Origin of the sequence: Roseburia sp. AF25-13LB (assembly GCF_003478915.1) — a bacterium.
GTDB lineage: Bacteria > Bacillota > Clostridia > Lachnospirales > Lachnospiraceae > Roseburia_C > Roseburia_C amylophila.
In genome coordinates this window covers 128,140-176,229 of the sequence record NZ_QUFO01000006.1, presented here as the reverse complement: position 1 = coordinate 176,229, position 48,090 = coordinate 128,140, and the positions used below count along the sequence as shown (strand labels likewise).

The following is a 48,090-nucleotide window of genomic DNA, read 5'->3' as shown; positions in this document are numbered from 1 at the left end:
GGGCTTGACCAAAGCAACTCGGAAACAATCTGTATGAAGTTTTGAAGGTATGTACCTTTAACGATGGCGTTACCTGATTTCAGGCGAACGTCATTCTTTAACTTAATAATCCTCGATAGCTCAGTTGGTAGAGCACGCGGCTGTTAACCGCGCTGTCGTAGGTTCGAGTCCTACTCGGGGAGCTAATTGCTCGATAGCAGATGTTGCTGTCGGGCTTTTTGTTTGAAATGAAATATTCTGAAAATGATATTATATATATTGCACAAATTTATAAAAAGATATTGGTAAAAAATATCAATTGACAACAAAACAGAAATCAAATATAATTTAATTAAATTAAGAGAGACTTTGGAAATGTCACTGGTAAAGCAGGCTAAACCAAAATCAGTAGTGTACTGATTTTGGTTTTTTTATTTTCATAGGAAATATCGTTATGAAAATTCTCTTATAGGGAGAAATTTATATGCTTAACTATCTCTCAGAGTTTATGTAGCTTGTAGAACAAGGAGGATAACATGCAATTATTTAAAAAACATATAGAAAATATGATAAAAGAAAAACAAAAAGGTATTGATATTTATATGGTGGAGAAAGACAAAATATATGCACCGGTCAGTGGAAAAATAATTCCGTTAGAAGAAGTTGAAGATGCGGTATTTTCCCAGAAAATTATGGGAGATGGAGTTGGTATTGAACCAGTAGAAGGTTATCTGTATGCACCAGTTGATGGAAAAATATCTGTGGTATTTCCTACCGGACATGTAATCGGAATAGAATCAGAAGATGGAGCTGGAATTATCATGCATGTGGGAATTGATACGGTAGAATTAAAAGGAAATGGATTTGAGGTATTTGTTGAGCAGGGCAGAAAGGTCAAAGCAGGAGAGCTGCTGATGAAATTTGATTTGTCACTGATTCGTGAGAAATATAAAGCAACGGTAATGGTTGTAGTGGAAAATTCAGATACTTTTACATGTCAGACTACAAAATCAGAAAATGTTAAGGCGGGAGAGGAGTTACTAAAACTGGAGAGGGTGTAAGGATATGTTAAAAATAGAACAACCTTTTAACAATAATGTTGTAATGGGATGGGATAGAAAACACGGTGAAGTTGTAATTGTTGGAAAAGGAATTGGATTCCATGCCAAAAAGGGAGATATCATAGACGAAAGTAAAATCCAGAAAATATTTGTTGCAAATGAAAATGAAAAACTGGTAGATTTGATCCGCCAGATTTCGCCAGAATATCTTGAACTGGTAGAAGATATATTTTATAAGGCGAGAACGGAATATAATTTTTCACCGGAAGAACAGAACACGCTGGCACTTATGGATCATATACAATTTGCGGTAAAAAGGCTTAAAGAAGGGATACAACTGGATAATCCATTTACGACAGAGGTAAGGCAGTTTTATCAGAATGAATGGAAATTAGGTCTGTATGCAAGGGAACGCATAAAGGAATTGTTCCATGTAGTAATTCCGGATGAAGAGGTTGGTTATATTGCCATGCATCTTATTGCATCAGAATTTCAACAGGATCGCCGCATGGTAAATAAGGTTTTTCAGGTAATTGATATAGCATTGGATTATATAAAAAAGGAATATTTAACAGACGTAGATGAAAATTCCTTATCTTATACAAGACTTGTTACACATGTGAAATATTTTGCACAACGTTATGTAGAAGATAAAGAAAGTACAAAAGAAGATGAATTAATGAAAAAGACAGTTCGTGAAGTATTTCACGAAGAAGTTGATTGTATTGAGAGACTATCGGATCTTCTTTATGATAAATTTGGAAGACATATTACCAATTCCGAAGGAAATTATCTGGTATTGCATTTAAGAAATTGCAAGGAATAGCGGAAAGGGTGGTCACTATTAAATTAGGCCAGACCTGAAAACGGGATAACATTTACTGTTTATAGGTAAAGGAATCCTGTTTGAGGGTCTGCTTTTTTTACGGAAAATCCGAAAGAGAATATCCTGTAGATTATGCAGGTAAGAAGAACTTTCATACCTGTATGACAAAATAAATGCATATTTATCCTGTAAGAAAGGAGGGATGTAACAGGATAAATGTAAAATTGAAGATAATGATGTAAAACAAAAAGGAGGAAATTATTATGGATTACAAGAAAGCAGCATTAGAAGTTCTGCAGAATGTAGGGGGAGAAGAAAATGTAATAAGCATCATGAGCTGTTTTACGCGTGTTCGTGTAGAAGTAAAGGATAAGGATAAAGTAAATGATGCACAGATTAAGAAAATTGAAGGCTGCCAGGGATTGAACTGGGCATCCAATACAATTCAGATTATCTTTGGTGGAAAATGTAATGATGTATATGATGAACTGGAAAAAATTGTACATATCAGTGATAGCGGAGAGGAAGAAGCGACAGCAGTCGTAAAAAAGAAGAAATCCGTAGGTGCAGTAATCATTGATTACATCGCAAACTCTATTCAGCCAATTGTACCTATTCTGATTGCATCCGGATTTATCCAGAGTTTACTGGCAATGTTAAATTATATTAACATAGATACAACTACTTATACCTATCAGGTATTATATGCCATTGGACAGGCAGGATATTATTTCCTTCCAATTTTCTTAGGATTTGCAGCAGCAAAAAAACTCTGCGTAAATCCGTATATTGGAGCATTGGTAGGAGCAGTTTTGGTTTATCCAACACTGATTGAGCTTGGAAGTGCAGGCGGAACAGCAAGTTTTATTGGAATTCCGGTGACACTGGTTTCTTATGCTTCTTCCATTACACCAATTCTTCTTTCTATGCCTGTTGTAATGCTGATTAACAAACTTGCAAAGAAGATAAGTCCAAAGGTATTGTCAAGCTTATTAATTCCGATTATTACTATGATAATTTCAATTCCAGTTATTCTGATAGTAACAGGACCGATTGCAACCTGGATTGGAAATGGACTTTGTGGTGGAATTTCATTTATCTTTACAAAGATGTCTGTTGTAGGTGGTATCATTATTGGAGCAATCGCACCATATCTTGTTATGACAGGTGTACATAACGGAATTGCACTTCCAATTACTTTAACAGAGCTTGCAAGTCAAGGATTTTCTTATTTCTTCCCGTTACTTGCATATGGAAATATCGCAATTGGTGGAGCAGCATTAGGAGTATGGTTTAAGACCAAAAACAGCAAGATGAAAACAACATCCATGTCTGCCTCTCTTATGGCAGTTGTAGGAATTACAGAGCCAGCATTGTTTGGTGTATTACTTCCAGCTAAGAAACCTTTAATTTCTCTTGGAATTATGGATGCAATCTGTTCTGCATTTTCACTGGCATTTGGTGTAAAATGTACAGCATTAAGTCTCTGTGGACTTGGCGGACTTCCTGCATTCTTTGGTGATACTTTTGTAATCTGGTGCATTCTTATGACAGTATCCTTTGTGGGAGCATTTTTGATTACAATATTTATGGGATTTAAGGATATTCCGGAAGAACAGGCAGTATAAGTTATAGGAAAGAAGGGAATAGAATGAACTGTAAATATCCAAAATTATTTGAACCTTTAAAAGTAAATAAGGTAGTACTGAAAAATCGTATTATATCAGCACCACTTGGAAGTAATACAGACAAATCTTTAAGTGGTATTGGAATGATTATCCGCGGAACCAGTGGTTCCGTAGATGATTCCAGAATGCGTCTGACGCCAGGACCGTATTGTTTTGCAGACCTTTTTAAAGCAGCAAAAGTCAGGGAAGAAGTATCGATCATCCGTCAAAGAGGCGCAAAAGCAGAATTTGAGTTATGTCATTGTGGACAGTTTGCAATGGTAGAAAAGGGTGATTATGCGATTGGACCAGTATCTTATACAAGAGAAGATGGAACTGAAGTACGGGCAATGGATGAGGCAATGATGGAGGATATTGCAGATAAATTTGCAAAATCAGCCTTAGATGCAAAGGAATATGGTTTTGACAGTGTACTTTTGCATTTTGGTCATGGCTGGCTTCCAGCAGAATTTTTATCGCCATATTTTAATAAAAGAACAGATGAATATGGTGGAAGCTTTGAAAATAGAATTAAGTTTCCTACCATGATTGTAGACAGGGTAAGAAAAGCAGTTGGTCCAGATTATATGCTGGATATGCGTATCAGTGGTGATGAACATATTGAAGGAGGAATGCAGGTAGAGGAAGTTGCAGCATTTATTAAGAGTATAGAAGATAAAATTGATATGGTACATATTTCCTGTGGTGTTGAAGTAAATAATAATACAAAGATTTACATGTCTTCTACCGCTTATGCGCCCCATATGATTAATGTTGATCTTGCACGAAAAGTAAAAGAGCAGGTAAAGATTCCAGTAGCAGTAGTTGGTGGTATTATGACACCGGAAGAAGCGGAGGACATTCTGGAAAAAGGATATGCGGATGCAATTGTTGTAGGAAGGCAATTGATTGCAGATCCATGGTGGGCGCAAAAAGCCTATGAAGGACGCAGTGAAGATATTGTTCCATGCATTCGTTGTATGAATTGCTATAATCCATATCAGTATCGTACAGAGGAAGAAAAACGCAGTCATGTAGGAATGAATTCCGTACCATGTTGTTCTGTTAATCCGCGCTATCTCCATGAAGACAGAGTACCAAATGTGCTTCCAAAGGCAGATAGAAAGAAAAAAGTAGTGGTTGTGGGAGGAGGTCCTGCAGGTATGAAAGCAGCAATCACAGCAGCAGAACGTGGTCATGACGTAAGTCTGTATGAAGGAGAAGCAGCTCTTGGAGGACAGTTAATTTGTGCAGATTATGACAGTACCAAGCAGGATTTAAAAAGACTAAAAGACTACCTAAGCAACAGACTTTATAAATCAGGAGTAAAAGTGTATTTAAATACCAGAATGGATCCACAGAAAATCCGTGAACTTAATGCAGACAGCATAATACTGGCATTAGGAGCATATCCTGTAACATTCCAGATATCCGGAATGGAAAAAAATCAGATTATGACAGCAATTGATGCTTATAAAAACTTAGAGAAGACAGGAGAAAATGTTGTTATTATCGGAGGTGGTTCGATAGGCTGTGAACTTGGTGTTGATCTGGCAAAAATGGGAAGGAAAGTAACAATTCTAGAATTAGGACCAGTCCTGAACCGGACATTGAATGACATCATGAAAGTAGCTTTGAAAACTGAGATGGATAAATGTAAAAATCTGACAGCAATAACTAAGACAAGTTGTAAAGAAATCCGTGAACATTCTGTAATCACGGAAATGGAAGATGGCAGTCAGAAAGAGATTTTAGCTGATACAGTTATATTTGCAGCAGGAATGCGCGCAAGACTGGATGAAGCAAATGAATATTTTGGAATTGTGCAGGATACCAATATAATAGGAGATGCAAATCGTGTAGGTACGGTATGGAGTGCATTAGAAGATGGATATTACATTTCTGCACATTTATAAATTTTAGAAAAATCCCTCATTTTTGAATAGCATGTAGAAAAAGGACACTCACAGGATTTAATTCTGCAAAGAGAGTCCTTTTTCATTTAAGTGGACGAAAGGATAAATCTATAACTGATTACAGAATAGATGACCTGGTGGTAACTTGAAGTTATACTTCGTTACGTTTTCCAACAAATATACTGATAACATAGAATAAAACAGCATAAACCAGGAAGCAGATGAAGCAGCGGATCATCATATCAGATGCCATACTGTCTGCTGCAGTCTGATACATGCAATTATCCAGCCAGTAATCAGCAAAATCAAAAGATTTTTTATGTGTCAGCGTATCTGCCAGTGAAATAATCATGGACAAAACCAGTGGACCGATGATACCAACTGCGATGGAACCGCCTGTTTTCTTAAATAGAACTGTAATCAGGAAGAAAAGGGAGGTATATGCAAAGTTACCAAGAAGCTGTAAAAGCAGGGTGATAACCAGATCTCCTGTGGTACCGGAAAGGCTTCCAACTTTCCAGAATGCAGTGCCGGCAAGGAATCCGGTAACCCAGCAGACAATGGTATAAACCGTTGTGGCAGCTAAGGATACCATGTATTTTACCGCATAAATGCGGGTGCGGCTGTAGCCTCTTGCAATGATATTTTTTAAAGTGCCATTGGTGTAGTCGCTGCATACAAAGAGGGAAAGAAATACAGCCAGTACAATCGTAAAGTTGCTGGAAGATACTGCACCAACCAGCATATATATGCCGGTATAAAGGAATCCATCGTCAGAAGCACTTACGGTTACGCCGCCAGCTTCCATATTTCCCTGTGATAAACTGTAAATCATATTTAATGTTACTGCGGTCAGAAGAATTAATCCGATTAACACACAGCCACAGATGTAAAAGCTCTTCTGACGGAATAATTTTCGAAATTCAAATCTAAATAATTGTTCCATATTAACCACCTATCCGTTTCATAAAGTATTGTTCAAGTCCTTCTGCATGCACCCAGAAACCGTTTACCGCAATGTCCTGTTGAACCAGACGTTTGTTTAATTCAGCGGCTTCCTCAAGATGTGAGGAGAGAATCACCTGATTGCCGGCAATGCGAATCTGTTCTGCCGGAATAGTTTCTGCAAAAATAGCGGCTGTTTTCTGCACATCATCTACTGTAAAAATCAGTTTGTGCTGGCAGCGTTCATTTAATTCTGCAGCAGTAACTTCTTCAATCAGCATACCGTCGTTGATAATTCCATATCTGGTAACGATTTTGGACAGCTCATCTAATAAGTGGCTGGAAATAAGAATCGTGATATTTTTCTCATGATTCAGCTTTAAAATCAAATCACGGACTTCCTTCATTCCGGCAGGGTCAAGACCGTTTACCGGCTCATCTAAGACTAAGAACTCCGGATTGCCGAGAAGTGCAATGGCAATACCAAGACGCTGGCGCATTCCAAGGGAAAATTTGCCGGCTTTTTTATTACCGGTATCAGCAAGCCCAACCAGAGAAAGGATTTCCTTAATCTCTGCATCGGTGCCACCGTAAATTAAGGAAAACTGCTTTAAGTTTTCATAGGCGGTACAGTTTTTATAAAGTCCAGGTGCTTCGATTAAAGAACCGATTTTGCGTCTGGCTTTATCGAAAGGCTCGCCGCCAAATAATTTGATTTCTCCTTTGGTAGGGAAAGCAGTACCTAAGACAAGGCGCATGAAAGTTGTTTTGCCGGCACCGTTTTTTCCAATGAATCCGTAAATATCACCTTTGTGAATGGTCATATTTACATTATTTACAGCCATCTTCTTACCGAATTGCCGGGAAAGATTCGTTGTTTGCAATATTGTTTCCATAAACATATCTCCTTCTTTATTTGTATTACTACAATAATACACTAAGACAGTAATGTCAAGAAGAAAATTTTAAAAGATGGACAGAAGGGGAAAAGAAGTGTACCCTTAAAGAGAATAATTTTGAGACAAAATTTTGAGCAAAATTACTCCAGCAAAATTATGACGAATAATTCGTAAAAAACGCTTTACATCACTACTACTCTATGGTATACTAAAACACGTTCTGACGGTCGTTGGAACGTATCTGGCTCCGTGGTCAAGCGGTTAAGACATCGCCCTTTCACGGCGGTAACACGGGTTCGATTCCCGTCGGAGTCATTACACGAACAGAATATGAGGCATAAAAAATGTGCCACTGCATATACTGGAAGTGTTACAACAGAATATGGCGACATAGCCAAGTGGTAAGGCACGGGTCTGCAACACCCTTATCACCAGTTCGAATCTGGTTGTCGCCTCTTTCAAGAGAATCTTTTATAGATTCTCTTTTTTTTACGCGAGTAGCGAGAAAAATCGCATGCTTGCATGCAGATTTGACGAGCACCGCGATAACTCGAGAAACTCGCAAAGCGTGTTTCTCGTAGTTGGCGAGCACCTTAAGAAACTTCAATACCATGCACCTGCAAAAATTCCTTCGCAATCTTCGAAAGGTGCCGGTCTTTGCTGATAATAAAAGCACTCATAATATAGAGGTTTTCATCGGAAATATATTTGATGCACATATCCTTAATTTCACGCATGTCCTCATTCGTCAGGGAGACTAAGGCTACACTTCCGAAAGATCGTGCCCACTCAATGGCAGTGGTTTTCGGAGAAGTAATCATGGAAACATTTGGCGAAAGAAGATAGTGTCCAAAAGAAGCATAAACAATATCCAGACAGTCAAAAGGAATTGCCAGCGGGTAGTTGGCAAGGTCTGGGACAGAAAGCTTTCCTTTGATTTTAGCCAGGGGATGGTCTTTTGGAAACAGCGCAACAATATCCTCTCTTTCATAGGGATAAAGTGTAAGCGCACCATGTCCGGGTGCGGCAGAGCGAATCAGCCCAATCTCCGTAATTCCATTTAAGACATTCGGAATAACAAATTCGCTTGGAATCTCATAAAAGTCATAATTTACTTTCGGATGCTTTGCGATAAAGGCATCAAAAAATTTGTGCAGAAAATAAGGAGAGTTACCGGCTGGAATTGAAATCTTCAACAGTTCAGAGAAGCCGGCTTTCTGGTTCAGCAATTCATTTCGTAAGCCCTCTTCCATCATGCAAATCTCTTTGGCACGTTTGTAAAAGATTCTTCCTGCATCCGTCAGCTCTAAGGAACGGTTTCCCCGGAGAAGAAGCTTCGCACCATAGGTTTTCTCAATATTTTTTAGCTGGTTACTCAAAGAAGGCTGTGCAATCAGAAGCTTATTGGCAGCTGCTACGATACTGCCGCAATCTACAATGGTTACAAAGTTACGGTAGGAGTCTAATGTCATAATAAAATACCTCTTTTGTTTTGTGGGAATCATTTGAAAATATAATTTATGTGGTTTGTGGAGGGGATTGTAAAAAATATAGGATTTCCAATATAGTTCCGGGTATGCAGGGAAGATTATTTTTGATATGAAATGCCGCAGTTCTAAAGCACATGTTTTTCTTTCTGTTATTAAAACAGTCTTTCCAATGTTTGACATGATAACTGCCCGGTTCGCCGAAGTACGGATGCATTTTAAGGGCTGTTAGGGGCACTTGAAATTTCGTCTGGCATCCGGCAACGCTGGCACAGGGAAGTGCCAGCGAGGCGCATATGAACATGGATGTGAATTTGCGCCGGTTGCCAGGCTTATTCAGTTATAGGTCGAAATTCTTAGTGCCCCTTGCAGACATTATTCAGCATCCGTACTCGGCGGACAGAGCAGTTATCCTCTCAAAGCAATGGAAAGACAGTTTATAATCAAGAAAAACATGTAACTAAGAACTGCAGACATTTCATATCAGATAAAATAATCTTCCTGCATAACCGGCTAATTATATTGAAGTAAATATTTTTACAATTCCCCTCTACACAATATAATAAAAATATTATAGAAACCAAGTAAAAATAGTATTTTTATTATAAAACAATTTCTATTATAATGCAAATGTATGTAAAGCAAAGGTGCAATACGGGGACGTGTTGTACCTTTCGTGTTTTTCATAGTTACAATACATCCGAAGGAGACAGAACATTTCCGGCGGATATATAATGATGGATAAGAGGATATAGATAAAATGGAACATTATGATTTAGAAGTATGTGAACTGAAACGAGAACTGCCTTTTGTGAAACTGCCAGATGGGACAGCGTATGCTAGCTTTGTGGTAATCAGTGATACAGAGCTGATTGAGAAAGCAGGAAAGGAGCTGGCGGCATTTGCCAATGGAGCGGAAATTATCCTGACCATTGAAGCAAAGGGAATTGCTCTGGCGTACGAGATTTCAAAGCAGCTTCATATGAAGGAATTTGTGGTAGTCCGGAAAAGCGTGAAGTCCTATGTGAAATCATTTATCCAGGATGCGGTGCATTCCATTACAACAGAGGGAAATCAGGACATTTTTCTGGATGAAACGGATGCAGAGAAGTTAAAGGGAAAGAAAGTTGCAATTGTGGATGATGTGATTTCAAAAGGAGAATCCCTGGCTGCGGCAGAGCGTCTGGTGCAGAAAGCCGGAGGAGAGGTTTGTAGCAGGCTTGCAATTCTTGCAGAGGGAAAAGCGGCAGAGCGGACAGATATCACATTTTTACAGAAACTACCATTGTTTCAGAAAGGAAAAGAATCCTATGAGCCTGTTGATTAAACATGCAGCAATTGCAGATGTGTTGGAAGATGAGATAAAAACCGGGGATATTTATATCAGAAATGGTCGTTTTGAGAAAATTGCAGAGCATATTGATGCCAGTGAAATAGAAGAAAAGGAGCATCTTACGGTAATCAATGGGGAAGGGCTTACTGCCCTGCCAGGATTAATTGATGCCCATACCCATGTGGAGCTTAGCATGTTAAGCAGTGCATCTTTTGCAGAGGCACTGATACAAAACGGAACCACAGCAGCAGTCTTAGACCCTCATGATGCAGTAAATGTCTTAGGACATAAAGGTGCAAAATATCTGATGGAAGAGATGAAGGAGACAGAGCTTACACCGGTCTGGATGGCATCTCCCTGTGTTCCGTCAGCACCGGGATATGAAGACTGTTATGGACAGGTGATGCTTTCCGATGTCAAAGTGATGGTGGAAGAATATGGCATGTATGGAATTGCAGAAGCCATGGATTATAACCGGGTCATTGCAAAGGAAGCTTCTTTAAAAGAAATCTTAGATTATGGCAAAGAAAAGAAATTAAAAATTGACGGGCATGCACCGGGTGTCATAGGAACGGATCTGGATACCTATATTGCAGCAGGCGTAAGCTCGGATCACGAGAGTGTAACGGTAGAGGAAATGTTAGAAAAATTCCATAAGGGAATGTATGTTATTCTTCGCCGTGGTTCGTTAAAAGAACCTGCAAGTGCAAAAGAATTCATAGATAAAGCCGGAGACAGCGATCACATTTTACTTTCTACTGATGGCTGTATTACAGCGAAAGATATGGCAGAGCATGGACATATGAACTATGCACTGGCGCAGATTGTGGAAGAAGGTGTGGAGCCGCTTCAGGCTATCAAGCTTGCAACGATTTATCCGGCAGCAGCCTATGGCTTAAAGGACAGAGGTGTCATTGCAGAAGGATATCGTGCAGACATGATACTTGTGAAGAATTTAACAGACTTTAAGGTGCAGGATGTTATTGTAAACGGAGAAATTGCAAAGGCTTCTTATCCGCGAATGGATTATCCGAAAGAAGTGATCCATTCCATAAAGCGGGATGATTTAAAAGAAGGAGAACTTACGATTCCATTGCCGGAAGGCTGCATAGATGGCGAAGTAAAAGTCAATATTGTAAAAATCGTGGACGGAACCTTAGAGACAATTCACGAAGAGAGAAAGCTTCCGGTAAAGAACGGTGCACTCATTTTAGAGGATGACTTAATGTATTGTGCAGTAGTAGACCGTTACCGGAAAGATGGTTCCATCGGAATCGGCATCATCAGCCAGGCAGGAGTACTGCAGGGAGCATTTGCCGGTTCGGTAGGACAGGATACCCAGAATCTGATTGCATTTGGAACTTCTCTTTCGGATATGACGCTGGCATTTAATCAGGTGATTGCAAAACAGGGTGGTCTTTCTTATGTAAGGGATGGAGAAGAGAAACAATTTGTGGGACTTCCGGTACTTGGCATATTAAGCCAGAAGCCAATGGAGGCATTTGTAGAGGAAACAGATAGACTTTTAGCTGATTTATGGAAACACGGCTGTATCCTTAAGAATCCAATCCTCACCATGAGTCTTCAGATTTCCCTTGCCGTCATTCCGGAGATGGCAATTACCAACCGGGGATTATTGGATATTATAAATAATCGATTTATTCCAGTCTGTGAACTGGTTTAGATAAAACAAAAGAAAGGACGTTTATTATGGAAAAGTTTTTCAAACTGAAAGAAAATGGTACCAGCGTAAAAATCGAGTTTATTGCAGGTATCACAACATTTGTTACCATGGCTTACATCATCATGGTAAATCCGGCAATGCTTGCCACACCTTTTGAAGGAACCGATATGTATGATAAGGTATTCAACGGCGTATTTTTTGCCACCTGTCTGTCTGCATTTTTAGGAACCTTCTTAATGGGAGTTCTTGCCAGATTGCCGTTTGCCCAGGCACCTGGTATGGGAATGAACGCATTTTTTACTTACACCGTAATGCTTGGCATGGGTTATTCCTATGAAGCATCACTGGCAATGGTATTCATTTCCGGTGCATTATTTATTCTGATTACTTTATGTTCCTTCCGGGAAAAAATTGTAATGGCAATTCCGAAAAATATAAAAGTTGCCATATCGGTAGGTATCGGATTGTTCCTTGCATTTATCGGCTTCCAGGATGCAGGTCTTATCGTAGGAAATGACAGCACCATGGTATCTTTGGTGGATTTTTCTACTTTTTCTGAAAATCCGGTGGCTTGCTGGGGTGCAATTTTAGCCTTCTTTGGAATCGTACTTACCACCGTTCTTTATAAGAAAAAAGTAACCGGTTCTATTTTAATCAGTATTTTTGTAGTAACTATTCTTGGAATTTTCACCGGAAATACTGTATTTGATGGCTTCCAGATTAACTTTGGTGCCCAGGTAAAAGATTTTGCAGATGTTTCCTTATTCGCATGTTTCCGCGGTTTCCGGGAATTATTTATGGGAAGCTCGGTAGGACAGGCAATTTTAACTTTGATCATGCTGATTATCACTTTCTCCATGGTTGACATGTTTGATACCATCGGAACCTTAATCGGAACTGCAAAATCAGCAAATATGTTAGATGAAGATGGAAATATTCCAAATGCAAAGAAGAGCCTTCTCTGTGATGCAATTGCAACGGTTGGCGGTTCTATATTTGGTACTTCCACCGTTACCACTTATGGTGAATGTATCTCCGGAATCAGCGTAGGAGGAAGAACCGGACTGACTTCTGTATTTACAGCAATCATGTTCTTAGCAGCAATCATCTTTGCTCCGTTTGTAAGCATCATCCCATCCTGTGCAACAGCACCGGCATTAATCTTCGTAGGTGGTCTTTTGTTAAGTGCTATCAAAGATATGGAATTTGATGATGTATCCGAAGCAATTCCGGCATATCTTGCATTAATCATGATGCCGCTTACCTACTCCATCGCAAACGGAATTGCCGTTGGATTGATTGCTTATACATTAATTAAAATCTTTACCGGAAAGTTCAAGGAGTTAAATATTATCACAGTAGTATTATCCGCACTCTTTGTTATCCGTTATCTGATGATTTCCTTATAATCTTTTGAAGAACTGCATAAGAAAAGCGCAGGGCAATGAATGCTCTGCGCTTAAATTTTTTCGCTATGTAATAATTCTACTGTGGCTGATTTGGATTCTGCTGTTCTGGCTGCTGATACTGCTGCTGACCATTGAACTGCTGTGGCTGACCGTTGAACTGCTGCTGTCCGTTGAACTGCTGTGACTGTCCGTTGAACTGCTGCTGTCCGTTGAACTGCTGCTGTCCATAATAAGCCTGCTGTGCCTGATTTACCTTTGGAGCTACAATGCCGTAAGCCCAGTTTGCAAGTCCGTTTAATCCAGGAACGTTTGCTTCGTTTCCTTTGGCTGTGTTTACAAGAGCCATGATACAGAAAATCAGAACTACAAGGCTTACAATACCATCGATGACAGAAATTGCTGTTCCCCATACAGAACCCATAAGAGGTATCTGGTATAAGAAATCGAAAATGTTTAAAATACCATTTACGATATCTGCAAAGATACATAAGAAAAATGCCTGAATTACCTGACGGGAAGCCCATTCATTTTTCTCCACGATGAGAACGAAACCAGTCAGTAATGCAAGAACAGTGCTGTATCCTAAGAATGCAAGGATAAATGCGGCTACTGCATAAAATGATAATCTGATTCCTAACTTACCTTTTTCCATTATATTTGTTCCTCCTAAAAATGGTTTAATATTTTATAACATTATAAGTATACTGTTCTTATGTAAAAAAAGCAAATAAATTTGCATGGAATTGTGTAAAAAGCAGGTAGAAATCTGTAAATTCTCTCTTGACGGATTTGTGCTGCTTTGGTAAACTATATGAGTGTGAATTGACACAATTAAATATGTGGCGTCTTAGCCAAGTGGTAAGGCACGGGTCTGCAACACCCTTATCGCCGGTTCAAATCCGGCAGACGCCTTTTTAAAGAGAACCGATGAGGTTCTCTTTTTTTAATAGTAGTTGCAATATGAAAGTATGCAGAAATGAAATTCCGGAAAAGCCTATTATAATAAAAGCTGCTAACACATATCCGGTTATTTTTGGTAACAATATGGGAATAGAAACTGGTAGTGCATTTATGCAAATACATAAAAAAGTAGCTGGAAGATATTTAAAAGTCAATATAACTGCATTTTTTACGGTATGTTTTAAAGTAGTTCTGTATTGATCCGGAAGAAAAAATGCATAAATAAGAAATCCCTGCAATAACAACAAAATAAGAAATTGTATACAGAGAGTGAGAGACCTGAAAAAGGTTTCTGGCATAAAAGGTAAAATGTATAAGTTAATCAGACAAAATATAAATAAAATCATTACAGGTAGCCAAAGAAGAATATTCTGCTTTAAATTTTTTCTCCAAAAGAAAAAATAAGTTCTTGCAATATAGGATTCTGTATTTTGTGAAAGTTTTAAATTTGTTTGATAAAGGGCGTAAAAGGATACCCCGATTGTAATGATAGGAAGGGATGTAATAATGAATAAAAAATTTAAAGCAATTAAACTGGTAAATTTGTTGATAAATCGAAAAAATTTACCATCAAGTGAAAAGAAGTTTTCCATAGTATAATATCCTTTCAAAATTAATTCTATATTGTGGAATCCCGGATAATAAGTTTTGTTTCATATTCCATATATGAATGAGGAGAGTTTGGGTATTGTATCCGCTCTAACATCTGGCGGGCTGCAGCAATACCAAGGTATTTTTTTGGAGTCTGTATTGTAGTGAGAGAAGGCGTAATCCTTTCAGAAGCAGGAATACCATCAAATCCTACTACACTTACATCTTTTGGAATCTGATAACCCAAAAATTGAAGAGCATATATTAATTGGATTGCTGTACGGTCATTCCCGCAAATAAATACATCCGGGACAGAAGCCATCTTTTGTAATTTTTTAACGACTATTTGAAAGTCCTGAAATTCATCAGAAGTTTCTGTTAATAAGCAATGTTTCCGGTCTAGTTCCAGGTGATTATCAGAAAGACATTCTTGTAATGCATCAAAACGTTCCTGAAAACCTCGTCCTACATTTGCGGAATAAATATCTCCAACAAAGGCAAAACGCTCGGCACCCTTGGAAATTAAATGATTTACAATCCGGTGAATATTTCTTTTGTTTTCCATAGTAACAATATCTATCATATCTAAAGCAGGATTATAATCCTTTGGTAAATCAACAGTAATAATTGGAAGATTATATTGTAACAATGCATTGCAGATAGCCCCATCACAAATTTCCACAAGAATAATACCTTTAATGGAAGGATCATTTAATGCAGTAGGAAAATCCATTTTTTTCAAATCACTTTCAGACATGATTCCAATTACAAGATGATAATGTGCATTAGATAAGATGGATTCAATACCTGTTAAAACCGCAGCCCAGAATTCAGAGTCTGGTGCATAGGTTTTGGTAAGAAACAGGATAGAACCATTATTCACATTAGATGGAGAAGTAACATCTCCCGATTCGGAAAAAAGTTCTTTGTTTATGTTATTGTAATTCAGTTCTCTGGCTTTATTTAAAACCAGCTGCTTTGTTTTCGAAGAAACTTCATTACTGTTTTTTAAAGCTTTAGCAACAGTATTTCTGGATAAGTTTAATTCTTCGGCTAATTGTTTAATCGTGCATTTCATACTACCACCTCCAGATTTATTGTAACACTTTATTAAGAATAAAGGAAGAAGAAAATGTGCAAAAAATGAAAATGCACGAAATGCACAAAATAGCAATGAAAAGATGTATAACATGTATAAAACAACTGTTTTTATTATGTAAAAAAGATAGAAAATGATAAAATAGAGAAAGGTCTGTTGAAAATAAATGGTGCATATGCTAAAATTTGAGCATAAAAAGAACGATAAAAAACATGCAAATAGTGCAAAGAGAGGTGCATATGAAAAAATTATTGTACAGACCAAAAGATGCATGGGTTGGAGACTTAATACCGTATTATGAAAATGGAACTTTTTATGGTTATTATCTGCATGATCCAAGAATCAGAGACAAGGAGTATGCAGAAGAAACTACCTGGCATCTTGTAACAACAAAAGACTTTGTAAATGTGGAATACAAAGGGGAAGCAATCAAGAGAGGAGGAGATGACAAGCCAAATAAGAATGCTTACACTGGTTCCGTAATAAAAGACAAAGAAAATCTTTATCATGCATTTTTTACTGCGTATAATGAAGATATAAAAATTAATGGAAAAAGTGTACAGTCTGTAATGCAGGCAGTAGGAACAGATTTAGAACATCTTAATACGGTAGAAGAATTTTTGTTTGTTTCTGATGGAAAGCAATATGAAGAATTTGACTGGCGGGATCCATTTGTATACTGGAACGAAGAAGATGAATGTTATGACATGCTTCTGGCTTCAAGAATTAAAGGAGGAGGTGAATTAAGGGGAGGCTGTATTGCATTGTGTAAGTCAAAGGATTTGAAACAATGGACCTATGAAAAACCGTTTTATGCCCCTGGCATGTATATCACCATGGAATGTCCTGAAATTTTCAAGATGGGAAATTACTGGTATCTGGTTTTCTCCACTTTTTCGGATCAATTTACTACACATTATAGAATTTCAAAAAGTCCAAACGGACCATGGGAAATTCCTGAAGATGATGTCTTTGACACCAGATCAGATTATGCAATCAAAACCGCATCAGATGGACAGCGAAGATTTGCATTTGGATGGATTGCAAGCAAATATGGAAATAAAGATTTTGGACCATGGGAATGGGGTGGAACAATGGTGTTCCATGAATTGATTCAGAATCCGGAAGATGGAACATTAAAAGTCCGGGTTATTCCAGGTGTGAAAGAGTTCTATGATGAAGTACAGGATTTGAAACCAGCAGCAGGCTATAATAGCCGGATAACAAAGACAGAAAAAGGAATTCATGTAATAAGTGATACCTTAGGCTCCGGTGTCTATGAAATTCCGGAAGATTGCTTTTCGATTGAAATGGATGTCTGTGTGAAGCGGGGACATGAATTCGGAATAGCGTTACATGTTGATTCTGAAATGGAAAAGGGTTATTTTTTAAGAATGAATCAACGGAAAAAGGAAGTAGCATGGGATATGTGGCCACGTTCAGAAAAGGGAATCTATCAGTGGCAGATAAAAGGTGATGTACCATACCAGATAGAAACATCCAGAAGGCTTCCGGATGCAGATGAATATCATTTACTGATAATAAGAGAAGATGATATCTGTATTGTGTATATTAATGATGAAATTGTATTATCTACCAGAATGTATGATCACAAAGGTGGCTATGCCGGTGTTTATGTGGTACAGGGAGAAGTGGAATTAAACAATTTTGTGATAAAAACAAGAAAAGAGAGGGATTAAAATGAAAAAGAGAATGATGAGTATTTTATTGTTAGCAACAATGGTAACAGGGTTGATTGCAGGCTGTGGTTCTACAAAAAAAGAAGCAAAAAATGATGATGATGTGGTAACTGTTACGTGGATGACATCAAGACCTGTGGATGGTGAAATAGATCAGGTAATGCATGAAATTGCAGATCAGTACAGTAAAGAAAAAGGCGGAAAGTGGAAAATTGAATTTGAAACAACAGCGGACAGACCTTCCTATTTACAGAAATTAAAGACATTAATTGCCGGAGGCAATATGCCGGATATAATTGATATTGATGCCGATCCATATTGTCAGGAGCTGGTAGATGCAGGAATGTTAGTAGATGTAAAACAATTTTTAAAAGATAATGACAGATATGATGATTTCTATCCGATTGCATTAAAATATCAGGAATTTACAGATGGTTCCATGTATACTTTACCATTAGAATATCATGTGGAAATGACATGGTATAACAAAGAAATTTTTGAACAGTATAATCTGACACCACCAACTACCATGGATGAGTGGCTGAATGTATGTAAAACCTTAAAAGATAATGGAATTACACCGATTTCGGTAGATGGTGTTGACAGATGGCCGGTACAGAGATACTTAGCAATGCTTCCATTTAGAGAAACCGGAAATGATTTTATCATTAATTTAAGAGATGGAAAAGAGAAAATGGACAGTGAAACCGGAAGAGAAGCAGCAGAATTTATGAAAGAAATGGGTCAGTATTTTAATGATGGATTTGCTGCAACAGACTATGCAACAGCACAATCAATGTTTTTAGATGGAAAATCTGCAATGTATTATATTGGTGACTGGGAAATCGGCGCTATGCAGGATGCATATAAGCAGGGTAAAATTGATTATTTTTATCTTCCTACTATTGAAGGTGCAAAAACACAGCCAAATGAATTTTGTATAAATTCTGGAATTGGTATGGCATTTAATGCAGAAACATTTGATGAAAAAACAAAAGATTTTATCTTATATGTAATTGATAATTATGGTAAATTATATGCTGGAAAACAGCAGATGTCTCCAATTAAAACCGATTTACCGGATGATGTTGAATACTCAGATCTTTATCTGAAAATTCAGGAAGATATGCAGTCTACAGGTGAAAACTTCCTGAAGCCTTGGGATACATACCTTGATTCCAATACCAATACCGTTATGCAGGATAATTTATTATTGCTGGCATCCGGTGATTTATCAGTAGACGATTTTTGTAAACTGGTAGATGATTCTATTGCAGAATATACAAAATAAGTAAATGACATATCGAGATATGTATTATCATGATTGGTAATACATATCTCGTAACAGATTTATATAAATGAAAAGGAAGGAGTTATAATGGGCGTTATAAGAAACAAAAAGGCCTTTCTGGCATTTTTACTTCCAGGATTATTGTTCTATATTTTGGCAGTATTTTATCCAATAGAAGAGTCTATTCGATTAAGTTTTATGAAATGGGGAGGAATAGGAAAAAAGCAGTTTGTCGGATTGCAAAATTATGTGACTATGTTTCACGACGAAGTTTTTTATAAGGCATTTTTTAACAATCTGATTTACCTTGTTATTGTAGTTTCCATGCAATTATTAATTGGACTGTTTTTTGCAATATTGCTGACATATATGACAAAGCATGTGACACTGGTTAAAACGTTGTATTATGTACCATGTATTATTACAACAGTTGCTATCACACAGCTTTTTAGAAGTATGTACTCAACAGAGCCTATGGGATTATTGAATCAGATATTACAAAAAGTAGGTTTAGGTGGAATGGTAACGTCCTGGCTTGCGAAAGTAAGTACTGTATTACCAGCTGTATCCATACCGGAAGGATGGAGATTTACTGGAATGTATATGGTTATATTTTATGCTGCACTGGTTTCATTAGATCCTTCTGTATATGAAGCTGCCAAAATAGATGGCGCTTCTGAAATGCAGATATTATTTAAAATTAAAATGCCATTGATAAAAGATATTATACTTCTGACTTTGACGATGTGTTTGACAGGAGCATTAAGAGGATTTGATATTCCATTTTTATTGACAAGTGGTGGACCGGGAAATGCCAGCGAATTAATGTCTACATATATGTATAAAAAGGCGTTTTCAAGTAACCAGTATGGTTATGGCAGTACTTTAGCGGTGTTTATTATTATTGAAAGTATTTTAGTTGTTTATATTTTAAGAAAAATTTTTACTTCAAAGGAACAAAAAGAAGAAAAAAGAATTGAAAAAGAACGCATCAGAAGGAATAGGAGGGGAAATCATTGAAGAAAAAAATAATAAAAATAATATTTGCAGTATTGATTATTCTCTTCTTAATCATTCAGATATATCCGGTCATATGGTTGTTTGTTGCAAGTGTGAAACCAACCGTAGAGTTGTCAGCAGCTCCATTTGCATTTCCAAAGAGTATTACGCTGGAAAATTTTTCTAAGGTTTTATCAGATGGTAAAATCGGTATGTATATGTGGAATAGTTTAAAGGTGACCGTTATTTCGCTGATTCTGATTGTAGTATTAAGTTCTACTGCAGGATATGCATTGTCAAAATTTAAAGTAAGAGGAACAAAAACAATTTATTCTTTCTTTACATTTGGAATTATGGTTCCAGTACAGATTACATTAATACCATTATTTATTTTTTATAGTAAACTAGGTATTTTAAATACAAGTTTTTCTTTAATATTACCACAGGTAGGATTTGCATTACCTTTATCAGTTATGATGTTTGTAAGTTTTTACGAATTTGTTCCGAATGAATTGATAGAGGCAGCGGTTGTTGATGGGTGTTCACCGCTTCGGACTTTTATTCAGATTGTGTTCCCATTAGCAAGAAATACCGTTATTACAATTGCTTCCATGTATAGTATTCTGATTTGGAATGACTTTATTTTTGCAAATACATTTATTAGTGATACTTCAGCCAAGACAGTGGCAATGGGATTAAAAGATTATGTCGGAGCATTTGGAAATGTGGACTGGGGTTCAACATTTGCTGCAATAGCAATTTCAATTCTTCCTCCACTGGTAATCTATTTTGCGTTAAATAAATGGGTAACAGCTGGAATGACTATGGGTGCAACGAAAGGATAAGGTATAAAATGGATAAAAATATGATTATGCTGCCAGGAACAGCAGCAATGCTTCCCTATCTGACACATGGAAAAAGCAGGGCGATTAATGCTGAAAACAGGACGGGAGAAAAGGGAAAAGGTGGTATGGCAGCCAGCGGTCTCGGAAAATCAAGAAAAGGCAGTCCTTGCTTGAATGATATCCAGCCGGGAGAGACGGTCGTTTTAGGAGAAATAGATGGTCCGGGAATTATTCATCATATATGGATAACAACGGATAATAAAACGTCAGAAGGAGATTGCTTTGTTCTTAGGGACCTGGTTCTCAGAATGTATTGGGATGGCGAGGAAAATCCATCCGTAGAAGCACCGTTAGGGGATTTTTTCTGTTGTGGATTTGGAAAAGAGTGTTATATTAATTCCATTCTTATAACAGTTGTTCCATCCAGAGGGTTAAATTCTTATATTCAGATGCCATTTAAAAAGAGAGCAGTTATTACATTAGAAAATCAGCATGCAAATGCAATTCCGGCTTTTTTTTATCAGATTGATTATAATTTATACAATTATCTGCCAGAAGAAACGGAATATTTTCACGCAAGCTGGAGGAGAGAAGCTCTTACCGAGCTGGGAAAAGATTATGTTATTGCAGATGGAATAAAAGGTAGTGGTCATTATATCGGTACATATATAGCATTGTCTACACTTCAAAGATATTGGTGGGGTGAAGGAGAAGTAAAGTTTTATATTGATGGAGATGAACAATATCCAACAATCTGTGGAACCGGAATGGAAGATTATTTTGGAGGTTCCTGGAGTTTTGCCAGACATGAAAACGGAAAAACGATAGAACAGACATATACAACTCCTTTTCTTGGATATCCATATTATTCAAGGCATGATGATCTGGTAAATAATTTATATCATAATGATGATTGTCCACCAATGCGCGGTTTTTATCGCTGGCATGTCATGGATCCAGTATTTTTTGATGAGGAGCTTAAGGTTACTGTGCAACAGATTGGTGTTGGACATAAAGGTTTATTTGAACGTCAGGATGATTTGTCAAGTGTTGCATACTGGTATCAGAAGGAACCACATAATGTTTTTTCAAAGCTTCCTGAGAAAGAAAAAAGATGGCCAAGATAGAAAAGGGAGCAGAAAGGTCAATTGATGTCAAAGGAAAAAATGCTTCAGGAAATTGAACGGGCACAAATAGTAATTAATCAGAATAAAGAAAAAGTTTCACAGGGAAAAATGAGGCAGAAATACCACTTTATGGCAGAAACGGGATGGATTAATGATCCAAATGGATTGATATATTTCAAAGGAAAGTATCATTTTTTCTATCAGTATAATCCATATCAGAGTTTTTGGGAAAATATGCACTGGGGACATGCTGTCAGTGATGATTTGATTCATTGGGAGTATCTTCCGGTTGCATTAGCACCAAGTGAACCTTATGAAGATCATTTGAAGGGTGGATGTTTTTCCGGAAGTGCAATTGAATTTGACGGAAAGCTATATTTAATATACACAGCAGCAACGAATCATGGAAATGGATTTGTCCAGACACAGTGTGTTGCTTATAGTGAAGATGGTATTCATTTTGAAAAATATGAAAAAAATCCAGTTTTAACAGCACCGGAAGGGATTTCGCCAGATTCCTTCCGGGATCCCAAGGTATGGAAACACGAAGACAGCTATTATATGGTATGCGGAGCTTCAAAAAATCAAAAAGGACAGGCGTTATTGTATCGCTCGGAAGATTTGATACATTGGACATTTATAAATGTATTAGCAGAAAGCAGGGGAGAATGGGGAACCATGTGGGAATGTCCTGATTTCTTTCATATAGGAAACCGGTATGTTTTAACTTTTTCACCTATTGATGCAGGAGAGAGGACTTGTGTGTATTTAACCGGTTCGTTTGATTATGATACCGGAAAGTTTGATTATGATGTTTCAGGAGAAATTGATTGGGGTTTTGATTATTATGCACCACAATCATTTCAGGCACCTGATGGAAGAAGAATTATGGTTGCATGGGCAAATGAATGGGAATGGATGCCGTTTTTTAAAGACTGGGGACCGACTTACAGGGAAGACTGGTGCGGATTCTTTAATTTTCCGCGCGAAGTTAATATGACCAAAAGTGGAAGATTGAGTTTTGTTCCGATACGGGAGTTAAAAAAATATAGAAAAAAAACTGGTAAATATGTTCAGGACAAGTTGGTGATTTGTGATTCGCAACAAGAGTTAAAATCAGATGATGGAATAGCATTTGAGCTGAAATTTAATATAAATTTACGAGCGAGCAATGCACAGCAATTACTTGTAAAATTAAGATGCGATGAAATAAATCAAACAGTTTGTATATTTGATTTGAAGAATGGAGAATTAAAAGTAAATCGTAATAAGGCAGATGGATGGAGTAAAGGGATATCACACAGTATACTCTTTTTAAAAGAAAAAGATGTATTAGATGTTCATATTTTATCTGATCAAAGTTCCTTAGAATTATTTACTGATAATTATCAAAATAATCATTCTATGAATGTATTTGCGGGAAATGAACAAAATAAAATATATTTTCAGGCAGTAGAAGGAAGTGTTGTGCTGGAAAATGTAGAAGTGTATGGAATTGAGCCGTGAAAAAATGAATTTCATTTCATGGTATGATGATATAGAAGAAAAGGAAATGATAAACCAGTTCGGAAAAGAACTGGTTTCATTTCTATAAAAACAAAAGGAAGAAATATAGGAGGAATCGTAATATGAAAAAGAGCTTTGATGTTATTGCATTGGGAGAATTATTAATTGATTTTACGATGAATGGACAGAGTGAACAGGGGAATGATTTGTTTGAAGCATGCCCTGGTGGAGCGCCATGTAATGTTCTGGCAATGTTAAATGAAATGGGAAAGAAAACAGCATTTATTGGAAAAGTTGGAAAAGACCAGTTTGGAAAATTGCTTCGAAATACGTTAAATGATATTGGAATTGATACCTCCAATCTTTTTACAGACAGTACTGTAAATACAACACTTGCATTTGTACATACATTTCCGGATGGTGACCGTGAGTTCTCTTTTTATCGTAATCCGGGTGCTGATATGATGCTGACAGAAGATGAAATTAATACAACATTTATTTCCCAGGCAAAAATTTTCCATTTTGGAACGTTATCTATGACACAGGATAGTGTAAGAGCTGCAACAAAGAAAGCGGTTAAAGCGGCAAAGGAGAGTGGAGTACTCATTTCATTTGATCCAAATTTAAGGGAACCTTTGTGGAGTTCATTAGAATTAGCCAAAGAACAGATGAATTATGGATTTAGTCAATGTGATATATTGAAAATCTCTGATAATGAGATTCAGTTTGTTACTGGAAAAGAAGATTATGATGAGGGAATCAGATGCCTTCAGGAAAAATATCAGATACCACTCATTCTCTTAACAATGGGAAAAGAAGGAAGCCGCGCTTATTATAAGGGAATGCGTGTGGAATGTAGTGGATTTTCTGTAAAGACAATCGAGACAACAGGTGCAGGAGATACGTTTATGGGAAGTGTGCTGAATTATCTTCTGGAACATGATTTTAATAATTTGACAGAAAAGCAGTTGGAGGAACTTTTAAAGCTGGCAAATGCAGCGGCAGCTATAGTGACAACCAGAAAAGGTGTTATCCGTGCAATACCAAAAAAGAGTGAAATAGAAGAACTTCTTCAAAGGAATATGTTATAATTTATAAAAAGATTTGGACAATAAAAAGAGCTGTGGCACAGTCAGAGGTTGGGTCGGTCAGCTCTTTTTTTTGTAACCTTTTCCCATCCTCACTTGTATATATAGTGAAAGGCCTTTTAAACAGAAAAGAAATATGAGGGATCACTCATGAGAATAGCAACGGAGGTATTAGCGGAAAAGTATAAAGACCATTTATTTGCAGCGGCATTCAATGTCTGTAAAAATGCAGCAGATGCCGATGATGTGGTGCAGGATACTTTTCTTCAATATCATACAACCAACAGACAATTTGAAAATGAGCAGCATATCAGAGCATGGCTCATTCGGGTGGCAATCAATAAAGCAAAGAATATCAATCTTTCTTTCTGGCGGCAGAAGGGTGTGCCGTTAGAAGAATATATGGAGACACTGACATTTGAGACACCAGAAGCCCAGACACTGTTTACAGAAGTCATGAAGCTTCCAGAGAAGTATCGAATCGTCATACATTTATTTTATTATGAGGATTACACCATCCGGGAAATCGCGAAGATTATGAATGTGACAGAAAGCAACGTGAAGGTCAGGTTGACGCGTGGTCGCAGACTGCTCAGAAATGTATTAAAGGAGGAATGGGAAAATGACAGATAAAGAAAGATATAAACAGGCTTTTTCTTCTTTGCATGCCTCCGGACATATTTCTTTGGAGGTCAATATGAATCATAATAGAAAATTTCATCCAACACGTAAATTAATCGCAGCAAGTGCCTGCGCCATATTGTTGTTAGGTGGCAGCAGTGCCTATGCAGCGTATCATTTCTTAAGTCCGTCACAGATTGCGGATGAAGTAGCGGAAAATGGAGCATTGAGCCGGGCATTTGCCGGAGAGGATGCGGTAAGCGTCAATGAGACGCAGCAGAGCAATGGCTATGATATTACCTTATTAGGACTGGTGTCCGGAGAAAAATTAGAGCTTTGTGTACCACAGGAAACTCGGGAAAATGTCAGCAAATCACATACTTATGCAGCTGTTGCAATTGCAAAAAGTGATGGAACCGATATGGAATACCGTAATTTTTTTGTGGCACCGTTAATCAATGGCGTGTCTGTTTTGGATGCCAATGCAGCAACCATGGATGAGACACTTACCTGGTTCTGTAAAGATGGAGTTCTTTATGAGCTGATAGAATGTGATGATTTGGAAATTTTTGCAGACCGCGGCGTACAGTTAGGAATCTTGGACAGCTTCGGGAGCGAAGCGGCTGCATTTCGAATGGACAATGAAAGTGGCACTTACCGTAAAGTGGAAGACTATGCTGGCACAATTGCACTTTTCACCCTGCCATTAGATACCACAAAGGCAGATCCGGCGGCAGCGGAGGCGTACCTTAAGAAGCTTGAAGAAGCTGCGGGAGAAGATGAGGCAGCAGATGAAGCAGTAGATGCGAAAGGAACTGCCGGCAGAGCAGAAGCCAGCGTAATCACCGGAGCAGAAAGCGAAGCTGCAGCAGGCTATATGAACCAGAAAGTCAGAGATTTCGTGGATGGCATTACAGCGGATAATTTATCGGATTATTTTGAAATCGTAAAGGATTATCCGGTATTTACTGCTACACCGGACGAAAATGGCTGGGTAGATTTCGGAACACAGTATATTGAAAAAGAGGATTATGTTGCAAATGGCGGAAGCGGCGAAGTTTCCAACTGGATTGCAGAGGATGAAGATTTCAGCGTCAGTGCAATTACCATGTCAGGAACTGATGGAAAAGAAGGTGCTTCCACGCTTCGGATTTCCGTTGTTTTCCGCAATGAAGACGGCAGTCTTACGGAAGCATTGTATCAGATAAAACCGGACTGCATCGATTTGATAAAGTAGGGAAAAGATTAAAGCACTGGATATCGGTTTCTTTAAACCAGATATCTACAGAACCTGCCACCAGCAGCTGCTTACAGATGACTGGAGACAAAGAAACGCCAGAACCTGTATTTACAGGAACTGGCATTTCTTTGTCGATGGGACTTTACTTTATAGCCCCTTTTTAAGGAAGGATGTATGCAAACTAATTTAAGTTGTTGTCGGAATAGTAGAACAAATGAAAGAGAGATTTCCCTTTAATAAAACATTTCCATAATGATAGGAAAGAATAAAATGCATTCCCTTGTGTATTGGAATATCATTTAATGAACCAGAACCATTGATTACGCTACACAAGAGAAAAGGAAAATCCTGATGAAATAAAAATTGTGAGGCAACATTCAGTAAAAATACTTTATAATATTTACAGCAAATCAGTTCATTTAGTGTATTGGCAGGAAGCCCATCGGTATGCATAATACTATGTTCTATGGATTTGGCCGGTACAGTAATAACATCAATACTTTGCTGGATATGTAATTGACGTGGTTTCCCATTCCAAAGACGATCATAATCATATACACGATAGGTAATATCACTGTTCTGCTGTGTTTCAAGAAGTTCGATACCGCCTTTTATGGCATGGACTGTCCCTGGGTCAATTTGTATAAAATCTCCTTTTTTTACCGGAATTTCCCGGATAAATTCATTCCATTTACCATGCAGGATCATATCAGACAATTCTTCTTTTGTTCTGGCATTGTGTCCAATGATAAGAGAGGAATCTTTTTTACAATCCAGGATATACCAGCATTCTGTTTTTCCAAGAGAGCCATGCTCATTTTTACAGGCATAAGTATCGTCAGGATGAACCTGTATGCTAAGGTCGTTTTTTGCATCAATAATTTTTACCAAAAGCGGAAATTTAGAAAGGTTTGAATACCCAAATAATTCAGGATGCTCGTTCCATAATTGCGAGAGGGTTTCTCCTTCATAAAACCCATCAGCAATGGTACAATCTCCATTGGGATGTGCAGAAATACCCCAGCATTCACCAATATCATTTCCAGGTATGTCATATCCAAAGTCAGTTTTTAATCTGGTACCACCCCAGATATTATGTGTAAAAACAGGGTTTAGTATAATCATGTTTTTCCCCCTATAAATTTAATTGATATCCGCAACAATCAAGAATTAATTCACAAAAAACAGAATTTGCCCAGGAAAACCAGGGTCTTGTATATTGGGACGGATCATCGACAAGAAATGATTCATGCATAAAGCCTGTACCGGCATCTGTTTGTGACAGTATTTTCAAAATCTGTTCTTTTTCTTCTGAAGATGAGGAAGTTAATGCCTGCATGGCCAGTCCGATATGCCAGATATAACGCGTAGGAGTGTGAGGACTGCCAATTCCCCGGGCATACTTTCCTTCATAATAGTAAGGATTTCTGTCACTGAGAACAATTTCTCTGGTGTTCAGATAACGTTTGTCTTGTTTGTCACAATATCCAATATAGGGAAGTGAAAGGAGACTTGGGAGATTTGCATCATCCATAATATTATATTCTCCAAAACCATCTACCTCGTAAGCATAAAACTCTTTTTCCTGTCCGGGTACAATTGCATAGGATTCAATTGCTGCACGAACACATAACGAAAAGTTATGGGCATATGTATAAAGTTCCCGGTTCTGATATATTTTTTCAGCAATTTCAGCAATATTTTCCAATATGACAGAAGCAAGCATATTAGAAGGAATCAGGTATCCATAAGTACATGAATCATCACTTGGACGAAAACCTGACCAGATAAGGTTAATATTACTTTTTACCAGGGCACCTTTTCCATTTCTTGAAAGAGTATCTGTAGGAACACAATTTTCTCTTTCAAAGGAGTAAGGAGACAGGTGTTCATGATCCTGCTCTGTCCGGAAAACAGAAAGAATGGTTTTTGCTGCTTCCAGCCATTTTGAAGTAAAATGGCTGGTACAACCGGTGTTTTTCCACAGCAGATAAGAGAGCTGAATCGGAAAACACAAAGAATCTATTTCGAATTTTCGTTCCCATAATTCCGGTTTCATATCTGTTTTGTCATGTTCCCAGCAGTTTCCATTTGCAGACTCATTAAATGCATTTGCATAAGGATCAATGAGAATGCAGTCCATCTGTTTTGCAATCAGCCCACAGATAAGTTCTCTGATAGAAGGATCTTCTTTTGCAAAAAATAGAAAAGGGCGGAGCTGGCAGGCAGAATCTCTTAACCACATGGCCGGAATATCACCGGTAATTACAAATACAGAACCATCATCTAATATTTTTATAGTAGTATTAAGCGTATTAGAAATACAATTTTCAAACATGGTGGCCAGTTTACTGTCTGCGCCAAATTGTTTTTTAACCAACTGAATGGTGTCATTTATGATTTCATAATTTTTTTTTACTGTTATCATATATTTTTAGCCTCATATAATATTTTATACTGACATGTTTTAATATAAAGGTCCATAGAATTTACATGCAGCAAGGTCTGCGGCTTCCATATCGGATGTTCCAAAAGAACTCCAGACATGTGGACGGAAAATAGCGGAGGACGGAACATTGTGCATGGAAACATGGATGCGAAGCATAGATGCAAGAGTAATTAATTCTGCACCAATATGTCCGTAGATAAAGGCACCATGATTTGCTCCCCAGTTAGCCATAACACTGTATACATCCTGAAAAGCACCGTTTCCTGTAAGGTTAGGAACAAACCAGGTGGTAGGCCAGGTTGGATCAGTACGGTTATCAATTATTTTGTGAACTTCATCCGGAAGAGTAATGCTGTATCCTTCCGCAATTTGTAAACAAGGTCCAATGCCTTCTACAAGGTTTACTCTTACCATAGTCAGTGGCATTTTAGCATCTGTTTTAAAGTGAGAGGAAAATCCACCGCCACGGAACTGGCATAATTCTGCCGGACACCAGTCAGTTGCCTGAAGACAGGCATTGATGTCAGTTTCTGTCATATCCCACCAGGATTTCATGACTGGAACTCCATTTTCATCTGAAGATTTTCCGCAGGCATCAAGACAGGTAGAACCCGAATTAATCAGATGAATAAAACCATTTTCCGCATCGCCTGTTGGCTTCCAGCCAGTAACACGCTTTACTGCATCAGGACTCCAATAACAACGGATATCAGAAAATCCACTGGCCTTTCCTGTAAGAAGATTTCCAAACATCATGGAGAGACCATTTAGATTATCATTTTCTGTTGCAAAAACGAGTGGCTGTTTTTTACCGTTCCAATCAAAGGTAGAATTTAAAATTGCCTCTGTAAAATCTGCATTCGGTTTATAATCTGTCCACATACGCTGTCCCTGGAAACCGGCAAATAATGCATTACGTCCAAGAGATTCTTCCTGATAGCCTATTTCAGCCAGTTTTGGATTGCCAAGCATAATATCACGAATAATTAAAGTCATTTTTATAACAAATTCCCATTCCTGAGATTTCTGCGCTGGACTGTGTGCACGGCATTCCGGGTTGGGATCCATACCTTCTTTACAATTTTCATGTACCCATTTCAGGGCTTTTGTAAATTCATCTTTATCATAAATTTCATGATCAATACGACGTAAAATTTCTGTCATATCAATCCATTCCGGCCGGATTCCGAGATAATGTATATAAAAAGATGGGTCGAAGAAGGAACCCATGATTCCCATGGAAACAGAGCCAATATTGACGTATGATTTATTTTTTAACTGCCCCACTGCCAGTGCAGCTTTTGCAAATAACAGAATTTTTTGTTTCACATCTTCAGGAATTTCATTTTCATCCATATCTTGCACATCATGTCCATAGATGGAGAAACATGGCAGTTTCATCTGGTTGTGAGCAGACATGGCAGCAGCCAGATAAACAGCCCCCGGTCGTTCTGTGCCATTGAACCCCCAGATGGCTTTGATGGTAAGAGGATCAATATCAATGGTTTCCAAAGGATAGCACCAGCTTGGAGTCACACTTAAAGTAGCGGTTACACCTTTGGAAGTAAATTCAGCCTGACAGCGTGCGGCTTCTTCACTGCCGGCAATGCTTCCTTCAGAAAAAATAATTACTTTTGCAGGTGTTCCATCTGCATAAAATACATTTTGCTCAATCAGTGCCTTTGCCTGGGCAGCCATTTGGGCTACTTTTTCTTCCAGTGAATCACGTATACCTAAACGTCTGGAGTCTACAATTGGTCTGATGCCAATAACAGGATATGTTTTCATAGTAAAATACCTCCTTATTAATTTCAATTTTTATGTAAAATGCTGTGATAATCAGACGTTGGGCCACTGAATACGTTGCGGAGAAATGCAACCGAATTCCTGGCGTCTGAATCAAGCTGTGCCAGACTGGCACCCTGGCTTAAATCACGCCAGATTTTAATATCATTTCCAACAGTACCACCATTTCTTACAAAAGGTTCCATAACAACATTCCCCTGATATCCAATAGCACGAAGAGCCATTCCAATTTCATACCATGGAAAACCTCCTTTTCCAGGCAACCGGCGGTTGTTTTCACCAACATGAAAATGACCCAGTTTATCTCCGGCTAAAAGAATGGCTTCCACCATATTATCTTCTTCAATATTCATATGGAAAGTATCCAGCATAATTTTTACGGAAGGAACATCAACTTCTTCTACAAATTGTCTGCATTCTGCACAGGTATTGATAAGATATCCCTCAAAACGATTCAGTACTTCAAGGCAATAATTAACACCACATTCGGCTGCAATCTTTCCTACTGTGCGGACATTTTTGACACTTCGCTCCCAGTCTCCGGCTTTATCAATCGGCTGGCTATAGTCAACTGGCCAGTAAGAATAGATGCCTCCACCCAAAGTATGAATATTAAGAAATTCCAGCTTTTTAAGAATATCAGTATAAAATGTAATTGCATTGTTCACAATTGCAGAATCCGGACTTCCAAGATTCTCACTGGCATTTGGACCATATCCGGCTGTTAAAATAATTCCCTGATCATCCGCTTCTTTTTTCAGTGAAGCTAAATCTTCCATGGAAATATTTTTTAACATTGCACAGGATATTTCCAGAATATCAAAACCTAATTCTTTTACTTTGCGTATATATTGTTTTTGATCAGCATTCCATTCTTTTTCCCAATATGCAAAATAGATTCCATAGTTCATAGTAAAAACCTCCTTATATCATTTACTATTCAGTAATTGCTGCAAAAGCATCGCAGAAATTTTTATTTTGTTCCAGCCGTCTGGCAGCTCCAAGAACATTAGTGGTGCTCACTACAAAAGAAGAAAGTTTCTGATAATCATGATTTATACACTCAAAGGAACCTTCCTTTTGAAAATATGAAACAACATCATAAAGTGTCCGGGCAGCGAGCTTTTCATCTATTTGTGCAAGGCACCAGATAACCCAGCCGCTTGCAGTTGCCCAATATGCACCATTCTGGTATTCTTCATGCGGTATTTCGATTAATAACCGTTCCCAGTATTCTCCTGAAAGCAGATGACGGATTTGACCATGTAATACATATCTGTCATAATAATCTTTAAGGAAGGTAAGAATATCACTCTTTATCTCATCGGTGCATGGAAAATTGATATATAACATATAAGCAATTCCCCAGATATCAATCTGTGCACAGTCATCTGTTGCAGCAAGAAAAGCATGAGAATCGGAATGGTACAGGTATTTGATGGATGATTCAATTGCGTTGCAACGTTGTAAATATAATTCTTTATCAGAAGGTGAACTTGTCATGCGGAACATGTGCAGGCATGCACGCCAGTAAAGCAGGCTTTCCATATAAAGAGAGCCGGTCTTGGCAACAGTATCGGTAAATCCATATGGAGAATGGGGCTTTACAGGATCATTATAGACAAGTCCATGTTTGTCTAGCGGAATGGCATTTAAGCCCTGACGTAAATAGGGTTCCCATTTCTTAAATAATTCCTGAAATTCACCAGGTTTTAGTCTTGTCATTAAAGAGTGGACAGTAAATATCAGAAAAGGAGTATTATCCAGATTGGCTTCTCCAATAGGTTTTCCTACAACACCTGCTGCATAGGCAGTGACACCATCTTCGTAGATACGGTCAGGCATCCACCCATCATCAGCACGTCTATGGTCAATTGCGTATTGTATACAGCCAATAATTTCATCATTTGAAATACAGTCACCGGCGTATTCTACCATATAAGAAAAATCCCTAAGCCATAATGCATTATAACTTGAGACACCATCCGGGGTAAAAATAGTAATTCCGTTGGTAGTAGTAACTTTGCAGTTTTTTAACAGGTCAGAAGAACTGTCTGTTAAATATTGAATCGTTTGATAAAGACTCTTTTTCATATGCATATGATATCCTTTCTTAAATAATAAATAATTAAAAAATATAGCACTCATTATGTAATTATCAGAAAAAAACATGCTGTTGTTATCAGAGTATAACATAAAAGAATAGTTTTTTAAATATATTTTGCAAAAATAATTTATAAAATATTATTGTAAAAGTACTTTACAAAACAAATGAGAGGTGCTATGATACATGTCAAGGGAGGACAAGTGAATGAAAAACACTACAAAAGTTTTAAAAGAAGCAAACAAGTACCTGATTATGCAATGTATTTTATCGTATCAGCCACTTACGATAGAAGAGATTGTAAGAAAAACAATGGTGAGCCGACCAACGGTTCTTGAAGTGATTAAAGAGCTGCAGGAAAACGGTTACATTATTAAGAAAGGTCAGGTCAGAAGTACCGGGGGAAGACCTGCAGATCTGATACTTGTAAATGCAAAGGCATGTTATGCAATTGGAATAGATTTGGAATTTCCAATTCACAGAACCAGAATTGCAGTAACAAATGCAGCAAAAGAAATTATCGGTTCAAAAGAAATTCGTTACGAGGCAGATGCTGAGGCAGATGAAGTTTTGCAAGGATTGATAAATGAAATTGAAGAAATTGTAAAAAAAGTTGGCATCAGTATGGAAAAGGTATTGGGGATAGGACTTGGACTTCCTGGAAATATTGATGAAAAAAATGGAATTTCCGTTCATATTGAACGTATTAAGAATTGGAATGACATACATATTAAGGACATATTAGAAGAAAAATTCCATGTACCTGTCTATATTAAAAATGATGTACATTTGCTTTCTGTTGCAGAGAGAGAAAAATACATGGTATCAGATATAGAAAACTTTATTTACATAGGACTTCGATCCGGTATTGGTAGTGCAATTTTTTATCACGGAAGATTGATAGAAGGAAGACAGGGAAATGCAGGATTTATTGGACACACTACAGTAAATCCGGAAGGCCCGTTATGTACCTGTGGAAAATGTGGATGCCTGGATGCATTTGCAAGTGAAATGGCGATGAACAATGAATATAAAAAACTTTGTTTAGAAGCAGGCAAAGAGTATTCAAAGGATGAAGAACACTTAACAGTACAGGATTTTATTGAAAAAGCAGAAAAAGGAGAGGAGATCAGCCGTCAGGTATTAAAGCGTTCCGGCTTTTATATTGGAATAGCGATAGCAAATCTGATTAAAACACTGGAAATTACTACAGTTATTATTGGTGGTTGTACACAGATTGAAGATACCGAATTTGTTAATGAAATTAAGAATACGGCAAAGAATTATCTGACAAGAGGATATGAAAATGAGATTGAAATAAGAGTTGGCTCTTTAAAGCAGGAAGAATATCCACTGGGTGCCTGCTGCCATGTCTTAAGTCATATTCTTGAAAAACCAAAGCTCTCCTTAAATGCATAATGATATGGTGCAATAATTCCGCCAGGAATTATAAATAAATTATATTTTATAGGAGGTACTTTACATGAAAAAGAAGATTGTGTCCATTATGTTGACAGCAGCAATGACAATTTCAATGTTGGCAGGTTGTGGCTCAACAAGCGACAACAGTAGTGAAAGCACAGGGGGAAACACAGAGAAAGCAGCAGATGCAGATTCATCAGGGGACGAGGTAACATTGGAATTCCTGTCCTGTAAGGTTGAGGATGCGCCAAAAGAAGCACTGGATGAGATTATCAGTAATTTTGAAAAAGATAATCCAGGAGTTAAAATTGAAGTGCAGAGTATGAATTCTGATAACTTAAAAACCACATTACGTTCCAGAGCAGCATCAGGTGACATGCCGGATATTGTTACATGGATGAAAGAAATTGATGAAGATTATCTTTTGGATTTATCTGGAGAAGATTTCTTATCTAACATCAATTCAGACACATTGGCAGGTGCAAATAAGATATATGATGATGGCACTTATGCAATGCCATTAGACAATGGATGGATTGGATTATTCTATAATAAGGATGTCCTCGAAGCAAATGATATAGAAGTTCCGACTACTTATTCAGATTTAGTAGCAGCATGTGAAAAACTTCAGAAAAATGGGGTTACACCATTTGCTTCCAGTTTAAGTGACCTGAGTGTTCCGTATATTGCATTAATTGGTCTGTTTGCAGAAAATGTATATGCAAAAAATCCGGATTGGAGTGCAGAGCGTGATGCTGGAGAACATTCTTTTGCAACAGATGAAGGCTGGAAAAAATCTTTTGATGAGTTAACAGATGTTGTTTATAAATACTGTGACCCGGATAACGCATACAACCTTTCTTATGATGACTGCGCAGCAAATTTTGCTAATGGTGAGAATGCATTTTATTTTGAAGGTTCCTGGGCATTATCAAGTGTCAGAGGAGTAAACAGTGATGCTAATATTGGAATTATGGCATTCCCGGTTTCTGATAACCCGGATGACAGTGTTCTGTTATGTTTCCCGGATACTTCACTTTCTATCTGTAAAGATTCTGAAAATGCAGATATTGCAAAGAAGTTCCTTGCATATATGTCAAGTGAAGAAGCTGGAACTATCTGGGCAGAAAAATGTGCAGTTTCCTCTGCAATTAATGGTGTTAATGTAGATTATGATCCGGTTGCAGCAGATATTAATTCTTACATTAATTCAGGTAAGATTACACCGCTTGGCGACAGAGTTTTAAGAACAACCTTTACAGATAAACTCTGGGAGATCTTCTCTTACTATATGTTAGGCGAAAGTGATTGGGAGACAACAGCTGCCACTCTGGATGAGTATTGGGATAAGGCATATAAAGAACAGCAGTAATTGATAATAATACCGGAGCTGTTGTATCGAATGTAGATTGGATTTGTCAGTTTGACGGATCTGAAAAAAATACAGTTGATATAATAGCTCCGATTTTTTTAACAGGATGTGAGAGTACATGAGAAAAAAAAGAAAAGAGACATTATTTTATTTTTGCCTGTTATTGCCAGCAATGATATTGTTTGTTTTATTCTTTATAATTCCGGTAGTTCAAAGTTTCTGGCTTTCTTTTACCGATTCTTATGGAATGAAAACAGAGTATAATTTTATCTGGTTCGACAATTATAAAGAGGCATTTAAAGATAAGACATTTACACAAACAATAAAAAATACATTGAGCTATACTTTGATAGCGGTTATTGCAGGAAATTTAGTATCTATTTTACTGGCCTTTTTATTAGATGCAAAATTAAAAGCTAAAAATTTCTTCCGGACAATATTTTTTATTCCGAATACAATGAGTCTGCTGGTTGTAGGTTATATCTGGTATTTTGTATACACAAAAGTTTTACCTGAAATGACAAAAACAATATCCGGTACATCAGTAGCGTTATTAGGTAATAAATCACTGGTAATTTTAGCATTGGCTATTGTTGGAATATGGAATGTAGCTGGATATTATATGGTGATATATATTGCTGGTTTACAGAGTATTTCAGATGATTTGATAGAGGCTGCAAAAATCGATGGTGCAGGAACATTAAAAACAATCTGGTATATTAAGCTTCCGATTCTTGCACCGACAATTATGACTTGTCTTATTTTGTCAGTAGCAGCGCATATGAAAGTATTTGAACTGCCATACACTATGACATCCGGAGGTCCGGTAGGCGCATCAAGTACCATGGTATATAAAATATATACAACTGCATTTGGTGCCAGCCGAAATGGATATGCATCTGCACAGTCCATCATCCTGTTTCTGATTATTGCAGGCATTTCGCTTGTACTTAACGCAATTATGAAGAAGAAGGAGGAGCGATTATCATGAAAAAGAAAAGTAATACTATACTTAACATAATAAAATATGCAGTAACAATTGTGTTTGCAATTTTATTTGTAGCTCCCCTTCTTCTGGTATTTATTAATTCTTTTAAAACAAAAGCAGAAATTAGTTCATCTGCATTAGCACTGCCTCAGACATGGAATCTGGATAATTATATTACGATAATTACGGAAAGTAATTTTGTATCCTCTTTTATGACAAGTATTTTTACAGTTGTTGTAACAACATCATTAACAGTATTGGTTGCAGCAATTACTGGATATGCATTGGCCAGATGGCATTCTAAGGTGTCCAGTATTATTATGCTGGTAATTATGACAACCTTATTTGTTCCATTTCAGGTTTATATGGTAGCATTGATTGTAGTAGTTCGTAAAATTGGATTAGTTGGCAATTTATTTGGATTAATTTTGGTTTATCTTGCATTAGGAATGCCAGTACCAATTTTCTTATGCAGAAGTTATTGTGTGGGTTTGCCACGGGAACTGGAAGAAGCAGCTATAATTGATGGATGTTCAAGATTTAAAATGCTTGGTAAAATAGTACTTCCACTGATGCGTCCAATACTTGCAACAGTTGCGGTTTTGAATGCGTTATGGGTATGGGGAGAATTTTTGGTAGCATTTCTTGTATATGGAAACGGAAAACCAATGACATTACCGTTATCACAGCAGTACTTCTATGGAACATATAGCAATCAATGGAATTTAATTTTAGCAAACTTTGTAATTTCAAGTATTCCGATTATTTTATTCTATATTCTTATGCAAAAAAATATTGTAAAAGGAATTGCAGCAGGTGCTGTAAAGGGTTAAAATTTAATAGAGCAAAGGAGAGAATACAATGATTTTTGGAGGACTTGAAGCTGGCGGAACCAAGATGGTCTGCGCCATCGGAAATGAAAACGGAGAGGTATTGGAGAGGATTTCCATTCCGACATGTACACCGGATGAAACATTTCCTGAAATGATTGCATATTTTCAGGAGAAAAAGATTGAAGCATTGGGCATCGGTTCCTTTGGACCGGTGGATTTAAACAGAAATTCAGCAACTTACGGACATATCACAAAAACACCGAAGCCGGGCTGGGCAGGAGCAGATTTTGTAGGCAGAATGAAGGAAGCCCTTCAGGTTCCGGTAGGTTTTGATACGGACGTAAATGCCGCTATCCTGGGCGAAGTGACCTGGGGAGCAGCAAAAGGCTGCGAAAATGCCATTTATATTACCGTTGGCACAGGAATTGGTGTGGGAGTGTACGTCAATGGCGGATTGGTTCATGGACTGGTACATCCGGAAGGTGGTCATATTCTGATTCAGAAAAATCCGAAAGATACTTATGGCGGCTGTTGTCCGTTCCATACACATTGCGTGGAGGGTCTGGCTTCCGGACCATCCATTCTCGGAAGATACGGAAAAGAAGCGAAGGAGCTTACTGACGTGCCGGAGGTATGGGAATTAGAGGCAGATTATCTGGCACAGGCAATCACCAATTATATTCTGATGTATTCCCCACAGAAGATTATTCTCTGGGGGGGTGTGATGCACCAGGAGAAATTATTTGCCATGATCCGGGAGAATGTGAAGGAGATGTTACACGGCTACGTTTACCATCCGATGATTTCAGAGCATATGGATGATTATATTGTGGCACCTGGTCTGGGTGAAAATCCGGGTGTACTGGGTTCCATGAAGCTTGGAATGCTGGAATGGGAAAAGGAGAAATAATATGGAAAAGGATTTAAACTGGGCAGTACTGGGTACCGGTGTAATTGCAAATGAAATGGCGCAGGCATTGCAGAAAATGGGAAAAACCATGTATGCAGTAGCCAACCGTACCCATGAAAAAGCAGTAGCATTTGCAGAAAAATACGGGATTGCCAAAGTTTATGATTCGATAGATGAAGTTTTTGTAGATGATGAAGTGGATATTATTTATATTACAACGCCCCACAATACCCATTACAAATTTATGAAAGCTGCATTACAGCATGGAAAACATATTCTGGTAGAAAAATCAATTACATTAAATAGTAAAGAATTAAACGAGATGGTTCTGTTGGCAAAACAGAACCATCTCGTTGTGGCAGAGGCGATGACAATCTGGCACATGCCGCTTTATAAAAAACTCTGGGAGATCATTAAGAATGGTGAGCTTGGAAAAGTTCAGATGATTACCATTAATTTTGGCAGTTTTAAAGAATACAATATGGAAAACCGTTTTTTCAATATGAATCTTGCAGGCGGGGCAATGCTTGATATCGGTGTATATGCACTTTCCATTGTAAGAAGCTTTATGGATAAAAAGCCGGAAGAGATTGTCAGCCAGAGAAAGGTATCACCGACTGGTTCAGACGAGCAGGCAACCATTTTATTAAAAAATGATTTAAATCAGATGGCAGTAGTAGCACTTTCCATGCATTCCAAGCAGCCAAAGCGGGCGATGATCAGTTGCGAGAAGGGCTATATAGAAATCATGGAGTTTCCAAGAGCAGAGAAAGCAACCATTGTAGATGCTGTAACAGGAGCAAAAACAGAGATAGACTGCGGCTGTACCGCAGATGCATTGCGATATGAACTGACGGATATGGAGCAGGCAGTAAGCCGGCAGAATGCGGATGATATGAAGCTTGCTTTTTCAAGGGATGTCATGGATATCATGACAAAAATAAGAAAAGACTGGAATATGAAATATCCTGGGGAAGACTGGTAACTGCAGGTTAAGAAAATCGTAAGAATCCGGGCATTGACGTGATATATGATGTTGATTAAGATGGAATAAGATGAGAGATAAGGAAGTTTAAGAAATGGAAGCTTATAGTAAAGATACTTATTTCATGAATATATTAAAACAGGTTGAAGCAGAAACCAGAATTTTGCAGTCCAGAGAGCATATCCAGCATGGAACCACCGAAGTATATGAGCATTGCGTTCAGGTGGCATATGAAAGTTACCTTTTTGCAAAGGAACATCAGCTTAAAGTAGAAATGGAGCAGCTGATCCGTGGGGCGTTGCTTCATGATTATTTCTTATATGACTGGCATAACCAGCTGACGCCACATCATCTGCATGGATTTTTCCATCCGGGTGTAGCATTGCGGAATGCCAGCATGGATGTAGAATTAACTCCGATAGAGCATGACATTATCAAGAAGCATATGTTTCCGCTGACGCTGGTGCCGCCGAAATATTTAGAAAGCTGGATTGTCTGCTGGATTGACAAGAAATGTTCTGCCAGAGAGACCTTACAGCGCAGATGCAGAGAGGAAGTATGTTAGTACAGGTAAGAGAATTTATGGGCACATGCGGAAATGTGTTCCTGCATTTTCTGGTAGCCGGCAGAATTTATTTCCTTTGGTTTGTGATTTACAGTGCAGCAGGATGGCTTTATGAATCTACCATTTGCTCCCAGATAAAATATCATAAATTTATCAACCGTGGCTACTTAAGAGGTCCGTGGATTCCGATTTATGGAGCGGGAGCAGTGCTTAATTACTGGCTCATCGGCTGGATTGGAAATGTGCCGGCAATCTTTGTGGTAGCCATGTTTACCTCCGGCGTAGTAGAGTATATTACTTCTTATGCGATGGAGCGTATGTTCCACAAACGCTGGTGGGATTATACCAGATACAGATATAATCTGAACGGGAGAATCTGTCTTTATGGCTGCATCATATTTGGAATCGGAAACGTGATACTGCTCTGCTTCGTTCATCCGGTAATCATGCAGCTTACCGCAGCAATTCCGGAGCTGGTGCTCACCAGAGTGGTACTTTTCCTATATATTCTCTTTGTAGTTGATGTGGTTTATACGACCGTACATATGGAAACCGTCCGTGCAAGAATGGAAAAGCTGGCACGGCAGATGCGGGACCGGAAAGAATGTTACCTTTATATGGCGGGGGAGCAGAAGGAGTACTGTAAAATTTACTTCGAAGAGAAGAAGGAGCGTTGCAGCAGTTTTGTGGAAGAGAAGAAGGAGCGCTGCAGCAGCTTTGTAGAAGAACGGAAAGAACTGTGCGTTCAATATGTAGAGAAAGTAAAAGACCGGTTCCGGGGGTAGAAGAAAAGAATGGATAAAAAGAAATATGCGATAATAGCAAATGTTATACTATTAATCTGGTATTTTCTTGCTATGACAGGAGTTAAAATTGGCAGCAAATATTTGGTAGAGGGAGCATTCAGGGATGAATGGATGTTTATGGTTATTCCTGTAGTTACATTTTTGTTATTTGTTTTTGCAGGAAAAATCGGTAAATATATTCATTTGATATGGCTTTCCATGTGGTTTATAACACAATTTTTAAGCCACGAGTGGTATACAATCTTTGGAAATGGATTTATGGGAAATGTAGAAAATAAGATAAAATATTTTAAGGATTGTATTCAGGTAGTAAACATTTCTGGAAGATATGTTCCGGATTTATATCATATTATACTGCATGTGTTAATTATACTTGCAATAGTTAGTATCGTTTTAGTGTCTGATAAACCCCAAAATAATGGATAAAAGTTACACCGGATGGTAATGGCAGTAAAGTGGGATGGAGAGGCAGTTTATTTTATAAATATTTTACTTGTTTTCTTCAAGGGCATTTGTTACAATCAACACAAAGCATATATTCTGATTTTCGAGTGGCGAAAGCCAATCTAAATTTCTGGTATCAATTCAATGAATTCTATGCTTTTAAATTCTAATTACAATTAACAAACGCATAGTGCATTGGATAGGTGGAATTTCAGAATCGGAAATGAGATTATGATAACAGTACCTGACAAATAAGTTTGAACGATATGAAAATTCGTTCTTACGAAAAGCCAAGTATATCATCCTGCTTTTCCTTGCACTATGGGAAAAGGAGGAAACATGAAAACTTTAGAAGAACTGAATCTGGTGGATGACTTTCTGGTAAACAGCCTGACCAGTCACAAAATTTACGGGGAACAGTCGGCGAGGTACATTTTGGAATGCATTCTGCGTCGGCAGATAGGAAAGCTTACAGTAGTGCCGCAGCGCTTCTTCTGTGGAGAGAATACAGAGACTCACGGCATTCGGCTGGATGTATATCTGGATGAAGAGAACGGAGAAATCTTTGATATAGAACCAGACCAGAATGATGGAAAAGAAGAAATCGTATCACTGCCCCGAAGAGTCCGGTTTTACCATGCGAAGATTGACGCAGGAAATCTGACAGCAGGGGATACCTATGGGAGTCTTCGGAATGTCATCGTAATCTTTATTACAACTTATGACCCCTTTGGACTGAATCGCATGGTGTATACAATTAAAAATGGATGTATCGAAGTACCGGAATTAGAATATGAGGATGGCGCACAGACGATATTCCTGTATACAAGGGGAAGGGAAGGAAACCCGCCGGAGGAATTAAAACAGCTACTGCATTACATGGAGCATTCATCCATAGAGAATGCTCCATCTGAAAACTTGAAAAAGTTACATCGGATGGTAACGGCAGTCAAGCGGGATGGAGAGGTAGGTCTTGCATATATGAAGAGTTTTGAGAGAGAAGAGCGGATTCGGAAACAAGGTTTGAAAGAAGGCTTGCAGGAGGGAAAAGAAGTAGAAATCATAAAGCTCGGTCGTAAATTTGGAAAATCAGATGCCGAAATCCTGGCATTGCTGCAGGAAGAATTACAGATAACGGAAGAGCAGGCAAAACAGGTATTAGAAAAGTATGGAAAGACTTTGGATTTATAAAGCGATAAGATTCAGAAAGAAATAGCGGGTTATAGGACAAAAAAGAGTTGTATCGGAACGTCCATCAGGGCAAATCGGTACAACTCTTTTGGCTTATTTTTATAGATTATTTCATTACAATTTTACAGAATTTCTTCTTTCCGCGTTTCAGAACAAATTCTTCTGCATTTTTGATATCATCCGGAGTATAGGTGGTCTTGATATCGGTTACTTTTTCACCATTGACAGTAACACCACCCTGCTCTACGGCACGACGTGCCTCGGAACGGGAAGCACAAAGTCCGGCAGAAACAAGAAGTCCCATGATATCGATAACGCCATCGCGAAGGTCTGCCTCTGTAATTTCAGCAGCAGGCATATCTGCATGATTGCCACCGGAGAATAATGCTCTTGCACTCTCCTGTGCTTTTTTGGCTTCCTCTTCGCCATGAACCAGATTGGTCAGTTCGTAAGCTAAGATTTCTTTTGCCTGGTTTAACTGGCTGCCTTCCCATTTATCCATTTCGTCAATCTGCTCTAATGGCAGGAAGGTTAACATACGCAGACATTTTAATACATCTGCATCGGAAACATTTCTCCAGTACTGGTAGAAGTCAAATGGAGAAGTCTTATCCGGGTCAAGCCATACAGCACCGGACTGTGTTTTACCCATTTTCTTACCTTCGGAATTCAGAAGAAGGTTGATGGTCATCGCGTAAGCATCTTTTCCAAGTTTACGACGAATCAGCTCGGTTCCGCCTAACATGTTGCTCCACTGGTCATCGCCACCGAACTGCATATTACAGCCGTATTTCTGGTATAAGGTATAGAAGTCGTAGCTCTGCATAATCATGTAGTTAAACTCTAAGAAGCTTAAGCCTTTTTCCATACGCTGTTTGTAGCATTCTGCGGTCAGCATACGGTTTACGGAGAAATGAGCACCGACGTCACGAAGAAGTTCAATGTAATTTAAGTCCATGAGCCAGTCAGCGTTATTTACCATAAGAGCTTTGTTATCGGAGAAATCAATAAAGCGGCTCATCTGTTTCTTAAAGCAGTCACAGTTGTGCTGAATGGTTTCTGGTGTCATCATCTGACGCATATCACTACGTCCGGATGGGTCGCCGACCATACCAGTTCCGCCACCAATCAGGGCGATTGGCTTGTTGCCAGCCATCTGGAGACGTTTCATTAAGCAAAGTGCCATGAAATGTCCGACATGAAGGCTGTCTGCAGTTGGGTCAAATCCAATATAAAAAGTAGCTTTTCCATTGTTGATGAGCTCTTTAATCTCAGCTTCATCGGTTACCTGGGCAATCAGTCCACGGGCAACTAATTCATCATATAAAGTCATAATAAAAATCCTTTCTGAAAATATATTTTTTAAAATTTTGGGAAATGTTTTTATTCTGTTTCCCGCATAAAAAAGCCCCCGTCCTATGAAAGGACGAGGGCGAAGTCTCGTGTTACCACCTTTTTTCACAGATTATTCGCATAACCTGCCTCAGTAAGTGTCCGTCACCGACAGGACTGCCATCTGCAGTGCCTTAGGGATACCTGGCAACTTACGCATCGATAACGTGTGCTAATCCGTCGCAGCCTACTCATTCAAATTTGCATAAGCCATTCCCTTGCAAACTATGTTTCTAATTTGACAAATGTTGAATATTTGGTGCGAAGCTCCGGGATGTATTCATAACAAGCTGCCCCTGTACCTCTCAGCAACCGGTGACTCTCTGTAGGTTTCCTTTGTTATTACTTGTTCCCATCAAAGCCTGTAACTGCCTTAATTATCCCCATTATAGGGGGTAACTTAAAATTTGTCAAACATAAGATTTTAAAAGCCGGATTTAAAAATTTGTTATTTATTGTTTAACAAATCTTAAGGAAATGTAAATTGACAAATTACTTTAATTGTGTAATTGTATTAATGGAGTAATACACAAAAAGAAAATTGAAGACAAAAGGAAAGTTTATTCGTTTTAGTTAACAGAGATACAGGAGGTTAGGAAAATGAAGAAAATTACATTTACAGTACCTTGTTACAATTCACAGGATTATATGAAACGTTGCATAGATTCCCTTCTGGTATGCAAGGAGGAAGGGGAAATTATCATTGTAGATGACGGCTCTACCGACAGAACCGGAGAGATTGCTGACGAGTATGCAAAGGAATATCCGGATATTGTGAAAGTCATACATAAAGAAAACGGTGGACATGGTTCCGGCGTAAATGCAGGACTTGAGGCAGCTTCAGGGACTTATTTTAAAGTAGTGGATTCTGATGACTGGCTGGATGAGGAAAGCTTAAAGGAGCTTCTTTCAGAGCTTCGGGAATGGGAATGGCAGGAAAAAGAAGTGGATCTGGTAGTCTGCAATTACGTCTATGACCACCTTTATGAGAACAGGACAAAGCCAATGCGCTATACCAATGTATTTCCGGAGAAGAAGCTTTGTACCTGGAATGACATGGGCAATTTTAAGCCGTCCCAGTACCTTGTGATGCATGCGTTGCTTTACCGCACCCAGATATTGCGGGACTGCAGGCTGCAATTGCCGAAGCATACTTTTTATGTGGATAACATATTTGCATATAAACCATTACCTTATGTAAAAAATATCTGCTATCTGAATCTGGATTTGTATCATTATTTCCTGGGAAGAGATGACCAGTCCGTAAATGAAAAAGTCTTAATGAAGCGGATTGACCAGCAGATTAAGGTAACCAAACTGGTGTCAGACTGCGTGAACCTTGGTGAGGTGTCAAAAACTTATCCGAAGCTGGCAGCCTATATGACAAGAAATATCTCTATCATGATGGCAATTTCTTCCATCCACCTGCTGCTGATTGGAGATAAGGAAGCTTATGCGAAACGGGAGAATCTCTGGGAGCATATAAAGGCACTGCATCCAAAGCTTTATAGCATTTTAAAATACCGGAGATTAAGCGGATTTACTTATCTGCCGGGTGGTGCGGCAGGCGGCTTTGTAACCCTGACCGGCTATCGCCTGGCACGGAAAATGTACCAGTTCCAGTAAGAAACAGGACAGCCAACAATGCAAAAACTACAGCATAAGGCTGCATGAAAGCAATATAAGAAACAGCAGGAATTGCACAAGAGGATAAGAAAATGGAAAAATTATACATCGGATTAGTAGATACTCCGGGGCTGTTTGCGTGGATGATCCGCAAAGCCATTCGGCAGGATTACATACATGTGGTGCTTGGCATGGACGAGATGCTGGATGAGTGCTACAGCGTGGGAAGAAGATTTCCTTCGATACCGCTTCTGGCGGGTTTCGAGCGGGAAGAAAAGGAGAAAATCATACGGGCATTTCCAACGGCGCGTTACATGATATTTGCCATAGACTGCACAAAAAAGCAGAAGGAAAATATCAGAAAGCAGTTGAAAAAATGCTATGAAAACCGCTACAAATATCATTACTGCATCGCAGGACTGCCTTTTATTTTATTGCAGAAGGAATTCTTCCGGGAGAAACGCTATACCTGTTCCTCCTTTGTTGCCCGGGTGCTTGAGGAGAATGGATTAAAGCTTTTTTCGAAGCATTTTTCATTGGTAACTCCAAAAGATTTTTATGAATTAGAGCAGAAAGAGGTCATCTATGAAGGAGAACTTAAGCAGCTCATCCGTATGGAGCAGTATCGGACAGAAATTGCATAAGAATAAAAAGAATCTCATCAGTGTCCTGCTGTTTCTCTTACTGGCGGCACTGACTTTCTCTGCTATCTGTAAGGGAAATGATATGACAGAGGTTGCAAAGGCAGTAAGAAAAATGGATGTGTGGTATCTCTTTGGAGCCATGGGTCTGGGGATTTTCTTCGTATCGGCAGAAGGGCTGATAATCTGCTATCTTCTGCGTACACTGGGAAATCCCATTGCAGCAGGCAGGTGCATCAAATATTCTTTTATCGGATTTTTCTATTCTGGAATCACACCGTCCGCCACAGGCGGACAGCCGATGCAGCTCTATCATATGAAAAAAGATGGGTTAAAGATATCGGAAAGTACGGTAGTCTTAATGACGGTAGCAGTGCTTTACAAATTTGTGCTGGTGGTGATTGGACTTTTCATGCTGCTGTTTGGCTATCATCCGCTAAAGAATTATCTGGGAAGCTATATGTGGCTTTTTTATCTGGGACTTCTGTTAAATACAGTGCTGGTGATTTTTCTTTTAATCGTGATGTTCGGGCCAAAGCTGTTTCACAATATTGTGACAGGAGTAGAGCGGTTCTGCGTGCGGATTCATCTGCTGAAGCATTCGGAGGAGCGAATCGGGAAACTCTCCGGCTTTGTGGAAAAATACCGTGAGACCGTGCAGTTTTTTGCCGGACATAAGGGAAAAATCGTGGCGGCCACATTATTCACTGTGCTGCAAAGATGCAGTGTATTTTTCCTGACTTATCTTGTATATCTTGGCTTTCATTTAAAAGGCACAGATGTGCTTACAGTCATGATGCTCCAGGCATCCGTCTATATCGCCGTGGATATGCTGCCATTGCCGGGGGCACAGGGAATTACGGAGCTGATGTATAAGAGCATTTTCGCCGGGGTATTTCCGGGAACTTTTCTTACGGCATCCATGTGTGTGTCCCGTGGAATAAATTTCTACTTTTTGTTGATAATGTCCGCAATTCTTACGGTGATTGTATATATTCTGGAATGGAAGTGCAGCAGAAAGAAACCCGCAGAAACAGCAGAATACAATTGACTTTGAGAAAATTCCCTCATATAATAAAAGTATCAGTTTTATAAGGAGGATATAAATATGGCATGTTTTTTAGTTCCGGCAACGGAAGCTGCAGTTACCACAATTGCAGAGCATGTGGTAAAGGGGAAAGAGGAACGCGCAAATAAAGAGGAGCTTACCTTAAGTGAGAACAGCAAGACACCATTTTCTCATAAATTAAAATGGTTAAATCATATGCTTTGGGGCGGTTCTGCACTTCTGGCATTTGAACATATCTGGCATGGCGAAGTGACACCATGGTTCCCATTTTTAACAGCAGCAGGAAATCCGGAGGATGCGATGGCAATGCTCCATGAGATGGCAACAACCGGTGTTGCCATGGCAGTACTTGTTACGGCAGTGTGGGCTGGTATGGTGGCAGTATCCAATGTAATTGAGAAGCGCCCGGTTATCGGTGCAGGTAAGGAGGTTCAGTAATGACTTTGCTTACGGCAGCCATTGCGGCAGTGATTGTAACTTTGGTATGGTATTTTAAGGACGGCACCAACGAGATGCGAATAGGAGCCTTAAGTCTTATGTACTGGGGCGCCACACTGATGTGGCTGGTAGATGCGGTAGTTGAGTACATAGAATTAAAGGCAGCGTATTTTACACCGGAACCGGTGGACATGCTGAATGATTTTTTCCTGGGGATATCCGTAGTAGTCTTAGGATTAATCATCTGGCTGGTAATGTTTTTAATCAAAGACCCAAAGGGCGTGCTGCAGAAACGATTACAGAGAAAATAGAAATATTAATAGTCCCTTTTTTAAAGGTATATTCGAACAGCAAGAGTTTGCAATAGCTGACTCTTGCTGTTTTACTGTGCAGTGCAATTCTTGCACTTGAACTTATCTTCCGGTCAAGTGTTTTAAATTCCCTGTTTTAAAAAATTCCCGGGTAAATGAAAAACCTACACTTTCGGGTAGTTTACAGGCAGGTTATTCGTAATTATTATAAAAACAGATAAAAAGTGTCGAATCGTGTCGGAGGGGAATGCATGAAAAACCGGGATAATGAATTTTTCAGAGAAGAAGAACTGGATGAACTGGTAGAAAAGAGAGATTATGAAACTCTTCGGGATAAGATGAGCAGGATTTTTGCCTGTCCGTGCTGTCTGAATGGATTTAAGCATGTAGAAAATATCTCGAAGTTTTTTCAAAGTCCCTATTTACATTTGTGTGTCTGATGTATCAACAGTATAATTATACATT

Annotated in this window: 44 protein-coding genes, 4 tRNA genes, 1 pseudogene and 1 other annotated feature; of the genes and pseudogenes, 37 read left to right on the top strand and 12 right to left on the bottom strand. The window is 38.4% G+C overall.

Annotated features, from left to right (window positions below; all coding sequences use genetic code 11):
- The first annotated feature begins 109 nt into the window (after positions 1-109).
- The 5 genes from DWY37_RS10505 to DWY37_RS10485 all read left to right on the top strand — a co-directional run bounded on the left by DWY37_RS10505 (position 110) and on the right by DWY37_RS10485 (position 5,449).
- A tRNA-Asn gene (locus DWY37_RS10505) sits at positions 110-182 on the top strand.
- Positions 183-515: 333 nt separating this feature from the next.
- Positions 516-1,040, top strand: coding sequence for a PTS sugar transporter subunit IIA (locus DWY37_RS10500; RefSeq protein ID WP_242986312.1), 525 nt, complete (start codon positions 516-518; stop codon positions 1,038-1,040).
- 4 nt (positions 1,041-1,044) lie between these two features.
- Complete coding sequence (locus DWY37_RS10495) at positions 1,045-1,866, top strand: PRD domain-containing protein (protein ID WP_118544501.1); 822 nt, start codon at positions 1,045-1,047, stop codon at positions 1,864-1,866.
- Positions 1,867-2,129: 263 nt separating this feature from the next.
- A complete protein-coding gene (locus DWY37_RS10490) occupies positions 2,130-3,494 on the top strand; it encodes a PTS transporter subunit EIIC (protein WP_117699295.1) in 1,365 nt (454 codons plus the stop codon).
- A 23-nt stretch (positions 3,495-3,517) separates the two neighbouring features.
- The gene (locus DWY37_RS10485; RefSeq protein WP_118542278.1) at positions 3,518-5,449 is read left to right on the top strand and encodes an oxidoreductase; all 1,932 of its coding nucleotides are present in this window, start codon (positions 3,518-3,520) and stop codon (positions 5,447-5,449) included.
- Between the two features lie 151 nt (positions 5,450-5,600).
- Here DWY37_RS10485 and DWY37_RS10480 read toward each other — a convergent pair whose 3' ends face one another.
- Both DWY37_RS10480 and DWY37_RS10475 read right to left on the bottom strand, forming a co-directional pair.
- Positions 5,601-6,395 carry an ABC transporter permease gene (locus DWY37_RS10480; RefSeq protein WP_117699232.1) on the bottom strand — a complete coding sequence of 265 codons (795 nt, stop codon included), beginning with the start codon at positions 6,393-6,395 and terminating at the stop codon, positions 5,601-5,603.
- A 1-nt stretch (position 6,396) separates the two neighbouring features.
- Complete coding sequence (locus DWY37_RS10475; protein WP_158552132.1) at positions 6,397-7,290, bottom strand: ABC transporter ATP-binding protein; 894 nt, start codon at positions 7,288-7,290, stop codon at positions 6,397-6,399.
- A gap of 246 nt (positions 7,291-7,536) precedes the next feature.
- Here DWY37_RS10475 and DWY37_RS10470 point away from each other — a divergent pair.
- Together DWY37_RS10470 and DWY37_RS10465 are read left to right on the top strand one after the other, a co-directional pair.
- Positions 7,537-7,608: transfer RNA gene (locus tag DWY37_RS10470), tRNA-Glu, on the top strand.
- Between the two features lie 69 nt (positions 7,609-7,677).
- Positions 7,678-7,748, top strand: a tRNA-Cys gene (locus DWY37_RS10465).
- 138 nt (positions 7,749-7,886) lie between these two features.
- On the opposite strand, the gene DWY37_RS10460 is transcribed toward DWY37_RS10465, so the two are convergent.
- Entirely contained in the window at positions 7,887-8,765 is an 879-nt protein-coding gene (locus tag DWY37_RS10460; RefSeq protein WP_118177301.1) for a LysR family transcriptional regulator, read from the bottom strand.
- A 775-nt stretch (positions 8,766-9,540) separates the two neighbouring features.
- Between DWY37_RS10460 and DWY37_RS10455 the strand changes: the two genes are divergently transcribed.
- The 3 genes from DWY37_RS10455 to DWY37_RS10445 are packed head-to-tail and all read left to right on the top strand — an operon-like array spanning position 9,541 to position 13,206.
- Positions 9,541-10,107 carry a phosphoribosyltransferase family protein gene (locus tag DWY37_RS10455; RefSeq protein ID WP_118177302.1) on the top strand — a complete coding sequence of 189 codons (567 nt, stop codon included), beginning with the start codon at positions 9,541-9,543 and terminating at the stop codon, positions 10,105-10,107.
- Positions 10,091-11,797: an adenine deaminase C-terminal domain-containing protein gene (locus DWY37_RS10450; protein ID WP_118177303.1), complete on the top strand. Its 1,707-nt coding sequence runs from the start codon at positions 10,091-10,093 to the stop codon at positions 11,795-11,797. The genes DWY37_RS10455 and DWY37_RS10450 overlap by 17 nt, the downstream gene beginning before the upstream one ends.
- 26 nt (positions 11,798-11,823) lie before the next feature.
- Entirely contained in the window at positions 11,824-13,206 is a 1,383-nt protein-coding gene (locus DWY37_RS10445; protein ID WP_118173679.1) for an NCS2 family permease, read from the top strand.
- Positions 13,207-13,282: 76 nt separating this feature from the next.
- On the opposite strand, the gene DWY37_RS10440 is transcribed toward DWY37_RS10445, so the two are convergent.
- Positions 13,283-13,858, bottom strand: coding sequence for a hypothetical protein (locus tag DWY37_RS10440; protein WP_117699226.1), 576 nt, complete (start codon positions 13,856-13,858; stop codon positions 13,283-13,285).
- Positions 13,859-14,047: 189 nt separating this feature from the next.
- Here DWY37_RS10440 and DWY37_RS10435 point away from each other — a divergent pair.
- Together DWY37_RS10435 and DWY37_RS16135 are read left to right on the top strand one after the other, a co-directional pair.
- A tRNA-Cys gene (locus DWY37_RS10435) sits at positions 14,048-14,118 on the top strand.
- A 48-nt stretch (positions 14,119-14,166) separates the two neighbouring features.
- Positions 14,167-14,367 carry a hypothetical protein gene (locus DWY37_RS16135; RefSeq protein ID WP_118542276.1) on the top strand — a complete coding sequence of 67 codons (201 nt, stop codon included), beginning with the start codon at positions 14,167-14,169 and terminating at the stop codon, positions 14,365-14,367.
- Positions 14,368-14,492: 125 nt separating this feature from the next.
- On the opposite strand, the pseudogene DWY37_RS16485 reads toward DWY37_RS16135, so the two are convergent.
- Positions 14,493-14,759, bottom strand: a pseudogene (locus DWY37_RS16485) (DUF624 domain-containing protein); the annotation flags it as partial.
- 26 nt (positions 14,760-14,785) lie between these two features.
- Entirely contained in the window at positions 14,786-15,949 is a 1,164-nt protein-coding gene (locus DWY37_RS10425) for a substrate-binding domain-containing protein (protein ID WP_242986301.1), read from the bottom strand.
- A 146-nt stretch (positions 15,950-16,095) separates the two neighbouring features.
- Between DWY37_RS10425 and DWY37_RS10420 the strand changes: the two genes are divergently transcribed.
- The 9 genes from DWY37_RS10420 to DWY37_RS10380 all read left to right on the top strand — a co-directional run bounded on the left by DWY37_RS10420 (position 16,096) and on the right by DWY37_RS10380 (position 26,270).
- Positions 16,096-17,556 (top strand): glycoside hydrolase family 32 protein, encoded by a 1,461-nt coding sequence (locus DWY37_RS10420; RefSeq protein WP_118542396.1) that lies wholly within the window; start codon positions 16,096-16,098, stop codon positions 17,554-17,556.
- A gap of 1 nt (position 17,557) precedes the next feature.
- The gene (locus tag DWY37_RS10415; RefSeq protein ID WP_118542398.1) at positions 17,558-18,847 is read left to right on the top strand and encodes an ABC transporter substrate-binding protein; all 1,290 of its coding nucleotides are present in this window, start codon (positions 17,558-17,560) and stop codon (positions 18,845-18,847) included.
- 87 nt (positions 18,848-18,934) lie between these two features.
- On the top strand, positions 18,935-19,867 hold the full coding sequence (locus tag DWY37_RS10410) for a carbohydrate ABC transporter permease (protein ID WP_118544500.1): 933 nt from the start codon (positions 18,935-18,937) through the stop codon (positions 19,865-19,867).
- On the top strand, positions 19,864-20,691 hold the full coding sequence (locus DWY37_RS10405; protein WP_022242530.1) for a carbohydrate ABC transporter permease: 828 nt from the start codon (positions 19,864-19,866) through the stop codon (positions 20,689-20,691). Before DWY37_RS10410 ends, DWY37_RS10405 begins: the two co-directional genes overlap by 4 nt.
- Positions 20,692-20,711: 20 nt before the next feature.
- Positions 20,712-21,818 (top strand): glycoside hydrolase family 172 protein, encoded by a 1,107-nt coding sequence (locus DWY37_RS10400; RefSeq protein WP_118542402.1) that lies wholly within the window; start codon positions 20,712-20,714, stop codon positions 21,816-21,818.
- A 24-nt stretch (positions 21,819-21,842) separates the two neighbouring features.
- Complete coding sequence (locus DWY37_RS10395) at positions 21,843-23,324, top strand: glycoside hydrolase family 32 protein (RefSeq protein WP_117842186.1); 1,482 nt, start codon at positions 21,843-21,845, stop codon at positions 23,322-23,324.
- Between the two features lie 122 nt (positions 23,325-23,446).
- Positions 23,447-24,415 (top strand): PfkB family carbohydrate kinase, encoded by a 969-nt coding sequence (locus DWY37_RS10390; protein ID WP_117842187.1) that lies wholly within the window; start codon positions 23,447-23,449, stop codon positions 24,413-24,415.
- Between the two features lie 147 nt (positions 24,416-24,562).
- The gene (locus tag DWY37_RS10385) at positions 24,563-25,045 is read left to right on the top strand and encodes an RNA polymerase sigma factor (protein WP_117842188.1); all 483 of its coding nucleotides are present in this window, start codon (positions 24,563-24,565) and stop codon (positions 25,043-25,045) included.
- The gene (locus tag DWY37_RS10380; protein WP_118542370.1) at positions 25,035-26,270 is read left to right on the top strand and encodes a DUF4179 domain-containing protein; all 1,236 of its coding nucleotides are present in this window, start codon (positions 25,035-25,037) and stop codon (positions 26,268-26,270) included. Before DWY37_RS10385 ends, DWY37_RS10380 begins: the two co-directional genes overlap by 11 nt.
- 189 nt (positions 26,271-26,459) lie before the next feature.
- Here the strand turns inward: DWY37_RS10380 and DWY37_RS10375 are convergent, their stop codons facing one another.
- The 5 genes from DWY37_RS10375 to DWY37_RS10355 are packed head-to-tail and all read right to left on the bottom strand — an operon-like array spanning position 26,460 to position 32,622.
- Complete coding sequence (locus DWY37_RS10375) at positions 26,460-27,398, bottom strand: type I phosphomannose isomerase catalytic subunit (RefSeq protein WP_117842190.1); 939 nt, start codon at positions 27,396-27,398, stop codon at positions 26,460-26,462.
- A 10-nt stretch (positions 27,399-27,408) separates the two neighbouring features.
- Positions 27,409-28,701 (bottom strand): glycoside hydrolase family 125 protein, encoded by a 1,293-nt coding sequence (locus DWY37_RS10370; protein WP_117842191.1) that lies wholly within the window; start codon positions 28,699-28,701, stop codon positions 27,409-27,411.
- 39 nt (positions 28,702-28,740) lie between these two features.
- Complete coding sequence (locus tag DWY37_RS10365) at positions 28,741-30,510, bottom strand: L-fucose isomerase (protein ID WP_117842192.1); 1,770 nt, start codon at positions 30,508-30,510, stop codon at positions 28,741-28,743.
- A gap of 23 nt (positions 30,511-30,533) precedes the next feature.
- Entirely contained in the window at positions 30,534-31,439 is a 906-nt protein-coding gene (locus tag DWY37_RS10360) for a D-psicose 3-epimerase (protein ID WP_117842193.1), read from the bottom strand.
- A 25-nt stretch (positions 31,440-31,464) separates the two neighbouring features.
- Positions 31,465-32,622, bottom strand: coding sequence for a hypothetical protein (locus DWY37_RS10355; RefSeq protein WP_147343735.1), 1,158 nt, complete (start codon positions 32,620-32,622; stop codon positions 31,465-31,467).
- A 217-nt stretch (positions 32,623-32,839) separates the two neighbouring features.
- Between DWY37_RS10355 and DWY37_RS10350 the strand changes: the two genes are divergently transcribed.
- From DWY37_RS10350 to DWY37_RS10305, 10 genes are all read left to right on the top strand, one after another.
- Positions 32,840-34,051, top strand: a complete 1,212-nt coding sequence (locus DWY37_RS10350) for an ROK family transcriptional regulator (RefSeq protein ID WP_117842195.1) — start codon at positions 32,840-32,842, stop codon at positions 34,049-34,051.
- A gap of 64 nt (positions 34,052-34,115) precedes the next feature.
- Entirely contained in the window at positions 34,116-35,426 is a 1,311-nt protein-coding gene (locus DWY37_RS10345) for an ABC transporter substrate-binding protein (RefSeq protein ID WP_117842196.1), read from the top strand.
- A 118-nt stretch (positions 35,427-35,544) separates the two neighbouring features.
- Positions 35,545-36,417 (top strand): carbohydrate ABC transporter permease, encoded by an 873-nt coding sequence (locus tag DWY37_RS10340; protein ID WP_117842197.1) that lies wholly within the window; start codon positions 35,545-35,547, stop codon positions 36,415-36,417.
- Positions 36,414-37,247 carry a carbohydrate ABC transporter permease gene (locus tag DWY37_RS10335; RefSeq protein WP_117842198.1) on the top strand — a complete coding sequence of 278 codons (834 nt, stop codon included), beginning with the start codon at positions 36,414-36,416 and terminating at the stop codon, positions 37,245-37,247. Before DWY37_RS10340 ends, DWY37_RS10335 begins: the two co-directional genes overlap by 4 nt.
- A gap of 28 nt (positions 37,248-37,275) precedes the next feature.
- Positions 37,276-38,157, top strand: a complete 882-nt coding sequence (locus DWY37_RS10330; RefSeq protein WP_117842199.1) for an ROK family protein — start codon at positions 37,276-37,278, stop codon at positions 38,155-38,157.
- Position 38,158: 1 nt separating this feature from the next.
- Positions 38,159-39,142, top strand: coding sequence for a Gfo/Idh/MocA family protein (locus DWY37_RS10325; protein ID WP_117842200.1), 984 nt, complete (start codon positions 38,159-38,161; stop codon positions 39,140-39,142).
- Positions 39,143-39,236: 94 nt separating this feature from the next.
- Positions 39,237-39,707, top strand: a complete 471-nt coding sequence (locus DWY37_RS10320; RefSeq protein WP_117842201.1) for a phosphohydrolase — start codon at positions 39,237-39,239, stop codon at positions 39,705-39,707.
- Positions 39,701-40,492 carry a putative ABC transporter permease gene (locus DWY37_RS10315; RefSeq protein WP_158565997.1) on the top strand — a complete coding sequence of 264 codons (792 nt, stop codon included), beginning with the start codon at positions 39,701-39,703 and terminating at the stop codon, positions 40,490-40,492. The genes DWY37_RS10320 and DWY37_RS10315 overlap by 7 nt, the downstream gene beginning before the upstream one ends.
- A 9-nt stretch (positions 40,493-40,501) precedes the next feature.
- On the top strand, positions 40,502-40,939 hold the full coding sequence (locus DWY37_RS10310) for a hypothetical protein (protein ID WP_117699244.1): 438 nt from the start codon (positions 40,502-40,504) through the stop codon (positions 40,937-40,939).
- Between the two features lie 357 nt (positions 40,940-41,296).
- The gene (locus tag DWY37_RS10305; RefSeq protein ID WP_117699245.1) at positions 41,297-42,148 is read left to right on the top strand and encodes an Rpn family recombination-promoting nuclease/putative transposase; all 852 of its coding nucleotides are present in this window, start codon (positions 41,297-41,299) and stop codon (positions 42,146-42,148) included.
- A 106-nt stretch (positions 42,149-42,254) separates the two neighbouring features.
- Here the strand turns inward: DWY37_RS10305 and tyrS are convergent, their stop codons facing one another.
- Positions 42,255-43,481, bottom strand: coding sequence for a tyrosine--tRNA ligase (gene tyrS / locus DWY37_RS10300; protein ID WP_118542055.1), 1,227 nt, complete (start codon positions 43,479-43,481; stop codon positions 42,255-42,257).
- Between the two features lie 86 nt (positions 43,482-43,567).
- Positions 43,568-43,908: a binding site (T-box leader), on the bottom strand.
- A gap of 232 nt (positions 43,909-44,140) precedes the next feature.
- On the opposite strand from tyrS, the gene DWY37_RS10295 reads away from it, so the two are divergent.
- The 6 genes from DWY37_RS10295 to DWY37_RS10270 all read left to right on the top strand — a co-directional run bounded on the left by DWY37_RS10295 (position 44,141) and on the right by DWY37_RS10270 (position 48,065).
- Positions 44,141-45,166 (top strand): glycosyltransferase family 2 protein, encoded by a 1,026-nt coding sequence (locus tag DWY37_RS10295; protein ID WP_118542057.1) that lies wholly within the window; start codon positions 44,141-44,143, stop codon positions 45,164-45,166.
- Between the two features lie 92 nt (positions 45,167-45,258).
- Complete coding sequence (locus DWY37_RS10290; protein WP_117842203.1) at positions 45,259-45,810, top strand: hypothetical protein; 552 nt, start codon at positions 45,259-45,261, stop codon at positions 45,808-45,810.
- Positions 45,752-46,858: a lysylphosphatidylglycerol synthase transmembrane domain-containing protein gene (locus DWY37_RS10285; RefSeq protein WP_117699004.1), complete on the top strand. Its 1,107-nt coding sequence runs from the start codon at positions 45,752-45,754 to the stop codon at positions 46,856-46,858. The genes DWY37_RS10290 and DWY37_RS10285 overlap by 59 nt, the downstream gene beginning before the upstream one ends.
- Positions 46,859-46,915: 57 nt before the next feature.
- Complete coding sequence (locus DWY37_RS10280) at positions 46,916-47,314, top strand: hypothetical protein (RefSeq protein WP_117699005.1); 399 nt, start codon at positions 46,916-46,918, stop codon at positions 47,312-47,314.
- Positions 47,314-47,625: a hypothetical protein gene (locus tag DWY37_RS10275; RefSeq protein WP_117699006.1), complete on the top strand. Its 312-nt coding sequence runs from the start codon at positions 47,314-47,316 to the stop codon at positions 47,623-47,625. Before DWY37_RS10280 ends, DWY37_RS10275 begins: the two co-directional genes overlap by 1 nt.
- Before the next feature lie 251 nt (positions 47,626-47,876).
- Positions 47,877-48,065, top strand: a complete 189-nt coding sequence (locus DWY37_RS10270; protein WP_117699007.1) for a hypothetical protein — start codon at positions 47,877-47,879, stop codon at positions 48,063-48,065.
- The last annotated feature ends 25 nt before the right edge of the window (positions 48,066-48,090 follow it).

Bases quoted from the DNA above. Each gene is read 5' to 3' on its own strand.
- DWY37_RS10360 (WP_117842193.1), bottom strand. From the start codon at position 31,439: ATGAACTATGGAATCTATTTTGCATATTGGGAAAAAGAATGGAATGCT.
- DWY37_RS10335 (WP_117842198.1), top strand. From the start codon at position 36,414: ATGAAAAAGAAAAGTAATACTATACTTAACATAATAAAATATGCAGTA.
- DWY37_RS10290 (WP_117842203.1), top strand. From the start codon at position 45,259: ATGGAAAAATTATACATCGGATTAGTAGATACTCCGGGGCTGTTTGCG.
- DWY37_RS10380 (WP_118542370.1), top strand. From the start codon at position 25,035: ATGACAGATAAAGAAAGATATAAACAGGCTTTTTCTTCTTTGCATGCC.
- DWY37_RS10500 (WP_242986312.1), top strand. From the start codon at position 516: ATGCAATTATTTAAAAAACATATAGAAAATATGATAAAAGAAAAACAA.
- DWY37_RS10370 (WP_117842191.1), bottom strand. From the start codon at position 28,701: ATGATAACAGTAAAAAAAAATTATGAAATCATAAATGACACCATTCAG.
- DWY37_RS10455 (WP_118177302.1), top strand. From the start codon at position 9,541: ATGGAACATTATGATTTAGAAGTATGTGAACTGAAACGAGAACTGCCT.
- DWY37_RS10390 (WP_117842187.1), top strand. From the start codon at position 23,447: ATGAAAAAGAGCTTTGATGTTATTGCATTGGGAGAATTATTAATTGAT.
- DWY37_RS10305 (WP_117699245.1), top strand. From the start codon at position 41,297: ATGAAAACTTTAGAAGAACTGAATCTGGTGGATGACTTTCTGGTAAAC.
- DWY37_RS10280 (WP_117699005.1), top strand. From the start codon at position 46,916: ATGGCATGTTTTTTAGTTCCGGCAACGGAAGCTGCAGTTACCACAATT.
- DWY37_RS10490 (WP_117699295.1), top strand. From the start codon at position 2,130: ATGGATTACAAGAAAGCAGCATTAGAAGTTCTGCAGAATGTAGGGGGA.
- DWY37_RS10400 (WP_118542402.1), top strand. From the start codon at position 20,712: ATGATTATGCTGCCAGGAACAGCAGCAATGCTTCCCTATCTGACACAT.
- DWY37_RS10355 (WP_147343735.1), bottom strand. From the start codon at position 32,622: ATGAAAAAGAGTCTTTATCAAACGATTCAATATTTAACAGACAGTTCT.
- DWY37_RS10325 (WP_117842200.1), top strand. From the start codon at position 38,159: ATGGAAAAGGATTTAAACTGGGCAGTACTGGGTACCGGTGTAATTGCA.
- DWY37_RS10310 (WP_117699244.1), top strand. From the start codon at position 40,502: ATGGATAAAAAGAAATATGCGATAATAGCAAATGTTATACTATTAATC.
- DWY37_RS10415 (WP_118542398.1), top strand. From the start codon at position 17,558: ATGAAAAAGAGAATGATGAGTATTTTATTGTTAGCAACAATGGTAACA.
- DWY37_RS10270 (WP_117699007.1), top strand. From the start codon at position 47,877: ATGAAAAACCGGGATAATGAATTTTTCAGAGAAGAAGAACTGGATGAA.
- DWY37_RS10350 (WP_117842195.1), top strand. From the start codon at position 32,840: ATGAAAAACACTACAAAAGTTTTAAAAGAAGCAAACAAGTACCTGATT.
- DWY37_RS10345 (WP_117842196.1), top strand. From the start codon at position 34,116: ATGAAAAAGAAGATTGTGTCCATTATGTTGACAGCAGCAATGACAATT.
- DWY37_RS10285 (WP_117699004.1), top strand. From the start codon at position 45,752: ATGAAGGAGAACTTAAGCAGCTCATCCGTATGGAGCAGTATCGGACAG.
- DWY37_RS10485 (WP_118542278.1), top strand. From the start codon at position 3,518: ATGAACTGTAAATATCCAAAATTATTTGAACCTTTAAAAGTAAATAAG.
- DWY37_RS10375 (WP_117842190.1), bottom strand. From the start codon at position 27,398: ATGATTATACTAAACCCTGTTTTTACACATAATATCTGGGGTGGTACC.
- DWY37_RS10295 (WP_118542057.1), top strand. From the start codon at position 44,141: ATGAAGAAAATTACATTTACAGTACCTTGTTACAATTCACAGGATTAT.
- DWY37_RS10395 (WP_117842186.1), top strand. From the start codon at position 21,843: ATGTCAAAGGAAAAAATGCTTCAGGAAATTGAACGGGCACAAATAGTA.
- DWY37_RS10385 (WP_117842188.1), top strand. From the start codon at position 24,563: ATGAGAATAGCAACGGAGGTATTAGCGGAAAAGTATAAAGACCATTTA.
- DWY37_RS16135 (WP_118542276.1), top strand. From the start codon at position 14,167: ATGAAAGTATGCAGAAATGAAATTCCGGAAAAGCCTATTATAATAAAA.
- DWY37_RS10275 (WP_117699006.1), top strand. From the start codon at position 47,314: ATGACTTTGCTTACGGCAGCCATTGCGGCAGTGATTGTAACTTTGGTA.
- tyrS (WP_118542055.1), bottom strand. From the start codon at position 43,481: ATGACTTTATATGATGAATTAGTTGCCCGTGGACTGATTGCCCAGGTA.
- DWY37_RS10420 (WP_118542396.1), top strand. From the start codon at position 16,096: ATGAAAAAATTATTGTACAGACCAAAAGATGCATGGGTTGGAGACTTA.
- DWY37_RS10365 (WP_117842192.1), bottom strand. From the start codon at position 30,510: ATGAAAACATATCCTGTTATTGGCATCAGACCAATTGTAGACTCCAGA.
- DWY37_RS10450 (WP_118177303.1), top strand. From the start codon at position 10,091: ATGAGCCTGTTGATTAAACATGCAGCAATTGCAGATGTGTTGGAAGAT.
- DWY37_RS10410 (WP_118544500.1), top strand. From the start codon at position 18,935: ATGGGCGTTATAAGAAACAAAAAGGCCTTTCTGGCATTTTTACTTCCA.
- DWY37_RS10340 (WP_117842197.1), top strand. From the start codon at position 35,545: ATGAGAAAAAAAAGAAAAGAGACATTATTTTATTTTTGCCTGTTATTG.
- DWY37_RS10460 (WP_118177301.1), bottom strand. From the start codon at position 8,765: ATGACATTAGACTCCTACCGTAACTTTGTAACCATTGTAGATTGCGGC.
- DWY37_RS10495 (WP_118544501.1), top strand. From the start codon at position 1,045: ATGTTAAAAATAGAACAACCTTTTAACAATAATGTTGTAATGGGATGG.
- DWY37_RS10330 (WP_117842199.1), top strand. From the start codon at position 37,276: ATGATTTTTGGAGGACTTGAAGCTGGCGGAACCAAGATGGTCTGCGCC.
- DWY37_RS10445 (WP_118173679.1), top strand. From the start codon at position 11,824: ATGGAAAAGTTTTTCAAACTGAAAGAAAATGGTACCAGCGTAAAAATC.
- DWY37_RS10475 (WP_158552132.1), bottom strand. From the start codon at position 7,290: ATGGAAACAATATTGCAAACAACGAATCTTTCCCGGCAATTCGGTAAG.
- DWY37_RS10425 (WP_242986301.1), bottom strand. From the start codon at position 15,949: ATGTTATACATCTTTTCATTGCTATTTTGTGCATTTCGTGCATTTTCA.
- DWY37_RS10440 (WP_117699226.1), bottom strand. From the start codon at position 13,858: ATGGAAAAAGGTAAGTTAGGAATCAGATTATCATTTTATGCAGTAGCC.
- DWY37_RS10315 (WP_158565997.1), top strand. From the start codon at position 39,701: ATGTTAGTACAGGTAAGAGAATTTATGGGCACATGCGGAAATGTGTTC.
- DWY37_RS10480 (WP_117699232.1), bottom strand. From the start codon at position 6,395: ATGGAACAATTATTTAGATTTGAATTTCGAAAATTATTCCGTCAGAAG.
- DWY37_RS10320 (WP_117842201.1), top strand. From the start codon at position 39,237: ATGGAAGCTTATAGTAAAGATACTTATTTCATGAATATATTAAAACAG.